This window comes from Loktanella sp. DJP18 (assembly GCF_049310965.1).
Classification (GTDB): Bacteria; Pseudomonadota; Alphaproteobacteria; order Rhodobacterales; family Rhodobacteraceae; genus Loktanella.
The window spans coordinates 1-57120 of record NZ_JBMERN010000015.1 but is presented as its reverse complement, the minus strand read 5'-3'; the positions used below and the strand labels follow the sequence as shown (position 1 = coordinate 57120).

Genomic DNA, 57120 nt, shown 5'->3' with positions numbered 1-57120 from the left:
GGCCCAGACGCCCTGCCCGTTCAGCGCCACATGCAGGCGGCCATCCGTCACCTCCGCATAGCAGCCGCGCGGTTCCATCGCGTTGCAGATGATGCGGTTGTCGGTGACCTGCACCTGCACCACATGGGTGGCAGCGGCGATGGCGGCATCCACCGCCGCCTCGTCGCCCAGTGCATAGTCGAAGGCGAGGTTGTCGGGGGCCGTCTCGTGCAGCAGCGCGCCGCCCGGGGCTACATCCATCTTGGCGGGCAGGTCGTCGATCTCGACCATCACCATCTCCGCCGCATCGCGGGCCTGCGCCAGGGTCTCGGCCACGACGCAGGCAATCGGTTCGCCGACATGGCGCACGCGACCTTGGGCCAGAATGGGCCTGCGGGTATAGGCACCCTTGCTGCCGTCGCGGTTGCCGATCCGCGCGCCGACCAGGTCCAGCACCATGCCCGCCGCCACCAGATCGTCCGCCGTGATGACCGCATGAACGCCGGGCATCGCCGCCGCATCCACCGTATCGATCCCCGTCAGTGTGCCGTGCCCGACCTGCGCGCGCACAAAGACCGCATGCAGCGCATTCGCGGGCGCGATATCGTCCACGTAGCGCCCGTGCCCGGTCAGAAATCGCTGATCCTCGACCCGTGTGATCGGCTGACTTTTCCCGAACTTTTCCATGATCCCGCGCCCCATCTGTTACGGGTCTGAACCTAAACGGGATCAGGCCAGTGTCCAGCCCGGGCATTGCCCCTTTTCCGCAGTCCCCCCTTTGGGTAAACCCCCTGCAACACGATGCAAAGGACGCGCCCCATGGCCCTGGACAAGACTTTCGACCCCGCCGCCCGCGAAGCCGCGATCTATGCCGCATGGGAACAGGCCGGTGCGTTCAAGGCCGGTGCGGGTAAACGCCCGAGGCCGGGGGCCGGTGCGCGGCGGGCCGAGACGTTCACCATCATGCTGCCGCCGCCCAACGTGACCGGCGCGCTGCACGTCGGCCACGCCTTCAACCACACGCTAATGGACATCCTGACGCGGTGGAAGCGGATGCAGGGCTACGACACGCTCTGGCAGCCGGGCCTCGATCACGCGGGCATTGCCACGCAGCTTGTCGTCGAAAAGCAGTTGGCCGAACGCCAGATCAAGCGCACCGACATGACCCGCCCCGATTTCATCGCCGAAATCTGGAAGTGGAAGGCGCAGTCCGGCGGCACGATCGAGGATCAGGCGCGTCGTCTGGGCGACAGCATGGACTGGTCGCGGTCCGCCTTCACCATGTCCGGCGCCGAGAGCGCGCCAGCAAGCGAGAAGCCCGGCAACTTCCACGATGCCGTCCTCAAGGTCTTTGTCGAGATGTATGACAAGGGCCTGATCTATCGCGGCAAGCGCCTCGTGAACTGGGACCCGCATTTCGAGACCGCGATTTCCGATCTGGAGGTCGAGAACCGCGAAGTCGACGGCCACATGTGGCACTTCAAGTATCCGCTGGCCGGCGGCGAAACCTATACCTACGTTGAAAAGGACGAAGATGGCGCGGTGATCTTCGAGGAAGAGCGCGACTACATCTCCATCGCTACGACGCGCCCCGAGACGATGCTGGGCGACGGCGCCGTCGCCGTCCACCCGGACGACACCCGCTATGCGCCCATCGTCGGCAAACTGTGCGAAATCCCCGTGGGGCCAAAGGAAAGCCGCCGCCTGATCCCGATCATCACCGACGACTACCCTGACATGACGTTCGGGTCGGGTGCCGTGAAGATCACCGGCGCGCACGACTTCAACGACTACCTCGTCGCCAAACGCGGTGGCATCCCGATGTATGCCCTGATGGACACGAAGGGCCGGATGCGCGCCGATGGGCGGCCTTACGCTGAGGAAGCTGAGATGGCGCAGCGTTATGCTGACCAATGGCTGATCCATCACGGCTACAAAGCAAAGCCTGAAGATTTCTACATCGACACCGGCGAGCCCGACGAACAATCCATCGCCGCGATGAACCTCGTCCCCGACGCCTATCGCGGGCTGGATCGGTTCGAGGCGCGCAACCGCGTGATTGCCGATGTCACCGCCGAGGGCCTCGCCGTCATGGTCCCCGCCACCGACCCGCGTCTGGGCCAGCCCGCCAAACTGACGGCGCCCGAGGAAGGCGGCGAAAACCGCCTCGATCAACTCGCCCCGCTCGTCGAGCCCAAGAAGATCATGCAGCCCTTCGGCGACCGGTCCAATGTCGTCATCGAACCCATGCTGACCGACCAGTGGTTCGTCGACACCGCCCAGATCGTCGGCCCCGCACTCGACGCCGTCCGCGACGGCCGCACCAAGATCATCCCCGAAAGCGGCGAGAAGGTCTATTACCACTGGCTCGAGAACATTGAACCCTGGTGTATTTCCCGGCAGTTGTGGTGGGGGCATCAGATCCCAGTGTGGTATGGGCCGGATATCGTCAAAACGCCTAACAGTGCGACTGGCTACAATTTCGACGAGGCCAAGAAATTCTTTTGTGCTGAAGACGAAGCTGGTGCAGTGGCAAAGGCTCGCGCGTTCTACGGTTCGGACTGCGAAATCAAATTTCTTGAACGAAGTAGCGCGAAAGCGCAAAGGCTTGACCACTCGCTGACGGTTAGTTCGAAAGCAGGTAATACTGATATGAAGGTCGAGAGGGTTTGTTTGACCCGCGACCCCGATGTCCTCGACACCTGGTTCTCTTCCGGCCTCTGGCCCTTCGGCACCCTCGGCTGGCCCGAGGAAACGCCGGAACTGAACAAATACTTTCCCGGCGATGTCCTCATCACCGGGCAGGACATCCTGTTCTTCTGGGTGGCGCGCATGATGATGATGTCGCTCGCCGTGACGGACGAAATCCCGTTCCACACTGTCTACCTGCATCAGCTCGTCCGCGATGCGAAGGGCGAGAAGATGTCCAAGACGCGCGGCAACGTCATCGACCCGCTCGCGATGATCGACCTCTACGGGGCCGACGCGCTGCGTTTCAACAACGCGGCGATGGCGGCGATCGGCGGCGTGCTGAAGATCAACGAGGACCGCATCAAGGGCTACCGCAACTTCGGTACGAAGCTGTGGAACGCCACCCGGTTTGCCGAAATGAACGACGTCTTCACTGCCCCCGCCGCCGACGGCGTGCCACAGGCGACGCAGACCGTGAACCGCTGGATCATCGGGGAAACGGCAAAGGTGCGCGAAGAAGTCGACGCCGCCCTCACCGCCTACCGCTTCAACGACGCCGCGAACGCGCTCTATGCCTTCGTCTGGGGCAAGGTCTGCGACTGGTATGTCGAATTCTCCAAACCCCTGCTGCTGGACGGGGCAGAGGCCGAGAAGCACGAAACGCAGCAGGTCATGCGCTGGGTCCTCGAACAGTCGCTGACCCTGCTGCACCCCTTCATGCCCTTCATCACCGAGGAACTCTGGTCCCTGACAGGCTCCCGCACCCAATTGCTGGCCCTGACCCCCTGGCCCGAAAACCTGACCGCCGATCTGGTCGACCCGCAGGCGCAGGCCGAAATGGACTGGACGATCTCCCTGATCGACGGCGTCCGGTCCGCCCGCGCCCAGATGAACGTGCCGGCGGGTCTGAAGATCGACGTGCTGCGCATCGACGCGAATGCAGATGCCCAACGGGCCGAGGCGAACAACCTGCCGATGATCCAGCGCCTTGCGCGGATCGAAAACATCGGTAGCGCCGCGGAAATCCCCAAAGGCTCCCTCACTGTCGCCGTCAAGGGCGCGACCTTCGCCTTGCCGCTGGCGGGCCTGATCGACGTGGACGCGGAAAAAGACCGGCTGACCAAGGGCCTGGCCAAGCTGGAAAAGGAAATCAAGGGCCTCGCAGGCCGCGCGAACAACCCCAACTTCGCCGCCTCCGCCCCGCCCGATGTCGTGGCCGAGACGAAGCAGAACCTCGCCGACCGCGAAGCCGAAGCAGAGCAACTGAAAACCGCACTCGCCCGCCTGAGCGAAATCGGCTGATCCCATTCATCTGGCCAGATAAACTCCCGCCGGAGGCTCCACGTCAGCCTCCGGCACCACAGTCCCGCAGACACACCCGCTGGAGGCACCCATGGCCGACACCGACCCTCGCCTGACCCCTCTCGCGCAGTCCCTGCCTGCCACGGTCCCCTTCGTCGGGCCGGAAACGCAGGAACGCGCACGGGGCAAGCCGTTCATTGCCCGCCTCGGTGCCAACGAATCCGCCTTCGGTCCCTCGCCGAATGCCATCGCCGCCATGCAGGCCGCCGCCGGCACCGTCTGGCAATACGCCGACCCCGAGGCGCACGATCTGCGCCACGCCCTTGGCGCGCATCACGGCATCGACCCCGCGCACATCATGGTCGGTGAAGGCATCGACACCCTGCTGGGCAACCTCGTACGCCTGCTGATCGCCCCCGGCGATGCGGTCGTCACCAGCGCCGGCGCATATCCGACCTTCAACTATCACGTCACCGGTTTCGGCGGCGTGCTGCACACCGTGCCCTACGCCGGCAATTTCGAGGACCCGGAGCGGCTGTGCGCCCGCGCGGCCGAGGTCGGGGCAAAGCTGATCTACATCGCCAACCCCGACAACCCGATGGGCAGCCACCACGACGCATCGACGCTGCAACGCATGGTCAGCCATGTCCCCGGCGGTTGCCTGCTGGTGCTGGACGAGGCCTACATCGACCTCGCTCCCGACGGCACCGCGCTCTACATCGCCCCGCACGACGACCGCGTGATCCGCATGCGCACCTTCTCCAAGGCCTACGGGCTGGCAGGCGCGCGGGTCGGCTATGCCATAGGGCCGCGACCGCTGATTGCGGCCTTCGACCGGGTCCGTAACCACTTCGGCATGGCGAAGCTCAGTCAGATCGCGGCGCTTGCGGCGTTGCAGGATCAGGACTGGCTGCCGCATGTGCAGGCTCAGGTCGCCGCCTGCCGCGACCGGCTTGCGGCGATAGCGCTTGAAAACGGCCTCACACCGCTGCCGAGCGCCACGAATTTCGTCACGATGGACTGCGGGCAGGACGGTGCTTTCGCGCGCCGGGTTCTGGCGGCTCTAGGCGATGCCGGAATCTTCGTTCGCATGCCGTTCGTGGCACCCCATGACCGTTGCATCCGCATCAGCTGCGCACCCGAGGCCGACATCGCGGCCTTTGCCGCCGCCCTGCCGGACGCACTGGCCATCGCGCGGGCCGCCGGGTGACTGCGGCACGATGGCCCCTTGCCGCGCGCCGCGAAACGGTATCCTGATGTCGCGACCTTCGGAAGGACAACGAACATGACGACGACAACGGGTGCGATCGCGGGACTGGTCATCGGGGCCGTCGTCGGCGTCGGCGGCATGATGCTGTTGCCGGGTGGCAGCCAACCGATGGACCACGCGGGCATGGGTGACATGCCGATGACCGGCAACCCCGACCATGACTTCATGGCCGGGATGGTGCCGCATCATCAGGACGCCATCGACATGGCGAACACGGTGCTGGAAACGACCGACGACGCAGAGGTGCGCGGGCTTGCGGAAAACATCCTGGCGACGCAGCAGGCCGAGATCGACCAGATGAACGCCTGGCTGGCCGCAAACCCGCAGGAGTAGCGATCAGCCTGCGGCGATCACCTCGGCCGCGGCGCGAATACCGCCCGACCCGTGGGGAATGTCGCAGGCGATCAGCCCTGCCTCGATCGTCGCCAGACAACCGAGGATCATCTGCGCATTGACATGCCCCATGTGGCCGATGCGGAACCAGGCGTCCGTCGGCTCTCGTCCCAGACCAATGCCCAGCGTCAGCCCGGCCTGATGTTCGCACCAGTGCCGCAGCACATCGCTTTTCCCCGGCCCGACATAGACCGAGGTGACCGAATGGGACCGCAGGCCCGCGTCCGCGATGTTCAGCCGCAGTTCGCCGCCCTGCCCCCAGACATCGCAGGCGGCCCAGATTGCGCGGGCCAGCGTGGCGTGACGGGACAGGACATTGTCCAGCCCCTCCTCCTTGATGAGGTCGAGTGCGGCGCGCAGGCCGTAGAAGTGGTGCGTCGGGGCCGTGCCATTGGAATACTGATAGTATTGCTCTGGCGCGGCACGGGGCCGCCAGTTCCACCAGCTTGACACGGTGCCGACCTGCCGCGCGTCGGCGCGGGCGTTGAAAAACACGAAGGCGAGACCTGCAGGCGTCATCAGCCCCTTCTGGCAACCGGCGACCATCACATCGACGCCCCAGGCGTCCATCTCGAAGGTGTCGCAGCCTAGCGATGCCATGCAATCGGCCATCAGCAGCGCATCGTGTCCCGCTGCATCCATCGCTGCCCGCACACCGGCCACATCGTTGCGCACCCCGGTCGAGGTGTCGGTCTGGCAAACCAGCACCGCCTTGATCCGTGCGGCTCCGTCGGCGCGCAACGCCCGTGTCACGCGGTCGGGGTCGACGGCATCGGCCTGGCCGAAATCCAGCACCTCGACCGTCAACCCCAGCCCCCGCGCCATGTCGGCCCAGCCGTGGCCGAAGCGGCCGGTCGCCAGCACAAGGACGGTGTCACCGGGCGCGCAGACGTTGGCCAGCGACGCCTCCCACGCGGCATGACCGTTGCCGATATAGATCGCGACATGCCCCTCGGTGCGCGCGACGGCCTTCAGATCGGGGATCAGGCTGTGAGTGAGGTCGTGCAGTTCGCCCTCATAGATGTTGGGCGACGCCCGGTGCATGGCCCGCAGGACGCTGTCTGGCATGACGGATGGGCCGGGGATGGCAAGGTATTGACGACCTTGGGCAAGGGACATGGCACGGGCTTTCCAGTGAAGTTCCGCGCGACACTAGCCGTCCGCCGGGCGGGGTCAACACCGTCCGCGCCTGTCCAGCCCGGCGGGGGGGGTCGCTTGCCCCGCTCCGGCAGAGCGGCTAGAGGTCTTTGCACGTCCCGCAAGTTCGCAAAGGCCCCCGGATGCTGCGCAGAATCGTCACCGCCCTGACGGGCCGGGATCGGCCAAAGCGGGTCTACGCCCTCGATACGCCCGGTGCGCGGCGGCGGTCCTGGCTGTATTACCAGTTCGTCGATCACGGGTTCCTGCGCTATCGCTGGACCAATTTTGACCTTGTGGCACCCGGCGTCTATCGCTCCAACCATCCCCACGCGACCCGACTGGACGCCTACCGGACCCGGGGCATCCGCGCGATCCTCAATCTGCGCGGCGTGGGCGAAGCCCCGCCCTATCTGATGGAAGTGGAAGCCTGCCACGCCCTCGGCCTCGATCTGGTCAGCGTGAAATTCGCCGCGCGCAACGCGCCCGCCCGCGCAAAGCTGCTAGAGCTTTTTGCCGCCTTCGACACGGTGCAAAGGCCCTTCGTCATGCACTGCAAGTCCGGCGCCGACCGCGCGGGGCTGGCGTCGGCGCTGTATCTGCTGGATCAGGGTGCCCCGATGGCCGAGGCGCGGCGGCACCTGTCGCTGCGCTATCTGCATCTGAAGTGGACCAAGACCGGCGTGCAGGACGCGCTTCTTGATCTCTACGAGGCGCGGCTGGCGCGCGGCCCCATCACGTTGCGCGACTGGGTGCGCGACGAATACGACCCGGACGCCGTGCGCGCGCTGTTCGCCAGCCGCCGCAGCCTGCCGCTATGACGGCACCCGCTACAGACGCCTTTCGCTGGATCTGGCGGACTTACCTGCGCCGCCACTGGGCGCTGATCGGCGCGGCGCTGGCGATGATGGCGGTCGAAGGCGGGATGCTGGGCCTGCTGTCCTATTTGATCAAGCCGATGTTCGACAGGGTCTTCGTCGGTGGCGACGGATCGGCGCTGTGGATCGTGGGGATCGCGATCATGGCGATCTTCCTGACCCGCGCCGTCACCTCGGCCGGGCAGAAGGTGCTGCTGATGATTGCCAGTCAGCGGGCCGCCGCCGCGATGCGGCGCGACCTGCTGGCGCACCTCATGCGGCTGGACAGCGCCTACCATCAGATCAACCCGCCGGGTCAACTGATCGAACGGGTGCAGGGCGATGTGACCCTCGTGAACCAAAGCTGGGCCGCGATCCTCGTGGGGCTTGGCCGCGATGCGGTCACGGTACTGGTGCTCTTCGGCGTGGCGCTGTCGGTCGACTGGCAGTGGACGCTGATCGCGCTGGTCGGCACGCCGTTCCTGATCCTGCCGGCCCTGCTGGCGCAGGCCTATGTCCGCCGCCGCTCCGTGACTGCAAGAGAGCTTGCAGGCCGCATGTCGACCCGTCTGGACGAGGTCTTTCACGGCATCAACCCGATCAAGCTGAACGCGCTCGAGGCGTATCAGACCGACCGCTACGCCGCCCTGACGGACGCCCGCGTCGCGGCCGAGGTGCGCGCCGCCGCGGGACAGGCCACTGTGCCCGCGATGATCGACGTTATGACAGGGGTCGGCTTTCTGGCGGTGATGGTCTTTGGCGCGGGCGAGATCATCGCCGGAACCAAGACCGTCGGCGAGTTCATGTCGTTCTTCACCGCGATGGCGTTGGTCTTCGATCCCCTGCGGCGACTGGGCCAGACCAGCGGTCAGTGGCAGATCGCGTCGGCCAGCATCGACCGGCTGCGTGGCGTTCTGGCCGAACGGCCGACCCTGCTGTCGCCCTCCGATCCGCGCCCCGCCCCCCATGACGCGCCAGAGGTGCGGCTGGACGATGTCAGCCTGACCTACGGAGAGCTGTCCGTGCTGCGTGGCGCATCGCTGGTTGCGCAGGCCGGGCGCACCACGGCGCTTGTCGGGGCCTCCGGTGCCGGGAAAAGCACCGTGTTCAACGTCCTGACCCGACTGGTGGAACCCACGGGCGGCACTGTCAGCATCGGTGGCGTCCCGGTGGAACGGATGGACCTTGGCCAGCTGCGCGGCCTCTTTTCCGTCGTCACGCAGGACGCGGCGCTGTTCGACGAAACGCTGCGCGACAACATCCTGCTGGGTCGCACCGATGTGTCCGACGCGCAGCTTGCGGCCGTGCTGGACGCCGCCCATGTGACGGAATTCCTGCCACAACTGCCGCTGGGTCTCGCCAGTCCGGCCGGGCCGCGCGGGTCCAACCTGTCGGGCGGGCAGCGCCAGCGTGTTGCCATCGCCCGCGCCCTGCTGCGCAATACGCCGGTCCTGCTGCTGGACGAGGCGACGAGCGCGCTGGACACCAAGTCCGAAGCGCTCGTGCAGGCCGCGCTGGAGCGGCTGTCCGTTGGGCGCACGACGCTGGTGATCGCGCACCGTTTGTCGACCGTGCGCAATGCCGACAGCATCGTCGTGATGGATCAGGGGCGCGTGGTTGACCAGGGGTCACACGACGCCCTGCTTGAACGCGGCGGCATCTATGCCGATCTGTATGCGATGCAGTTCAAATCGCGCGAGGACAACACCCATGACTGATCGCACTGTCATCGCCCTGACCGGGGCGGACCGCGTGGACTTCTTGCAGGGGCTGGTCACCAACGACGTGTCCCGGGCCGATGGCGGGATCGTCTATGCTGCTCTGCTGACACCGCAGGGCAAGTATCTGGCGGATTTCTTCGTTCTGGGCGAAACGGATCGCCTGTTGATCGACGTGGCCGCCAGCCACGCGGATGGGCTGATGCAGCGGCTGGGCCTGTACCGCCTGCGCGCCGACGTGCAGATCGCGAGGAGCGACATCGTAGTGTCGCGTGGCACCGGACCTGCCCCCGCGGGTGCGCTGTCCGACCCGCGCCATCCGGCGTTGGGCTGGCGCGCCTATGGCCCGACCGATGTGTCCGACGATACCGACTGGACGGCCCTGCGCGTCGCGCATTTGATCCCGGAAACCGGCATCGACCTGACCCCCGAAAGCTACATCCTGGAGGCCGGGTTCGACCGGCTGCACGGCGTCGATTTCCGCAAGGGCTGCTTTGTCGGGCAAGAGATCGTGGCCCGCATGAAACACAAGACTACCCTACGCAAGGGTCTGGTGCGGGTCAGGCTGGAGGGTGCGGCGCAGCCGGGGGACGAGATTGCATCGGGAGACCGGGCCGCCGGCACACTGCATTCGGTCGCGGGCGACCGGGCCATTGCCTATCTGCGGTTCGACCGGACCGCGGATCTGCGCACGACCGGTGCCCGGGTGACACCTTTCGCAGGCGACATCCCCGAGGGATCGTAACGAATTATTAGGAAGTTGCCGTCACCCTGCGACACAGCCGCGACAGGGAGGAACCTATGGCAACATACATCGTCCCGGCCTGCAACACAGGCCGACCGGGACGACACATCAGGCCCGTTCGACGTATTCGAACAGTTCCGTGTTGACGACGATGTCTTCATCCGTGCCCACGAAGGGTGGGATCATGACGCGGACGCCATTGTCCAGAATAGCCGGCTTGAAGCTGTTGGCCGCCGTCTGACCTTTGACCACCGGCTCGGTCTCGACGATCTTGCAGGTGACCCGCAGCGGCAGCGTGACGTTCAGCGCCTCGTCGCCATAGTATTCGATGTGCACCACCATCCCGTCCTGAAGAAAGGGGCGGCGGTCACCAAGGATGTCTGCTGGCAGCGCGATCTGTTCGTAGGTCTGGCTGTCCATGAAGGTCAGCATGTCGTCGGATTCGAACAGGAACTGCTGGTCCTTCTGTTCTAGCTGGACCTTCTCGACCTTGTCGGCGGACCGAAAGCGTTCGTTCAGCTTGCGACCATCCCGCAGGTTCTTCAGTTCGACCTGCGCGAAGGCTCCGCCCTTTCCGGGCTTCACATGATCGACCTTGACTGCTGCCCAAAGGCCACCGTCATGCTCCAGAACGTTGCCGGGGCGGATTTCGTTACCGTTGATTTTGGGCATGATTCACTTTGTATCAAAATTGTGGCAAGAGGTTGATGCAGGTCTGTCGCGGTCTATATCTGGGCGGTGCAGCCCTGGCAAGACGACTAAATGCGCGATGTAGTTGGGTTTAGCCATGCGTGTCATGCATGGCAGCCATTCCAAAACAAGACCCCCGAATCATCCTTGATGATGCATAAGGGGCCTCACGCCGAAACCACAAGGGCGAAAAAAAACGAGAAGGACCTATGATGAGAGATTTCGTCGACGGCACAGCGTTCAACAACGAACAGGGAAACCGCGCCCGCAAGCTGTTTGCGGCGGTGGTCCTTGCCGCACTGGACGACGCCATCGCGGATGACAAGAAGTACGGCAACGGCCCGGAACAGATCGCCCGCTGGGCGCGGTCGCGTGACGGCCGTGAAGTGTTGTCCTGCGCCGGGATCGACCCGAACGAACGTGTCGTGAACGGCCTGATGGAATTTGTCGGCAAGGGCGTGCGTACCTCTGTTGCGCTGTCGCGCGAAGAGAGCGAGCGCCGCAGTGCCGCCGAACAGGACGCCCGCGCCGCCTGATCTTTTGCGACATTCGACATCTGAACGCGGCCCTGACGGGTCGCGTTTTTTTGTGCGCCGTGCCATTGAGGGCGCACATACGAGGGACCGTGCAGTGACCAGGGCGATCATGATTCAGGGGGCCGGGTCCAACGTCGGCAAGTCGATGCTGGTCGCCGGTATAGCCCGCGCCGCAACGCGGATGGGACTGCGTGTCGCCCCGTTCAAGCCGCAGAACATGTCCAACAACGCCGCCGTCACCGTCGACGGAGGAGAGATCGGCCGGGCGCAGGCGCTGCAGGCGCTGGCCTGCGGTCGTGATCCGGTCGTCGACATGAACCCGGTCCTGCTCAAGCCGGAAACCGACATCGGCGCGCAGGTGATCCTGCGCGGGCAACGCCTCGCGACGGTGCAGGCCCGCGCCTACGGAGCCATGAAGGCGCAGTTGCTGCCCGAGGTGCTGGACAGCTTTCACCGCCTGGCCGAAAGCTGCGACCTGATCATCGTCGAAGGGGCCGGCAGCCCCGCAGAGGTCAATCTGCGCGCCGGCGACATCGCCAACATGGGCTTTGCAAGCGCTGCCGGCGTGCCGGTCGTGTTGATCGGCGACATCGACCGAGGCGGCGTGATCGCCCAGATGGTCGGCACGCATGTCGTGCTCGACCCCGGCGACGCTGGCCTGATCAAGGGGTTCGCGATCAACAAGTTTCGCGGCGACGCCAGCCTGTTCACCGACGGCATGGCCTTGATCGCCGCCCGGACCGGTTGGACCCCCCTGGGCATCCTGCCCTGGTTCGCGGATGCTTGGCGATTGCCGGCCGAGGACGTGATGGATGTCGCCAGCCGCCCCGGCGGGCCGATCAGGATCGTCGTGCCACGCCTGAACCGGATCGCCAATTTCGACGACCTCGATCCGCTGTCGACGACGCCCGATGTGAGCGTCGAGATCGTGCCCGAAGGCCGCCCCCTGCCCCTTGACGCAGACCTGATCCTGCTGCCTGGCAGCAAATCCACCATCGCCGACCTTGCGCATTTTCGCGCGCAGGGTTGGGATATCGATCTTGCGGCGCACATCCGGCGGGGCGGTCACGTGCTGGGCATCTGCGGCGGTTATCAGATGCTGGGGCAGACCATCGCCGACCCTGACGGGATCGAAGGGCCGCCGGGCGCAGTGCGAGGGATGGGACATCTGGACGTCGCGACCGTGATGGGACAACACAAGCGCCTCGCGCTGAGCCATGCGACCTATCTGCCGACGGGCGACCCGGTGTCAGGCTATGAAATCCATCTGGGCCGGACGACCGGACCGGATGCCGACCGGCACTGGCTTGCGCTGGATGGTCGCGCCGAAGGTGCGCAAAGCAGGGACGGCCGTGTCATGGGGTGCTATCTGCATGGTCTGTTCGCGGCGGATGCCTTTCGGGCCGCCTACTTGGCGCGGCTTGGCAAGCCTGTCGGTGCGGGCGATTACGGTGCGACGGTGCAGGCCACGCTGGATGCGCTGGCGGATCATGTCGCGGCGCACCTCGATCTAGATGCCCTTCTGGCACTCGCCGCGCCGGTCCTGCGTCAGTCGAAGGTCTGAGTCGTCAAGGCCCGGTGAATTTCGCGCCGCACGAGCTTGCGGACGTTGCGCGTGATATTCTCGCCCAGTTTGCCCTGCAATTCCTGCTGCACGATATCGCGCACCATCTCGCGCAGCTTGGCGTCGTCAATGATGGGTGCACCGGCGAGGTAGCTTTCCAGCATGTCTTCCGGGTCGTCCCCCAGATCGGGACCGCCGATCAGGTCATCGTCGAACACGCCGTCGCCGTCCGCCTGGTCGGCGCCATCGGTCCGGTGATGACGGAATTCGGCGACGGGCACCGATTTGTCATCTTCTGCCTGTGTCTCGTTTTCCGACGCACGGTAGCGGCGTGCCGCCTCGACCAGGGTCGCGGGCCAGGCCGCGGTGTTTGCGGGCATGTAGGGTGCCGGCTCTGCGTCCGCGCCCTCCACATTGCCGCGAAATCCGGCGCGGGCCCAACTCATGTCGGTATCGGTCCCGGTGCCGTCGGGTTCCCAATCGTCGGGCTGATCGCGTACGGCGGCCTCGAGTTCCGCGATGGTCGCCAGAAGGCTGGCGCGGTCGGCGGGAGAGTCGGGGGCGGCAACGGCAGCCTTGTCATCAACCCTTTGCGATTCGCCGAGTCTGACGGGGCTTTGGGTCGCCTGGACCGGCGTGCCAGCCGGCGCGTCGACCCGCAATGCAGGTGTAAGGACCAGCCTCGGCATCGGGCGTGGCGGAACGTCCGGCGGTGCAGCCTTCTCGGGCAGGCCTTCCGCGACCAGGCGCCGGATGGACGACAGCACATCCTCGATTTCGAGATTGGTCATCGGGTCAGACATCGTGCATCCCTGTTCGGCCACCGTGATACCCATAGTAGCGGCAACCAACTTTCCAAACAACCAATGGATCGCGGTTGGCTACTGACCGATTGCCCGCAGCACGCGGTCCAGTGCCTGTCCCTGTTCGGACAAGGCGGCCGGCGCATCCTTGACAAGGTTGTAATAGGCGGCAGGGTCATACTGCTGCACGGCCAGGTTCAGATGCGTGGCTGTCAGCAGCCCTGTCGCCGCCAATACGGCGTAAGAAGCGTTCACTTCCGCCTCTTGGGCGGTAATGACATTTGCGCGGGCATTGAGCAGGGTCTGCTCGGCGTTCAGCACGTCAAGCGTCGTGCGTGCGCCAAGCGTGGCTTCTTCGCGGATGCCCTCAAAGGCGACGCGGGCGGCGCGGACCTGTTCGTCGGTCGATTGCAGAGATGCACGGGCGACCTGAAGTGCCGCATAGGCATTTGCCACCTGCTGCCGCACTTCGACAGAGGCCAGATGAAGCACGGCGCGGGCCTGATCGCGTTGCGCCATGGCTTGCCGCACAGTGGACGGAATGGCCCCGCCGCTATAGATCGGACCGCCGATCGACACGCCAACCGTCCGGCCGACGTTGCCGTCGAAATCCATGCCAAGCTGCGCATTCACGCTGGCCTGCGGCCGGTAGGCCGCCTTGGCGCGGGCGATTGCGAGCTCGTTGGCCGATACCGCATATTGTGCCTGCAATACGGCGGGATGATTTCGGAGGGCCAAGGCAACCGCCTCGGCCTCCGAGGTAGAGACCGGGGCCGGCGACACGTCAACCAGATCGCCGGGCTCGCGCCCGATGGCCGCCGCGAATTCGGCAGCGGCCTGCCGGGCATCGCCTTGGGCCGCGGTCAGCAGGCTTTGCGCCGAAGCGACGCTGGCCTGTGCCAGGGCCACGTCGGTCCGGGTCACTTCGCCGACGTCAAAGCGATCCTGTGCCGCACGGAGTTCCTGATTGAGAACACGCAGGTTGTTCTGGCGCAGGCTGATGAATTCCGCGGTGCTGCGCACGGACATGTAGGCCTGCACAGTCCGCAGCAACACTTGCTGTTCGACGTCGCGCAGCGACTCGCGAGTACCGAGGACGAGTGCCTTCTGCGCCGCGATGGCTAGCTGATTGGCACCGCCATCGTAGATCGTCAAACTCGCCGACAGCGACAGGCTGCCGGTGATGGCGTCCGATCCGGGGGTGCGGGGCGACTGGTTGTCCGCACTGGCTGCCCAGCTGATCACGGGTAGCAACCGCGACGTGGCCTGCGCCACATCCTCGTCGGCCGCGCGCAGGACGGCGCGGTTCTGCGCCAGCAGGCCGGAGCCGTCGTAAGCATCGGCCAGGGCCTGCGCGATGGTTTCGGCCGACAGCGCCGTCGCCGAAAGCGTCAGACACAAGATCGCCGCACCCTGCCGCAAGATTCGGCGCAACGTCATAGCGCGAACGCCGTGGCTCGGCGGAATCCCGCGATCACCGGGGCACCGGCATTGAAGGCATCGCGCCAGGCCACGCGGCCATCGGACTTGCGACCGATCCGCACGGTGCCAAGCGCACCCTGCACGAACAGTGCCGCGATCCGGCCGCCGTCGCGCAATTGATCGGTCAGCGCCTGTGGCACGACCTCGACCCCGCCGTGGATCAGGATCACGTCGTAAGGTGCCGATTTGGCGACACCTTCGGCAAGATCTCCGGTCATCACGGCGGCATTGTCGACGCCTTCGTCGGACAGGTTCGCCTGCGCCTCTGCCGCGCGGTCGGCGTCATCCTCGAGGGCCACCACGAATTCGGCCAGCCGCGCGATCACGGCGGTCGCATAGCCAAGCCCGCATCCGACGTCGAGCACCACGTCAGACGACCGCACGTCCAGGGCGTCCAGCATCTTGGCCAGCGTCCGTGGTTCCAGCATGGTGCGGCCGCCGGGCAGGGTCAGATTCTCGCCGACGTAGGCGGCCTCTCGCAGGGACGCGGGAACGAAGGCCTCGCGCGGGATGCTGAGCATGGCGTCGATGATCGGAAATTTTGTCACGTCAGAGGGTCGCACCTGTGTGTCGACCATCATCGTGCGGCGGGTGTCGAAGTTTGCCACGATCTGCACTCATCCGTTCGCATTGGTTAAGGTGGTGATGCCACAGACCGCAGACCGGGGCAACGAAGGATTGCCGCCTGCGGCATCGCAGTTTGGCGGCGCGTGGCCTTCGCGCCATAGAGTTTCGGGTGTCTAGATCGCTGCGGAATAGCCACCCGACACGCCGACGAAGCCGTCCACATGCTGCGCGATGATCCGGACGAGAGGGCGCGCATCGCCTTGAAGCGTCATCGCGTTGCCGGGCGCGTCGAAAAGCGGCCCGAACCGATCGCGCAGCATTGAACCGGCGGTCGCGATCAGACGCGCCTGATCCGGGAAACGGCGTGCCAGCGCATCGGGATCAAAGGTGAAGCGGCACATCAGGTCCGCGATGATCTGTGCCACGACCTGATCCTGAGGCCGCAGGACATAGCCCTTCTGCCCGGACATCCCGTCGCGCGTCACCCGGACCTGCCACGCGGACGTCGCCACGGCGTTCTGCACGAACCCTTGCCCGAAGGCTGAAATGGCCGAGGCTCCAAAGCCCAGAAGCGTCGCGCTCTGATCGTCGGTATAGCCCTGAAAATTGCGCCGCAGCAGCCCGGCCGCATCCGCCTTGGCCAGCGTGTCCGTGGGCCGGGCGAAATGGTCGATGCCGATGGCGCGGTAGCCCCGGCCGGTCAGCACATCCTGTGCCTGCATGGCAAGGCCAAAGCGGGCCATCGCGTCCGGCAGGTCCGCGTCCTTGATCAGGACCTGCCGCTTGGACATCCAGGGCACATGGGCATAGCCGTAAATCGCAAGCCGGTCCGGCGACAGCGCCAGAACGTGATCCAGCGTCCGCCCGAAGCTGTCAGAAGTCTGATGCGGCAGCCCGTACAGCAGGTCGATGTTCAGGCTGGGCAGACCCGCGTCGCGCAGGATATCGATGACGGTCTGCGTCTGCGCCAGTGATTGGGGCCGACCGATCGCCGCCTGCACGACGGGCGCGAAATCCTGCACGCCGATGCTGGCGCGGTTCATGCCGCGCGCGATCAGCAGGCGCAGCAGGTCCGGTGCGGCCTCGGTCGGGTCGATCTCCACCGAGAATTCGAAATCATGGGTGCGGTCAAAGGCACCCTCTACCGCATCCAGAAGCCGCGTCATGACGGCGGGCGGCAGGATTGTCGGCGTCCCGCCGCCCAGATGCAGCCGGCCCATCGTCAGTCCCTGCGGCAGATTGCGACACGCGGCGGCGATCTCATCGCGCAGGTAGTCGACATAGGCCTCGACCGGTCGGATCGTCGTGGTGCCCTGCGTCCGGCAGGCGCAAAACCAGCACAACCTGCGGCAGAATGGGATATGGATATAGACGGAAACCGGCTGATCCGCCGGAACGTCGGCCATCCATTGTTGCTGAAACTGCGCCCCGACGTCGCGATCGAAATGATTTGCAGGAGGATAGCTTGTATAACGCGGCACTTTCGCGTCAAAGAGGCCGTGACGGCGCAGGAGATCTATTCCAGTCATGCCGGCAATTAAGACGCGCCAATGTCGTCTTTCCTTGATATAGATCAAAATCATGAACATTCCAGATCTTGCGAATATCAAATGCAGCGCATGCCCGATCCGGCACCGCGCCATCTGTGCGCGCTGCGACACCGAAGAACTGGCCCGGCTCGAGGTGATGAAGACCTACCGCACCTTCCCGGCCGGGTCCGAGATCCTGTGGCGCGGTGAACCGCTGGACTATGTCGCATCCGTCGTCAGCGGCGTGGCCTCCCTGTCCAAGACCATGGAAGACGGGCGCACCCAGATGGTCGGCCTGCTGCTGCCGTCCGATTTCATCGGGCGCCCCGGCCGCGACCGCATCGAATTCGACGTGACCGCGACGACGGACGTCACCCTGTGCTGCTTCGCCCGCCGACCGTTCGAGGCCTTGGTCATCGACATGCCGCATGTCGCGCAGCGGCTGATGGAGCTGGCACTGGACGAGCTTGACGCCGCCCGCGACTGGATGCTGTTGCTGGGGCGCAAGACGGCGCGCGAAAAGATCGCGACATTCCTCGACATGCTGGCGCGACGGTCGCAACTGAACACCTTCGAGGGCGGAACCGTGGCCAGCGGCAGCGCGCTGCACCTGCCGATGACCCGCGACCAGATCGCCAACTACCTTGGCCTGACGCTGGAAACCGTCAGCCGTCAGTTCAGCGCACTGAAAAAGGACGGCATCATCGATGTCAGCGATCGGCGCAGCGTCACCGTCCTGGACCTAGCGGCGCTTCAAGATGCGACCGGCGACGATGCCGACGGCGGCGTCGTGTCGTGACATCACGTTGACTTGATCCAGATCAAAGCACCCGTTTCCCCCGCCGCCTAGACCCTTGTCAGAGACCGGCTGCGCCATGCGCTGCGCACCGGCACGACGAGGGACAAAGCGATGAATTACATCAAGCTGACGCTGCTGGGGTGCGTGACCCTGATTGCGGCACTGGGGGCGAACTGGGCCCACGATCTGGCCTATCAGGTTCATGCCTTTCTGGTGATGCTGGTTGCAGGCTTCATGCTGCTGCGGGTGCTGCGCCAGACGGACGAGGCGGCGACCGCCGTTCCGGCCATGGACGAATACAACGACGGCGTGATTCGCGCCGGCGTGATCGCCACCGCCTTCTGGGGCATCGCGGGGTTCCTTGTGGGAACCTTCATCGCGTTCCAGCTTGCCTTTCCGGCGCTGAACTTCGAATGGGCGCAGCCTTTCGCCAACTTCGGACGCCTGCGGCCGCTGCACACCAGCGCGGTCATCTTCGCCTTCGGCGGCAACGCCTTGATCTGCACATCCTTCTATGTCGTGCAGCGCACCAGCGCGGTGCGGCTGTGGGGTGGCAACACGGCGTGGTTCGTCTTCTGGGGATATCAGTTGTTCATCGTGCTGGCCGCCACCGGATATCTGCTGGGTGCTACGCAGTCCAAGGAATACGCCGAGCCCGAGTGGTACGTGGACATCTGGCTGACCATCGTCTGGCTGGCCTACCTCGCGGTCTTTCTCGGCACCATCGTGCGCCGTAAGGAAAAACACATCTACGTTGCGAACTGGTTCTACCTCGCGTTCATCATCACCGTCGCGATGCTGCACGTCGTCAACAACCTGTCCATTCCGGTCAGTTTCTGGGGCAGCAAGTCGGTGCAGGTCTTTTCCGGCGTGCAGGATGCGATGACGCAGTGGTGGTATGGCCACAACGCCGTGGGCTTCTTTCTGACCGCAGGCTTCCTTGGCATGATGTATTACTTCGTGCCGAAACAGGCAGAGAGGCCAATCTACAGCTACAAGCTGTCGATCATTCACTTCTGGGCGCTGATCTTTCTTTATATATGGGCCGGACCGCACCACCTGCACTATACCGCCCTGCCCGATTGGGCCGCGACGCTTGGCATGGTGTTCTCGATCGTGCTTTGGATGCCGAGCTGGGGTGGCATGATCAACGGCCTGATGACCCTGCAAGGGGCTTGGGACAAGCTGCGCACCGATCCGATCATGCGGATGTTCGTCCTGTCCCTCGGCTTTTACGGCATGTCCACCTTCGAGGGGCCGATGATGTCGATCCGCGCGGTGAACTCGCTGTCGCACTATACCGACTGGACCATCGGTCACGTCCATTCCGGCGCTTTGGGCTGGAACGGCATGATCACCTTCGCCTGCCTTTACTACCTGACACCGCGCCTCTGGGGCCAACGCGAGATGTATTCGATGCGGGCGATCAACTGGCACTTCTGGCTCGCGACCCTTGGCATCGTCCTTTACGCGTCGTCGATGTGGGTCACGGGCATCATGGAAGGCCTGATGTGGCGCGAGGTCGATGACCAGGGGTTCCTCGTCAATGCCTTTGCCGACACCGTTGCCGCAAAATTCCCGATGTATGTCGTGCGCGGTCTGGGTGGTGTGATGTTCCTGTCCGGTGCGCTGATCATGGTCTGGAACATGTGGATGACCATCCGGGCCGGCAAACCCGCCACCACGGCAACCCCTTTCCGCCTCGCCGCCCCGGCCGAATAAGGATCTGAACAATGGCACTGATCGACAAACATGCGATCCTTGAGAAAAGCCCCACGCTGCTGCTCGCCTTCTCGCTTGCGGTGGTCAGCATCGGGGGGATCGTGGAAATCGCGCCGCTCTTCTGGCTGGAAAACACGATCGAGAAGGTGGAAGGGGTGCGCCCCTACTCCCCGCTCGAACTGACGGGCCGCGATATCTACGTCCGCGAAGGCTGCTATGTCTGCCACAGCCAGATGATCCGCCCGATGCGCGACGAGGTGGAGCGGTACGGCCACTACTCGCTGGCGGCGGAATCGATGTACGACCACCCATTCCAGTGGGGGTCGAAACGCACCGGGCCGGACCTGGCCCGCGTCGGCAACCGCTATTCCAACGCCTGGCATGTGGATCACCTGAGCGATCCGCAATCCGTAGTGCCCGAAAGCGTGATGCCGAAATACGCCTTTCTGGCCCGCACGCCGATCACCGGCGAATATGTGGACGACCTGATGAAGACGCACCGCTTTGTCGGCGTCCCCTACGACGACGACGACATCGCACAGGCACAGCAGGACTTCCGCACGCAGGCCGACCCGGAGGCCGACTCTGCCGACCTGCTGGACCGCTACCCCGGTGCCGCCGTCGCCAACTTTGACAGCCAGCCCGGCGTATCCGAGATGGATGCTCTGGTCGCCTATCTGCAAGTGCTTGGCACGATGGTCGATTTCTCAACCTTCACCCCTGACGCCAGCCGCTGAGGAGGCCTTGATGCAAACCTACACCTTTCTGCGCGAACTGGCCGACAGCTGGGTCCTGCTGGCGATGTTCGGATTTTTCGCCAGTGCCGGCGTCTGGGCCTACCTGCCCAGCCAGCGCCATGCCCGCGACGACGCGAGCCTGATTCCGTTCCGCAACGATAACCCCGCCAAGACCTGCTCGGGCACCTGTGCGACCTGCGCCTGCAAGGATCTGGACGATACGCTGGAGGCGCTGCGCCATGACTAAGAAGATCGACGACGAAACCGGCGTGGAAACCACCGGCCACGACTGGGACGGCATCACCGAACTGAACAATCCCCTGCCCCGCTGGTGGCTTTGGACGCTGTATGCCACCATCGTCTGGGCCATCGTCTATACGGTGCTTTATCCCGCCTGGCCGATGCTGTCCGGGGCCACGACCGGCACGCTGGGCTGGTCCACCCGCGCCGCCGTCGCGCAAGAGATCACGGCCCACGAGGCGAAGAACGCGCAGCTTGTCGCCGACCTGCAAGCCGCCGACCTGCCAACGCTTGCGGCCGACGATCCGTTGCATCGCTACGCCGTCGCGCGCGGTGCCGCGGTGTTCCGCGCCAATTGCAGCCAGTGCCACGGATCGGGGGCCGCGGGGGCGGTCGGTTATCCCAATCTGCTGGACAACGACTGGCTGTGGGGCGGCGATGTCGCGGCCATCGCCGCGACCATCGACCACGGCATCCGCAACGACACCGACCCGGATGCCCGCTGGTCCCAGATGCCGGCCTTCGGCGAGGTTTTGACCAAGCCCGAGATCGCATCGGTCGTAGCCTATGTGCGCAGCCTCTCGATGCCGGAAGAGGATGCGGTGCTGGTGTCGGAGGGATCGACGGTCTTCATGGACAACTGCGCCGCCTGCCATGGCGACGACGGTGCCGGCAACCGCGACATGGGTGCCCCCAACCTGACGGACGCGATCTGGCTCTACGGCAGCGACGCGGACAGCCTGACTGCGACCGTGACCAACGTCCGCTTTGGCGTGATGCCCGCCTGGGGGCAGCGCCTCGCGGATGTCGATGTCGATGCGGTGGCCGTCTATGTCCACAGCCTTGGCGGCGGCGAACAGGCCCTGAACTGACGCCACGCCGCAGCGCGCACCATCAGGCACCCCCGGTTCACGCCGGGGGTGCCTTTGATTCAGATCAAGGCACGGGGTGGTCCGTCGGCCTAGACAGCGATGACACTGAAGGGGGCCAACCATGTCGACAACCTCTCTTTACGCCGCGCGCGAACCGATCTTTCCCCGCCGAGTCAGCGGCAAGTTCCGCCAGCTGAAATGGTGGATCATGGCCCTGACGCTTGGCATCTACTACATCACGCCCTGGCTGCGCTGGGACCGTGGCCCCAATTTGCCGGATCAGGCGGTGCTCGTCGACCTTGCGGGCAGGCGGTTCTATTTCCTCTGGATCGAGATCTGGCCCCACGAGTTCTACTTTGTCGCGGGCCTGCTGATCATGGCTGGCTTGGGGCTGTTCCTGTTCACCTCGGCACTGGGCCGGGTCTGGTGCGGCTACACCTGCCCGCAGACCGTCTGGACCGATCTTTTCATCCTCGTCGAACGCTGGATCGAAGGCGACCGCAACGCCCGCGTGCGCCTGCACCACGCGAAATGGAGCATCCACAAGGCCTGGCTGCGTGGTGTCAAATGGACGACCTGGGCACTGATCGCGCTGGCGACAGGCGGAGCCTGGGTGTTCTACTTCACCGACGCGCCGACGCTGCTGGGCCACCTGATCCACGGCACGGCGCATCCCGCCGCCTATGTCACCATCGCGATCCTGACCGCGACCACCTTCGTCTTCGGCGGGTTCATGCGCGAACAGGTCTGCATCTACATGTGCCCCTGGCCGCGCATCCAGGCGGCGATGATGGACCCCGACACCCTGACCGTCGCCTACCGCGACTGGCGCGGCGAACCGCGGGCCAAGGGCAAGCGTGCGACCCCCGACCTCGCACAGGCGCTGCACTCAGGGACGGAACCTGTCGCCACCAAGGGTGACTGCATCGACTGCATGGCCTGCGTCAACGTCTGCCCGATGGGGATCGACATCCGCGACGGGCAGCAGATGGAATGCATCACCTGCGCGCTGTGCATCGACGCCTGCGACGACGTGATGACCCGGATCGGCAAGCCGCGCGGCCTGATCGACTACATGGCCCTGACGGACGAAACGCGAGAGCGGTCCGGCCTGCCACCCCGCCCCATCTGGCAGCATATCCTCCGACCGCGCACGATCCTCTACACCGTCCTGTGGGCCGCGATCGGGGCCGGCCTGGTCTATGCGCTGTTCGTCCGGTCCGACATCGAACTAACGGTCAGTCCCGTCCGCAACCCCACCTTCGTCGTGCAGTCCGACGGTGCCGTCCGCAACATCTACGACCTGCGCCTGCGCAACAAATCCGGCATGGACCGCGAATTCCACCTGAGCCTCAGCGCCGACACGATCCTGCGCATCGACGTCGAGGGAAATCCCGACCGTCAGCTGGTCGTCGACGTGCCGGCCGACAGCACGCTGAACCAGCGCGTCTATGTCACTGCCCGCGCAGAAGACGCGGCCGCCAGCGTCCACACCACGCCCCTGCGATTCTGGGTCGAGGATCTGACGACCAATGATCGTGCCAGCGTGGCCACAACCTTCAACGGGAGAGTGCAATGATCCGCGAAATCAAGGGCTGGCACGTGCTGACCGGCTTCATCATGGCCTTCGGCGTCATCATTGCCGTGAACCTGACGCTGGCAGTGCAGGCCGTGCGCACCTTTCCGGGGTTGGAGGTCGCCAATTCCTACGTCGCCAGCCAGACATTCGATGCCGAGCGTGATGCGCAGGTTGCCTTGGGCTGGGACGTGAACGCGACTCTGACGGGCCATGACCTCGCGCTGCGGGTGCTGGAACACGGCCAGCCCATCGCGCCCGTGGTCGAATCCGCGACCTTCGGACGGGCCACATCGGTGCAACGCGACCAGACACCTGACTTTGCCTTCGACGGCGATGCGATGCGCGCATCGGTCGATGGAGGGCCGGGCAACTGGAACCTGCGCCTGAAGCTGCGCAGTGCCGACGGCACCCTGTTCCAGCAACGCGTGATCGTGAAGGTGATGCCATGATGTCCGGCTGCCCCGCCTGTGCCGCCGCCCCGCTTGCCGCGCAGACGGCCAGTGGCCCTGCGCTGCAATTTTCCGTCCCCGGCGTGCATTGCGCCGCCTGCATCGGCCAGATCGAACGCGGTCTGGCGCACCTGAACGGTGTCACCGGCGTGCGTGTGAACCTGTCGATGAAGCGCCTCAGCGTGCAGGGTCCCGTCGACGCGGCCGGTGTCCTGAAGGCCGTCGGCGACATGGGATATGAGGTCTTTCCGCTGGATACGACAAAGCTGGAGGCCACGCGCGATGCGCAGGGCCGCGCGTTGCTGCTGCGCATGGCCGTCGCGGGCTTTGCGATGATGAACGTCATGCTGCTGTCGGTCGCCATCTGGTCCGGTGCTGCAGGTGCGACGCGCGACATGTTCCACATGATCTCGGCCGCGATTGCCCTGCCGACCGTCGCCTATGCGGCGCAGCCGTTCTTCTTCTCCGCGATGGCGGCCCTGCGCGGCGGGCGGCTGAACATGGACGTGCCGATCTCGCTCGCGATCCTGCTCGCCTCGGGGATGTCCCTGTTCGAGGCGCTGACGGGCGGCACCCACGCCTATTTCGACGCGGCTCTGTCGCTGACGTTCTTCCTGCTGATCGGTCGCTACCTCGACCATACTACCCGCACCGCGGCCCGGTCCGCCGCGCGCGAGTTGACCGCGCTTGAGGTGCAGACCGCGACCCGCCTGACCGGCGACCGGAGCGACACCGTCGCGGTGACGGACCTGCGCATCGGCGACGTCGTGCTGGTGCCGACCGGCGCACGGGTGCCGGTGGACGGGACCTTGCTGTCCGACACCGCCCTTCTGGACCGGTCGATCCTGACGGGCGAAAGCGCCGCCGTCAGCCTGTCGACCGGTGACACCCTGCAAGCGGGCGAGGTCAATCTGACTGCCCCCTTCCGTCTGGCCGCGATTTGCGCCGGTGCCGATACGTCCCTGCGCCGCATGGCCGAAATGGTCGAAACCGCCGAGAACGCGCGCAACAGCTATACCGCGCTGGCCGACCGGGCCGCGCAGATCTATGCTCCGGCGGTGCACGGGCTGGCGCTGGCCGCCCTGGCCGGCTGGTGGCTTGCGACGGGCGATTTCCGCATAGCGCTGAATGTCGCCATCGCCACGTTGATCATCACCTGCCCCTGCGCCCTTGGCCTTGCGGTGCCAGCGGTCAGCACCGCCGCCGTCAGCCGCCTGTTCGGGCTGGGCTACCTCGTGCGCCACGGCACCGCCCTGGAACGGCTGGCCGAGGTCACGCGCGTCATGTGCGACAAGACTGGCACGCTGACCCTGCCGGCCGTACGCGTGCCAGACGATCTGTCGGACAGCGACCGCCGGATCGCAAAGGCGCTGGCCCAGGCGTCGCATCACCCGCTGTCCCGCGCACTTGTAAAGGCGCTGAGCAATACCCCCGCCGCGCCCCTGACGCAAATCACGGAGATCGCGGGCAAGGGCGTCGCAGGCCTTTACGGCGACGTCGCCGTGCGGCTGGGCCGCGGGTCGTGGGTCGGTGCCACGCAGACGGGTCTGTGTCTGGCGATCGGCGATGCGCCAGCCGTGGCGCTGGAAGTCCCCGAATCCCTGCGCCCCGGCGTTGAAACCGCCCTTGCCGCCATCGACCTGCCCTGCGAGATCGTGACCGGCGACGCCGCAGGTCCGGCGCAGACGCTCGCGACGCGGCTGGCGCTGCCCGTCATCTCTGACGCGCGTCCAGAGGTCAAGCTGCGCCGTCTGGCGATCCTGACCGGAGCGGGCGCGCGCGTGCTGATGATCGGTGACGGACTGAACGACACCGCCGTGCTGGCGGCCGCCCATGCGTCCATCGCACCGGCCACGGCGCTTGAGGCTTCGCGCAACGCGGCCGACGTCGTGGCGTTGAAGGAAAGCTTTGCCGACCTGCCCCTTGTCCTGCGAATCGCGCGCGCGACACGCCGGCTGTCACAGCAGAACTTCGCCGTTGCCGCGGTCTACAATGCCATAGCGATCCCCATCGCGCTGGCCGGTTACGCGACACCGCTCATGGCGGCGCTCGCGATGTCGACGTCGTCCTTGCTGGTCCTGTTGAACGCGCAGCGCATGTGGTGGGTGAAATGAACGTCCTCGTGGTGCTGATCCCGATCTCCCTGATCCTTGGCGCTCTGGGTCTAATCGCCTTCATCTGGAGCGTGCGCAGCCAGCAATACGACGATGACAGCGGCAACGCCGCGCGCATCCTGCTGGACGACTAAGCCCCTGAAACGCAAAAGCCCCGGCACATGGCCGGGGCTTTCCGCATGTCCGAGGCGGCGCATCACCGCTTGCGGCGCTTGTCCTCGTCGTCGTCGTCATCCTCGTCGTCGTTCGTCGCATCGACGTCTTCGGGCAGGTTGAAGAAGCTTTCGGCATCGCGAATGTCGCGCTTGTCCTCGACCTCCTCCTCCTCGGCGACCGCAGTGTCCCCAAGTGTGAAGGTTTCCAGACCCGCCATCGACGACGGCATCTTCGGCTCCGGCGCCATGCCAAGGCTGTTCTGCGTCGACACCAGCTTGCGGCGCTCGTCATCGCTCATGGCCGTGCCCTCTCGGGCGCGCTTGGCATTGGCCTTCTGCACGGCAGCGTCGAGTTCGGACTGCTTGCACAGGCCCAGCGCCACCGGGTCGATGGGGTCGAGGTTGTTGATGTTCCAGTGCGTCCGCTCGCGGATGGCCTGGATGGTGGGCTTGGTCGTGCCGACAAGCTTGCTGATCTGGCTGTCTTCCAGCTCGGGATGGAACTTCACCAGCCAATAGATCGAGGCCGGGCGGTCCTGACGCTTGGACAGCGGAGTGTAGCGCGGACCACGGCGCTTCTCCTCGCCCTGGGCTGCGGCGTTGAATTTCAGCTTCAGCTTGTGGCTTGGATCGGCGGTCGCGCGCTCCAGCTCTTCCGACGTCAGCTGGTTGTTGGCGATGGGGTCGAACCCCTTCACACCGGTCGCCACGTCACCATCCGCGATGCCCTGCACCTCCAGTGGGTGCAGGCCGCAGAAGTCGGCGATCTGCTGGAACGTCAGCGTGGTGTTGTCGCACAACCAGACGGCGGTGGCCTTGGCCATGATCGGTTTGTCGGACATCGTCTTCACTCCTAACCTTGCATTTCGACAAGCCTTCCCTGCGCCCTTGAAGGGGCTGACCGCGTGGGCCGGGTTCACATTGTCGGGGAACTTGGATGCTATATAGTCGTGGGAGACCAAATTGGGAAGATTAAAAACATGCGCAACGCCCTGATGGCCCTGCTGCTGGCCTTGGCCGGTCCCACTGCGGCGCAGGACCGGGCGGGCGATTTCGACTATTACGTCCTGTCGCTGTCGTGGTCGCCGAACTGGTGCGACCTGACGGGCCGAGCGCGGAATTCGCCGCAATGCGCGCCGGGCGCGGACTACGGCTGGGTGCTGCATGGCCTGTGGCCGCAGCACGACCGCGGTTATCCACAGGACTGCCGCACGACCCATGCCCCGCCGACGCGCCGCGACACAGAGGGCATGGCAGACATCATGGGCACCAGCGGTCTTGCGTGGTATCAGTGGAACAAGCACGGATCGTGCAGCGGGCTGTCACCGCAGGCATTCTATCGCACGGCGCGCGCGGCCTATGACGGCATCCGCGTGCCCCAGGCGTTTCGCAAACTGACCCGCGACGTCACCCTGCCCGCATCGTTGATCGAGGATGCCTTCGTCGACGCCAACCCCGAACTGCCCCGCGACGGCGTGACGATCACCTGCACCGACGGCGCGATCCAGGAGGCCCGGATCTGCCTGACGAAGGACCTGCAACCGCGCACCTGCGGGGCCGACGTCGTGCGCGACTGCACCCTGACCAGCGCCGCCTTTGGCGCCATCGACTGACGCCACGACGCATCCCACAGATTTCTGCGCCGATTGCGCCGCGGCCCGGTCGCTTTCGCGCGGGCTTGCGCCGTTTCCAACTTGTATCTTTGCCCCCCGATGCTGGAAAAGTGGCGCTGACCGGCCTCGCCGGACAACCGCGCCGGAAAGTGAGACCGATGACGAACTACGCCCTGACCGTGACCTGCCCTTCGACCAAGGGGATCGTGGCCGCGATTGCCAACTACATGGCCGACAACGACTGCAACATCACGGATTCGTCCCAGTTCGACGACACCGAGACCAATCAGTTCTTCATGCGCATGAGCTTCGAGAATGACGGCAGCCGCGATCTGGAAGGCCTGAAGCGCGGGTTCGGGGCCGCCGCGGAAAAGTTCGACATGACCTACGAATTCCATGACCAGAGCGTCAAGATGAAGGTCGTCATCATGGTCAGCCGCTTCGGTCACTGCCTGAACGATCTGCTGTATCGCTGGCGGATCGGCGCGCTGCCGATCGAGATCGTGGCCGTGATCTCGAACCACCTCGACTATCAGAAGGTCGTGGTCAATCACGACATTCCGTTCCACTGCATCAAGGTCACCAAGGACAACAAGCCGCAGGCCGAAGCGCAGATCATGGCGGTGGTCGAAGAGACCGGCGCCGACCTGATCGTGCTGGCCCGCTACATGCAGATCCTGTCGGACCAGATGTGCCGACAGATGTCGGGCCGCATCATCAACATCCATCACTCGTTCCTGCCCAGCTTCAAGGGAGCCAACCCCTACAAGCAGGCGTACGAGCGGGGGGTCAAGCTGATCGGCGCCACGTCCCATTATGTCACCGCCGATCTGGACGAGGGCCCGATCATCGAACAGGACACCGTGCGGGTCACGCATGCGCAGTCGCCCAACGACTATGTCAGCCTTGGCCGCGACGTGGAGGCGGCGGTGCTGTCCCGTGCGGTCCATGCCCATATCCACCGCCGTGTCATGCTGAACGGCAACAAGACGATCGTCTTCCCGGCCTCCCCCGGGTCCTACGCGTCGGAACGGATGGGCTAGATCCGCGCGGTCAAAGGCGGCCGTCGGGATACTCTGCCGGACCCTTGATCTCGAGCTTGTTGCCGAAGGGATCGTGGATATAGAACGAATGGCCCATGCCGCGCGCCCCGCCGTGGGTGGCCTCTCGCGCGATGGCGACACCGTGGCGGGCCAGATGGTCGCGCATGTCGGCTGGGTCGAAAGGCGAGGTCGCGATGCAGAGGTGATCGACGTTGCGACCGCCCGGCACCGGCGGCACCGCGGCAGTTGCACCGGCATGGGTGGTATCCCACAGCACGATCAGCGCGGCCCCGGCCCAGACCTGCTCCATCCCCATCGCGGGATAGGAATAGCCCGGCGCACACCCCAGCACGTCGCGGTAGAAGGTCAGCGCGCGCGGCATGTCGTCGACCAGAAAGACCACGTGGTCGATGCCCACAAGGGCAAAGGGAATGGTGCGGTGGGGCATGGTCGTCCTTACATCACGAAGGGGCCGGGGTCGAAACCGCGCAGGGCCTGATCGGTCGGCAGCGGTTTGCTACCGGCCCGTTGCAGACGCGTGACCGCGACCGCCCCGTCACCGCAGGCGATCGTCAGCGCGGACGAAGGGTCAGGCAGCACCTGCCCCGGCTCGCCGTCACCCGATGCGACCCGGCTGCCCAGCAACTTCACCCGCTCGCCGCCGATTTCGCACCAGGTACCGGGAAAGAGCGACAGGCCGCGGATCTGCCGGTCGATCATCGAGGCGGGCCGGGTCCAGTCGATCCGCGCCTCGGCCTTGTCGATCTTGGCCGCATAGGTGACGCCGTCATCGGGCTGCGGCTTGGCGGCCAGATCGCCCAGCCGATCCAGCGCCTGCAAAATCAGCGCGGCACCCATGTTGGACAGGCGGTCATGCAGGCTGCCCGTCGTCTCCTCCGACCCGATGGGCGTGGTGTCGCGCAACAGGACGGGGCCGGTATCCAGCCCCGCCTCCATCCGCATGATGCAGACGCCGGTGTCCGTATCCCCCGCCATGATCGCGCGGTGAATGGGCGCTGCCCCGCGCCACCGTGGCAACAGGCTCGCGTGGATATTCAGGCAGCCGTGGCGCGGCGTATCCAGAATGGCCTGCGGCAGGATCAGACCGTAAGCCACGACGACGGCGATGTCGGCGTCCAGTGCTGCAAAGTCCGCCTGAGCGGCAGTCCCTTTCAGCGATATCGGATGGCGGACCGGCAGTCCAAGGTCCAGCGCACGGACATGAACGGCGCCGGGCCTGTCCTTCTTGCCACGCCCGGCGGGACGCGGCGGCCGAGTATAGACAGCGGCAATGGCATGGCCCGCGTCGTGCAGCGCCTGCAGGACAGGCACCGAGAATTCGGGCGTTCCCATGAAGACGATGCGCATGACGTGGTCCCTTCCCTTCGGATCGGTCCACCTGATAGCGCGGCGCGGCCTGCGATGCTAGCAGCGACGCCCCAGAACCAGCACCCAGTTCGGCCCTTTCGACCCGGTGGTAATGCCGACCCCCATCTCTGCAACGCGCGGATGCAGCATGTTGGCGCGGTGGCCAGAAGAGTTCATCCAGCCCCCGATGATCTGGCCGGACGTCGGATAGCCCCAGGCCAGATTTTCCGCGATTGTGCAGTTACGATAGCCCGCGGCCTGTACCCGGGCACTGACATTGCTGCCGTTGCTGCCCCGGTGGCCGAAGAAGTTGTTGACCGACATGTCGCAGGCCTGCGTCATGGCCGCCCGGCCCAGGGTCGCGTTGTAGGCCAGCGGTGCAAGCCCATGTGCCCGGCGCTGCGCATTCACGCCCGCCGCGATTTCCGATGCCATCTGATTGACATTGCCCGGCATGGCGCAGGCGTTTGCGGCCGCGGCAGCCTGTGCCGTCAGGGTCAGCAGCAGGGCGGTAAGAAAAATTCGGAACATGTTGGACCTTCCATCAGTTATGGCATGGTCCTAAGAAGGTCTTAAGATTTAGACAACCGTAAGGCGAATTCAGGGCGAAGACCCGCCTAACCCGCGCAACTTCTCGCCAATTGCCGTCAAGGCGAACAGAATCACCGCCGTGACGACGATGGATGGACCGGCCGGTGTATCCATGCGCAACGACAGCAGCAGGCCGCCGACCGCCGAAAGCCCGCCGATGATCGCCGCGCGCAGGGCCATCCCCTCGGGCGATGTGGCCAATCGCCGCGCGGCAGCAGCCGGGATCACCAGCAGCGCGGTGATCAGCAGCGCGCCGACGACCTTGATCGCCACGGCGACGACACCTGCCAGAAGCAGTGTCAGGATCAGGTTCTCGCGCGCGGGATCGATGCCGGAGGCGGTCGCAAGGTCGGGGTTCAGGGTGGCGGTCAGCAACGCCGACCAGTGAAACCAGAGCACGCCCAGCACAACCGCACCGCCGCCCCAGATGACCGCGATGTCGATCCGCGACACGGTCAGGACATCGCCGAACAGATAGGCCTCGAGGTTGATGCGCGCGCCGGGGATCAGGGTCACCGCGACAAGGCCCGTCGCCAGCGCACCGTGGGCGATGACGCCAAGGATGGTGTCGGTGCCCTGTGCCCGGTCCGAAAGGCGGTGGATCAGAACCGCCACGACCAGCGCCACCGCCGCGACACCGGCAAAGACCGAGACGTTCAATGCCAGCGCCAAGGCCACGCCAAGGATCGCGGCGTGGGCCGTTGCATCGCCGAAATACGCCATCCGCCGCCAGACCACGAAACAGCCCAGCACCGATGCGGCCAATGCGGTGCCGACGGCGGCCAGAACCGCGCGGATCAGAAAGTCGTCAAGCATGGTCATGCGCCTTTTGGTCGTGTGCATGGTCGTGACCGTGGTCGTGGTCGTGCCGATACAACGCGAGGGCTCCGCCAGTTCCCGTGCCGAACAGCTCTTGGTAGGCGGGCGCGGCCGAGACGACCTCGGGCGTGCCTTCGCAGCAGATATGCCCGTTCAGGCAGATCACCCGGTCGGAAGCGGACATGACGACGTGCAATTCGTGGCTGACCATCAGCACGGCACAGTTCAGGTTCCGCCGCACCCCTTCGATCAACTGGTAGAACCGGGCGGCACCGGGTTGATCCAAACCCTGCGTGGCTTCGTCCAGGATCAGCAGTTGCGGACGCGACAGCAGGGCGCGGGCGAGCAGGACGCGTTGAAACTGCCCGCCGGACAGGTCGGCCATCTGGCGCTGCGCGACGTCCGGCACGCCGGCCTTTTCAAGGGCCGTCGCAGCGACCGCGTCACCGACGCGCTGCGGCAGATCAAGGAAACGCCGCGCCGTCAGCGGCAGCGTGGCGTCGATGGCCAGCTTTTGCGGAACATAGCCCAGCCGCAGGCCGGGACTGCGCGTGACGGTCCCGCCATCCGGCGTCAGCGCGCCGATCAGGACACGCAGCAGGGTGGATTTCCCGGACCCGTTTGGTCCGACGATGGTCACGATCTCGCCCGCCGCGATATCGAAGTCGACGTGCTGCAGGATCGCGGTGCCGTTGCGGCTGACACCGACGCCACGCGCGGACAGAAGGCTCATGCGTTGGCCTGACACGCGGGGCACAGGCCCTGCGCCTCCATCACCGTCTGTTCGATGGCGAAACCCGTCTGCGCGGCGGCCTGCCCCATTGGCGCGTTGGCGCGCGTTTCGGCCACGGTGCGGCAACCACGACAAATCAGAAAGGCCGGCGCATGGTCCGCACCGGGATGGGCGCAGGCGATGAAGGCGTTCAGCCCCTCGATCCGGTGGGCAAAGCCGTTGTCCACAAGGAACGCCAGCGCACGGTAAGCGACCGGCGGCTTCGACCCCAACCCTTCGGCATCCAGCCGGGCCAGCACATCGTAGGCCCCCAGTGCCGCATGGCTTTCCAGCAGGATTTCCAGCACGCGTCGCCGCACCGGGGTCAGGTTCAGATCAGCCTTGGCGCAGACCGCTTCGGCGCTGAGCAGCGCGTCGGTCACGCAGGTCGCATGGTTGTGATGCTCGAATCCGGAGGCAGTCATGGCAGCCCTTGTTATGTTATAACATACCTTTTATAGCTTGCCCGAACCGAACCTGCAAGAGACAGCCCATGATTCGCATTTTCGCCCTTTGCCTTGCCCTGACGGCCGGTGCCGCCCATGCGGATGCCCCCCGCGTTGTCACGGATATCGCCCCGATCCACAGCCTTGTCGCGCAGGTGATGGAGGGCGTCGGCACCCCCGATCTGCTCGTGCCGCCGGGCACCGATGCACACCACCTCGCGCTGCGGCCGTCGGACGCGCAGAAACTGGCACGGGCCGAGGTCGTCGTCTGGATCGGTCCGGCCCTGACGCCCTGGCTGTCCGACCCCTTGGCGACGCTGGCCCCGGACGCCGCCACGCTGACCTTGCTGGAGACCCCCGGTTGGGCGCGACGCGATCTGGTGGACGGGCACGATCATGGCGGCGGCGACCATGCCGGACACGCCATCGATCCCCATGCCTGGCTCGACCCCGAAGTGGCGATGGTCTGGGTCAGGGCCATCCGCGACGCCCTCGTCACGACCGATCCCGACAATGCCGTCCGATACGCCGCGAACGCCGAAACCACGCTGACCGGATTGCTGTCACTCCATACGCGGCTGTCGTCGGACCTCGCTGGCGTGCCGCGTGGCACGTGGATCGCGCCGCATGCCGCCTTTGGCTATTTCAGCGACCGCTACAGCCTGCCCAGTGCCGCTGCCATCAGCGACGGCGATGACGAGGCCCCCGGCCCCGCCCACCTCGCAAAACTGCGCGCTGTGGTGGTGTCCGGCAAGGTCACCTGCGTCCTGTCCGAAACGGGGGGGCCGACGGACTACGCCGACCTGTTGACGGACGGCACGGACGCCCGGTTGGCCGCCATCGACGATACCGGCATGGCATTGGAACCCGGTCCGGCGCTGTATACCGACCTATTGGGCGGGATTGCCGCGACGCTGATGTCCTGCATCCAGCCCTAGGCGGTGCCGAACAGCCCCGTCAGCGCCCGCTGTACCGTGCCGGTGACGGACGGCCGCTTCAGCGCCTGAAACGGAAGTGGTCGGCAGACCTCGATCGCGGCAATGCCGACGCGGGCGGTCAAGGCACCGTTCACGACACCCTCGCCAAAGCGGCGAGAGACCTTGGACAACAACCCGCCACCGGCGACCGAATGGATCAGGTCGTCGCCCACGGCCACGGCACCCGTCGCCACCAGATGCCCCAGCACCGTCCGCACCAGCCGCAGGCTGCCCAGCGTGCCGGACCGGCCGCCGTAGATTTCCGCGATCCGCCGGATCATCCGCAGGTTCGAGGTCAGCGCCGCAAAGACATCCGCCAGCGCCAGCGGCACCACGGCGGTCACGACGGCCACCTGCCGGGCCGCCGCCTGCACCTCTGCCACGGCGCGGGCGTCCAGCGGTTCCAGAAGGCTGCGCTCGGCAAGGTCCAGCAGCCCGTCCGCATCCATGATCTCGGGCGCGCGCTCGGCCAGTTGCGTCCGGCCCCAAGCAGTATCCTCGCGCTTTGCATAAAGGCTTTCGAGGTGTGTCACTACACGGCGGGCCATCGCAAGGTCGCCCCCGGCGTGGGCCTGTGCCGCCTCTCTCTGGACCTGATCGATCCGGCGCAAGCGGCTGAAGGCCGAAAGTTCGCGCAGGGCAATCGCCAGCAGGACGCAGCAGAACAGGATCAGCAAGGCGGTAAAGATCATGCCAAGGAACGGGTGCCGCGCCGTCAGGTCCGTGACGAAATTCCACGCGGCCAGCGACACGACGAAGCCCATGATGCTGGCAAGCAACGACCAGAACCATTTCGCCAACGGCGATGCACGCCGTGTCGCCAGGGCCGCGACCTTTTGCATCGCGGCCCCTTGCGGTGCGTCGTCGATGACCATCGGTGCGGTCGCCGGTGTCACGTCGGATGCGGCATCAAGGTCGATCAGGACGGGACGTTTCACAGGCGGTCTCCGATCAGGAATTCGGCGGCCTTGTCGAGCCGGATGTGCGGCGGCCCCTCGCCCGGACGCAGGGTCATCGGGGCGGGCGCAAAGCGCATGACCTTGTAGTCGCCGCTGCCCCAGTCCACCGCCCCCGCGCGCGCCGGAGCCAGCAGATGCTGCGGATCATCCGGCAAGGCACCGGGATAGAAGGCTGCCTGCTTGCCGCTGTCCAGCAGCCGGCCGCGCACGACGTCCAGCGGCCCGTCGCGACGCTCGACCGTCTCCTCGACCGTGGTGCGCAGGGCGGCAATCGACATGGCGGCGGTCTGGGCCCCGGCAAAATCGGCACGGTCCTTCGCCTCGCGCAGCAGCGCTTGCGTGATCGCGGTCAGTTGCGGGTGCTGCGTGTGGTGCAGATGGTCGGCCTTGGTCGCGGCAAAGAGGATCTTTTCGACCCGCCGTCCTTGAAAAATGCGACTGAGGAATCCGTTGCGCCCCGGATTGAACGCCCCGAGGATTTCGGCCATCGCGGTGCGCAGATCGTCCACCGCGCGCGGTCCGTTGTTGATTGCGCCCAGCACATCGACCAACACGACCTGTCGGTCAATTCTTGCAAAATGATCCCGAAAAAACGGCTTCACGACGTTTTTCTTGTAGGATTCGAACCTGCGCGCGGATTCGCGTCCCAGTGACCCACGAGGGAAATCAGTCCCCGGCAGGGGCGCAAAGGTCAGCACCGGCGATCCCGCAAGATCGCCCGGCAACAGAAAACGACCCGGCGTGCAGTCGGAATAGCCCTGCGACCGCGCCGCGTTTAGATGCGCCGTATAGGCCTGCGCCAACGCCTTGGCCGTGGGTTCGTCCAGCGGCCGCGTCGCATCCGTCCGCGCCACCAGCGCAAGGTAATCGTCACCCAGCGGTCGCCCCGCCGCCCGCGTCAGGGCCGCCTTCGACCAATCCGCATAGGTCTGGTCCAGCAGCGACAGGTCCAGCAGCCATTCGCCCGGGTAATCCACGATGTCCAGATGCACGGTCCGCACGCCCTGCAAGCCCGCCATGAAGCCGGTGGGCTGCACCTTCAGCGACAACCGCAGTTCCGAGATCTGGCGGGTGCCATCGGGCCATGTCGGATCGGGCGCGGTCAACTGGCCAAGGTAGTCTTCATAAGCAAAGCGCGGCAGGGTGTCGTCGGGTTGCGGTTGCAGATAGGCGGTGCGGATCGCGCCGCTGGCCGCCGCACGCAGTTGCGGCATCCGGCCCCGGTCCATCAGGTTCGCCACCAGTGACGTGATGAAGACGGTCTTGCCCGCCCGGGACAGCCCCGTGACGCCCAGTCGGATCACCGGATCGCTGAACGGCGCGGTGATGGGCCGGGTCACGGCCCCGGTCACGTTGCCTACGCCGCGCAGGATGCCTTCGGTGAAGTCGAACAGGCCCAAACAGCGCCCTCCTTGATGGTTCCCCGACAGATAGGCGCTGCGGCGAGCCTTGGGTAGGGATTGATTTTGACCCCTACGCGGCCTAAGCGACGGCCCATGTCGCGCTATGCCTTGAAAATCGAATACGACGGTGCGCCCTTTGCCGGCTGGCAAAGGCAGGTCCGCCAGCCTTCCGTGCAGGCCGCGATCGAGTCGGCGCTGACACGGCTGGACCCCAAAGATCACAACATCGCCGCTGCCGGGCGCACGGATTCAGGCGTCCACGCGACCGGACAGGTGGCCCATTGCGACCTGTCGCGCCACTGGGATCCGTTTCGCCTGTCAGAAGCGATCAACTACCACCTGAAACCCCTGCCCATCGCGGTCATCGCCTGCGCGCGCGTCGCTGACGACTGGCACGCCCGCTTTTCCGCGGTCGAGCGGCGCTATCTCTTCAAGCTGATGTCGCGCCGCGCCCCGCTGACGGTGGACCGCGGCGGCGTCTGGCAGGTCAAGAACCCGCTCGATCCGGCCGCGATGCAGGCAGGAGCCGACCACCTGTTGGGCCATCACGATTTCACGACCTTCCGCGCGACGGTCTGTCAGGCCCCCAGCCCCATGCGAACCCTGGACGAACTGCGCATCGAAGAGGTGCCGACCCACGCGGGTCACCTTCTGCATATCCACGTCCGCGCCCGCAGCTTCCTGCACAATCAGGTGCGCAGTTTCGTCGGGACGCTGGAACGCGTCGGCAGCGGCGCATGGCAGCCGGACGACGTGAAATCAGCGCTGAACGCCCGCGACCGCGCCGCCTGCGGCCCCGTCAGCCCGCCGCACGGCCTGTATCTGTCGCATGTGGGCTACACGGACGATCCGTTCGCCTGAGGCTGGCGCCGGGAATTCGGCGTGAACCTGCGCCATGTCAGCCCGCCTGCCTGCCCGAATGTTTGCGTTTGTTTCCCGATGCGCTACAACCTTTTCAGCGACGACAGGGGATGCCGAGTGACTTTCAGACAGATCAGTTGGACCGCGGTCCTGTTCCTGACCACTGCCAGCGCCGCCGCCGCCCAAGAGGTCACGATCGATGCCCCCGGCGCGTCCGACCGGCTGATGAGCCTGCTGGAAGACGCGTCGCTGTCGCTCAGCCTGGATGACGAAGAAGATCCGCAGGCGCAGGACTACGTTGCCGCAGCACGGGCCGACTACCGCCGCTTACTGGCAGCACTTTATGCCGCGGGGTATTACAGCGGCACGATCTCGATCAGGGTGAACGGGGCAGAGGCCGCGAACATCGCGCCGCTGGCTGCACCCGACCGGGTCGAGACCATCGCGATCAACGTCGATCCCGGCCCGCTGTTCGCCTTTGGCCGGGCCGAGGTCACCCCCCTTGCCCCCGACACCGACCTGCCCGACGGTTTCGCTCCGGGCGAGGACGCAGAAGCCGAGGTGATCCGCCAGGCCGCCACCGCGGCCCGCACCGCCTGGCGCGACGCGGGCTACGCCAAGGTCGAGGTCGCGGGCCAGCAGATCGTCGCGCGCCATGCGGACAACCTGCTGGACGCCACCGTCACCCTCGCCCCCGGCCCGCAATTGACGTTCGGTCCGTTGAAGGTAACCGGCAACGTCGACGTGCGCACAAGTGCGATCCTGCGGATTGCCGGATTGCCGACGGGAGAGGTGTTCAGCCCCGAGGAACTGACTCAGGTGACCCGGCGCCTGCGCGAAACCGGTGCCTTCGACAGCGTGACCTTGACCGAGGCCGAGGCGATCGGTCCCGGCGATACCCTGCCGATCGAAGCCGCCATCGTCGAAAGCAAGCCGCGCCGTATCGGTGCAGGGGTCGAATACTCGACGGTCGAGGGCATTCGCCTGTCGACCTACTGGATGCACCGCAACTTCTTTGGCGGGGCGGAAAATCTGCGCGTCGATGCACAGGTCGCCGGCATCGGCGGCGGCACCGGTGGCATGGACTACACCCTGTCCACGGCGTTGAAGATTCCCGCGATCTACGGGGCAGATACCGACCTGACCGCCACGGCGCAGATCAGCCGGATGGACGAACCCGATTACCTGATCGACAGCGCCAGCACCGAGGTGCTCGTCAGCCGTCTCATTAACAACGACCTGGAGGTCGAGGGCGGCTTCGGCCTGCTGACGGCGCGCGAAGAAGGCCCGCTTGGCAACCGGAACTATACCCTGCTGACCGCCCCCTTGTCCGCGGCCTACGACAAGCGCGACGTGGAAACGAACGCGAAGCGCGGCTATTACATCAAGGCGACGGCCACGCCGTTCCTGTCCATCGCAGGCGGGTCCAGTGGCGCGCGCGCCTATCTCGACGGGCGCGGCTACTACAGCTTTGGCGCGGACGACCGGTTCACCCTGGCTGCGCGGGGCCAGGTCGGCACGCTGGTCGGCGCGGATGAAACCGACGCCCCCGCCGATTTCCTGTTCTATTCCGGCGGCAGCGGCACCGTGCGCGGTGAAGGCTACAAATCGCTTGGCATCGACCGGGTCGTGGACGGCGAAACCGTGACCACCGGCGGCACGTCATATGCGGGCGTGCAGGTCGAGGCGCGGGTCGGCATCACGGACTCCATCGGCCTCGTCGGGTTCTACGATTACGGCTACGTCGGCAGCACGCCGACGCCCCTGACCGACGGCGCGGACCAGTCGGGCGTGGGCATCGGCGTGCGCTACAACACCGGCATCGGACCGATCCGGCTGGACGTCGGCACGCCCGCCAGCGGTGAAGACCAGTTCGAGTCAGTCGAAGTTTACATCGGTATCGGACAAGCGTTTTGAAACATCTTCTTCTGTTGATGGCCCTGCTGGCCCTGCCCTTCGCCGCCGTGGCGCAGGACGACGAAGGCGAAGGTTATCTGACCCGCCTGATCCAGGACAACCTGTCGGGCGACGACCGCATCGTCGATGTCCAGGGATTCGAGGGTGCGTTATCGTCGCGGGCCAGCGTGGATCGCATCACGGTCGCGGACAGTGAAGGCGTCTGGCTGCAACTCGAAAACGTGGTGCTGGACTGGAACCGTAGCGCGCTGCTGCGCGGCCGGATCGACGTGCAGGAACTGACCGCAGAACTGGTCAGGATCGACCGTGCGCCGCTTCCCGGTGCCGATGTCCCCACGCCCGAGGCGCAGCCGTTTTCCCTGCCGGTGCTTCCGGTCGGCATCACCCTCGACACGCTGGACATCGCGCGGATCGAACTGGGCGAGAGCTTTCTGGGCGAGCCTGTCGCCCTGTCCTTGCAGGGCACCGCAGAACTTGCGGATGGTGAAGGGTCCGCCAATGTCACCGCCACGCGTCTGGACGGCAAGACCGGCGTCTTCGTCATCGACGGCAGCTATGACAACGAGACGAACCAGCTGGACCTGAACCTCGACCTCGAGGAAGGCGAGGACGGCATCATCGCACGTCTGCTTGACCTGCCGGGCCGCCCGTCGCTGCAACTGACGCTGGCAGGTGCGGCGCCGATCAGCGAATATGCCGCCGACCTGACGCTGGCGACCGGCGGACAAGAGCGGATCACCGGCGATTTCGCGCTTGATTCCACCACCGGACAGACCGGGTTCGCGCTGAACATCGGCGGCGACCTGACACCCCTGCTGGACCCGGACTACCAGAGCTTTTTCGGCCCCGATGTGTCGCTGGTCGCCGCCGGATCGGTCGGGCAGGACGGGGGCTTCACCCTGTCCACCCTCGATCTGACCGCGCAAAGCCTGACGCTGAACGGTCAGGTCGTCGTCGGGCCGAACGGCTGGCCCGAAACCATCGCGCTGACCGGTCGCGTCGCGGACGCCAGTGGCGAACCGGTCCTGCTGCCCATCGCCGGACCGAAGACTTTCGTCGATGGCGTCGATCTTGTGGTCAATTATGACCAGACCGTCAGCAACGACTGGACCGCGACCTTCGACATTGATGAATTCGACCGTCCCGGGCTTGGCATCGACAGCATCACGCTGGAGGGCGGCGGCACCATCGTGAACGGCAACGGTGATGCACTGGGTCAGGTGACCGCCGACATGACCTATGCGGCAACCGGGTTGCAACTGGACGACGCCGGTGCGGCGCAGGCCTTTGGCGACACGCTGAACGGTCGCATCGCGCTGAACCGTGTAGAGGACCAGCCGACGGAACTGACTGCCCTGACCCTGAACGGTCCGGGGATCGAGGTGGCGGCCGCCGCGACCATTCAGGGACCGCAGGACGGCTTTCGCACCCGCACCGACATCGTCCTGAACGCCGAAGCGCTGGAACGTTTTTCAACGCTCGCAGGCCGCGACCTTGGCGGCGCGGCGCAGGCCGAGATCGCCGGGACGCTGACGCCGCTGGACGGCATGTTCGACATCGCGCTGGACGCCACGACGCAGGATCTGGCCGTCGATGTGCCCCAGCTTGACCCCGTGCTGGCCGGCACCGGTCAGGTCTCCGTCCGCGCCGTGCGCGACACGACCGGCACCCGGATCAACGACCTCTCGATCACCACGCCAGAGGCGACCGTGACCGCCGACGCCGACATCACCAGCGGCATCAGCACCGGCACGTTCGACGTTGCGGTCCAGAATGTCGGGCTGATCGTCGAGGGCCTGTCGGGCCCGGCGCGAATCACCGGCGAGGCGGACCGCAATGACGCGGGCAACGTGACCTTTGCCGTGAACGGTACCGGACCAGAGACGACATTCGACGCGACAGGCACGGTCGCCCCTTCCGACGAAGGCCAGACCGTCAACGCCGTGCTGAATGCGCAGGCGGACAACCTGTCGCAATTCAGCCAGATCGCGAACCGCGACCTTGGCGGCGCGGTCGATCTGACCGTGAACGCTGTGATGCTGTCGGACATGACCCGTTACACGGCCGACATCACCGGCACCACGCAGGACTTGCAGACCGGCACGCCGCAGGTCGACCCCCTGCTGGCCGGTGCCGGCACGATCAGCGGCACCTTGGGCTACCTCGGCGAGGATCGCTACATCATCGACGGCCTGAACGTGCAGACGCCTGCCCTGTCCCTGACCGCCGACGCAGAGGGCGGTCTGACCGGTCCGCTGAACGCAGACGCGAACCTGCGGATTGCAGATGTGGGGCTTGTCGCCCCCGGCCTGACCGGACCGCTGACGGTCGCCCTGAACGCCGACCGTGACGATGCGGGCGTCACCGACGCCACGCTGACCGCGACCGGCCCCGGCACCGACGTCAGCGCCGACGTGCAGATCGCGGCCCCGGTGGACGACTACCGCATCACCGGCATCATCGACGCCGCCGTGGCAGAGCTTGCGCCCTATGCGGACCTTGCCGGGCGCGACATTGGTGGCGGCGTGGACGTGACGGTCGACGGCACGCTGTTGCCGGACCTGAGCCTGTTCGAAGTGGCGCTGGATGGCATGACCCGCGATCTGGCCATCGGCATCCCGCAGGTCGACGCGCTTCTGGCCGGCCCCGGCACGATCAGCGGCGGCGTCGCCCGGACCGGACCGGATACCTTTGCGCTGAACGCGCTTGACCTGCAGACCCCGCAACTGACCGTGCAGGGCAGCGCCAACGGCGGTCTGACCGGCCCGCTGGCGGCGGACATCCAGGCCCGTCTGATCGACGCCGGCGCATTGGCGCAGGGGTTGGACGGGCCTCTGTCCATCGACCTGACCGCCGACCGTGACGCCACCGGCACCGCGCAGGTGAACCTGACGGCGGACGGATCGGGGGCCGACGTGACGCTTGATGCGCAGGTCGCCCCGCAAGAGGACGACTACCGCATCACCGGGGCGCTGGACGCCGCCATCGCCAACCTGTCGAATTTCGCGACCCTTGCGGGCCAGCCGATCTCGGGCAGCCTCGACCTGTCCGCCGAGGGCACGTTGCTGCCGGACCTCAGCCAGCTTGACGCGCAGTTGAGCGCCGCGACTGGCAACCTCGGCATCGGTAATCCGCAGATCGATCGACTTCTGGCCGGTCAGGGACGGATCGCCGTGGACGCCGCCAAATCCGGCAGCGACGTCACCCTGCGCAGCTTCGACGTGCAATTCCCGCAGATCAGCGCATCGGGCAACCTGACGTCGGCAGGCGGCGGGGCGGCAAACGGCACGATCGACGCGCGGCTTGCCGACGTGGGCCTGTTTACCGATGCGCTGTCGGGGCCGGTGACGGCACAGGGCCAGATCGGACGGACGGCGGCTGGCGGTTACACGCTTGACATCGACGCCGCCGGCCCCGGTGGCATCGCAGCAAACGTCAGCGGCGCAGTCGCGGCCGATGGCACCCTCGACGTCGACGTGAACGGCAGCGCGCCGCTGGCCCTTGCCAATCCCTATCTTGAACCGCGTAGCGTCGAAGGCACCGCGTCGTTCAACCTGTCCGCCAACGGCCCCCCTGCCCTGTCGTCCCTCACGGGCAGCGTCAGCACCACGGGCGCACGTCTGGCAGCCCCGACGCTGGGCCAGTCGCTCAATGACATCGCCGCGACGATCACGCTGACCGGCGGGCAGGCGCTGGTCGATCTGACGGGTGACGTGCAGACCGGTGGCAGCCTGTCGATCAGCGGCCCCGTCGACCTGTCGGCCCCCTTCGACGCCGACCTGACGCTCACCGCGAACGCCGTGGAACTGCGCGACCCGAACCTGTACGAGACCGTCGTGAACGGCCAGATCACCGTCGACGGTCCCCTGACCGGCGGCGCGCTGATTGCCGGACGGCTGGAACTGGGAGAGACGAACATCCGCGTGCCCTCCTCCGGCACCGGCGCATTGGGAGAGTTGCCCGATGTGACCCACCTGAACGCCAGCCCCGCCGTCCGGCAGACGCTGGACAGGGCAGACGTGGCAGTCAATGCCTCTGCCCCAGCACAGCAGGCCACCGACGCCGGACCGGTGTTTCCGCTGGATATTCAGGTCGACGCGCCGAACCGGATCTTCATCCGGGGTCGTGGCCTCGATGCAGAGCTGGGCGGCAGCCTGACGCTGGGCGGCTCCACGGCGAACATCGTCCCCGTCGGCCAGTTCGAGCTGCAGCGCGGGCGCATCAGCATCCTGCAACAGCGATTTGAGCTGACCGAAGGGTCGGCCACGTTGCAGGGGGACTTCATCCCCTACATCCGGCTGGTCGCCACGACAGAGGCTGCCACCGGCACGCAGATCAACATCATCGTCGAAGGCCCCGCCAACGATCCCGAGGTCACGTTCCAGTCGGTGCCGGACCTGCCGCAAGACGAGGTGCTGGCGCAACTCATCTTCGGGCGCGACATCTCTGAAATCAGTCCCTTGCAGGCTGTCCAGCTGGCTGCGGCCGTCGGCGAACTCGCCGGGCGCGGTGGCGGTGGCCTGATCGACACCTTCCGGTCCGGCCTTGGCCTGGATGATTTCGACGTGACGACGGACGAGGACGGCAATGCCGCCCTGCGGGCCGGCAAGTATCTGTCCGATAATGTCTATACGGACATCACTATCGGCAGCGACGGCACGACCGAGATCAACCTCAACCTCGACATCACGGACGAGATCACGGCCAAGGGCACAGCCGGAGCCGATGGCGACACCAGCATCGGTGTCTTCTTCGAACGCGATTACTGACCGGGCCTCTCGCCGCACAGGCGATGTGCGGCGGGGTGGCTGGACAGCCCGGCCCGCTGTCCCCATCTGTGGTGCAAGACCTCAGCCGCAAGGACCTGCCATGACCGACCTCGCCCTCGAATCCCGCGACGGCCTGCCCGACGCCCTGCGCGTATTGCTCGAGGCGTATCCCCGCCAGGGCTGGACGCAGGACCCCGGCTTCGACGGGCTGATCCGGTTCTGGCTGGACCGTCACCTGATGTTCCGCCGCCTGCTTGCCGAAATGCGGACCGGAACCGAAGGGCTGCTGGACCGCAAGGTCGATCCCCGTGCCTTTGCGGGTCAGGTGTCGCGATATGGCGGCATGTTCGTGAACGGCCTGCACGAACACCACACGATCGAGGACACCTATTACTTCCCCAAGCTTCAGACCAAGGATGATCGCGTCGCGCGCGGTTTCGACATCCTCGACGCCGACCATCACGCATTGGACGGCCATCTTGCCGCCTTCGTGGACAGCGCCAACGGGGTGCTGTCGCGACTTGATGATCGCAACGTGCTGCAGGACAACGCCGCGACCTTCAAGGCGTCGCTCGGCGACATGGAACGCCTGTTGAACCGCCACCTGACCGACGAGGAAGACCTGATCGTCCCGGTGATCCTGAAATTCGGCAGCAGCGATCTGGGCGGCTAGGACGCTTTGCAGGCTGCCAGGCCGGATGCCGTGACCGATACCTATTCGCGGATGCACGTCGCGACAATGTATGCCGCAGGTCTTGAACGGCCCCGCCGCTGTCGGCGGGACCGTCTCGCGTCAGACTCTGTTCATCCGGTTCGCGATCAGGTCGTCCACGACCTCGGGTTCCGCCAGGGTCGAGATGTCGCCCAACGATCCGTAGTCGTTCTCGGCGATCTTGCGCAGGATGCGGCGCATGATCTTGCCGGACCGGGTCTTGGGCAGGCCCGGCGCGAACTGGATCAGATCGGGCTTGGCGATCGGTCCGATCTCGTTGCGCACGAAGTCGGACAATTCCTTGCGCAGCGCGTCCGTCGGCTCTTCACCGGCCATAAGCGAGACGTAGGCATAGATGCCCTGCCCCTTGATGTCATGCGGGTAGCCGACGACCGCGGCCTCGTTCACCGCCTTGTGGGCAACCAGCGCGCTTTCGACTTCTGCCGTGCCCATCCGGTGTCCTGACACGTTGATGACATCATCGACACGCCCGGTGATCCAGTAGTAGCCGTCCGCGTCGCGGCGGCAGCCGTCGCCGGAAAAGAACATGTTCTTGTACTGGCTGAAATACGTCATCTCGAACCGCTCGTGATCGCCCCAGATGGTGCGCATCTGGCTGGGCCAGCTGTCCGCGATGGCCAGCACACCGTCGGCTTCGGTCGTGGTGATCTCGCGCCCCGTTTCGGCTTCCAGCACCACCGGCTTGATCCCGAAGAACGGTAATGTCGCCGACCCCGGTTTCGTCGGCGTGGCTCCGGGCAGCGGCGTCAGCAGGTGGCCGCCGGTCTCCGTCTGCCACCAGGTGTCGACGATGGGCACTTTACCCTTGCCGACAACGTCGTGATACCAATTCCACGCCTCGGGGTTGATCGGTTCGCCCACGGTGCCCAGCACCTTCAGCGACGACAGATCGTATTTCTCGACGAACTCATTTCCCTTGCCCATCAGCGCGCGGATCGCCGTCGGCGCGGTATAGAACTGATTGACCTTGTGTTCCTCGCAAACCTGCCAGAACCGGCCCGCGTCGGGATAGGTCGGCACGCCTTCGAACATCAGCGTCGTGGCACCGTTGGCCAACGGGCCATAGACTATATAGCTGTGACCCGTCACCCATCCCACATCCGCCGTACACCAGAACACGTCGCCGGGTTTGTAATCGAAGACGTATTCATGCGTCATCGAGGCATAGACGAGGTAGCCGCCGGTCGTATGCACGACACCCTTCGGCTGCCCGGTGGACCCCGAGGTATAGAGGATGAACAACGGGTCTTCCGCGTTCATCTCCTCTGGCGGGCAATCGGCGCTGACTGTGGCTTCCATCTCGTGCAGCCAGTGGTCGCGGCCGTCCTTCATGGTGATCGCGCCGCCGGTGCGACGGACCACCAGCATCGCGGTCTCGGTCGTGATCTTGTCGAAAGCCTTGTCGGCATTCACCTTCAGCGGCGTGTTCCGGCCACCGCGCGGTGCCTCGTCAGCGGTGATGACGACCTTCGCCTCTGATCCGTTCACGCGGGCGGCCAAGGCATCGGGGCTGAAGCCCGCGAAGACGACAGAATGGATCGCGCCGATTCGCGCACAGGCCAGCATCGCATAGGCGGCCTGCGGAATCATCGGAAGGTAGATCACGACGCGGTCGCCCTTGCCAACACCCAGCGCCTTCAGAACATTGCTGAACCGCGAGACATGCTCATGCAGCTGGCGATAGGTGATACGTTCGGCCCCGTCGGTCGGGCTGTCCGGCTCCCAGATGATCGCGGTCTGGTCGCCGCGCGTCGCCAGGTGCCGGTCGATACAGTTGGCCGCGACGTTCAGCGTGCCGTCCTCGAACCAGCGGATGTCGATGTTTCCGGGGGCAAAGCTGGTGTTCTTGACCTTGGTGTAGGGGGTCATCCATTCCAGACGCTTGCCATGCGCGCCCCAGAACGCATCGGGGTCACTGACCGAATCCGCATACATCCGGTCATAGGTGTCCTTGTCCGCATGGGCGTTCGCGGCAAGTTCCGCGCTGGGCGCATAGGTCTTTTCGGTCATGTCGGGGTTCCTCCACTGCATCACGTCCCGCGCCGGGCGCACCCGCCGCATCGGCGGCCCTGGGGCCTGCCGTCTCCTCGCAGCCATATGACATTGATTTGAACCCGAATGCCAAGGTGGCGAAAGGTCGAAGGCCCCGCTTCCTGTAAATTTTCTGGAAATTCTTTGGCTGTACCAGTCAATTCGTTGGCTTGTCGGTGCGACTTGCGCTTTGCCGGCAGGGCGATAGACCGATGACATGGACGCCATCATCATCCTGGGCGCTGCGGTCTGGCGCGACGGCCCTTCGCCAACCCTGCGGCGTCGCACGCTGCACGGCGCGGCTCTGTGGCACGCAGGTGTTGCCCCGGTCATCGTGGTCTGTGGCGGCCTGGGCGGGCATCCGCCGACCGAAGCCGCGGCGATGACGGACCTGCTACGAACGGCTGGCGTCCCGGCCGCGGCGATCCGGCAGGAAGACCGCTCGACCACCACGCTGGACAACATCAGGTTCGCCCTGCCGATCCTGCACGCCATTCCCGCCCGCGACGTCATCATCGTGACGGATGCGACCCACGGGCCGCGTGCAGCGCTCGTCGCCCGCCACTTCGGTCTGCGGCCGCGACTTGACGCGCCGTCCCTGCGCGGTGGTCGCAAACGCACGATCCTGCGACAGGCGCTACGAGAGTTGGGGGCTTACCCGCTTTATGCCGCGCGTCTGATGCGCATCCCGCGGGATACGCCGCCCGGTTAACGCAATCTTAACAATCATGAACGCATGATATTCGTCGACCGGACGGAGGGTTCGATGCGTATTCTGGCGTTCATCGCCTGTCTATCGGCCCCTGGCACAGGCGCGTCGGCAGGCGCATGGGCGCGTGACGAAGGGACGCTGTTCATCGCGGCCGGCGGCAATTTCCTGTTGTCCGACGGCGCGGAACTGCCCGTCTATTATGACCCGACGGTCTATGCCGAATACGGGCTGACCGACCGGGTGACGCTAGGCCTCGATCTGTCGACGGCGGACAAGGGGCGGATCGCATCCGCCTTCGCCTTCGCCGCGGTGCCCGTCGGTTCGATCACGGGGGCCAATCGGGCGACCGTGTCGCTGGGCTACGGGTATCGGCTGAACCCGGACACAACGCGCGAGGCGCTGATGCGATTGGGCGTGTCGCTGGGACGCGGGCTGGAACGCGGCTGGCTGGCCGCCGACGTCAGTGCCACGATCGGCACGATCGACCGGACATGGCGGCCGAAGGCGGACTTCACGTGGGGCCGGAACTGGTCCGATCACTGGACCTCGACGCTGCAAGTCCAGACCGGACAAGGATTCTACGACGACTACTATGCGAAATACAGTCCGACGGTCATCTATACCCTCACGGATCGGTTCAAGATCAATCTCGGCGCAGTTCAGGCGCTGACCGGCGACGGTGGCAGCGCGCTGAAACTTGAAACCTGGCTGACGTTCTGACGTCAGGCCAAAGGCGGGCGCGGCACCGATCCGGTGCCGCGCCAAGCAGGTCAGGTCGGGTTGTCCATCCGCACGATGTAGCGGATCGTCCCGCGCAGCGCCTGGTCAAAGACGAAGCGGACGCTGCGCTTGTCGCTGCCATAGTCGTTATCCGCATAAGGCAAGGTGTTCACGACCTGCCCGGAAGCCGTCTGCAACGGCCCGGCGGCGGTCACCGATTCGACGTAGCGGGCCTGCCCGCGGAACGGAAGTTCCGGTGCGGTGCTTGCGACCCATTGCGACGATGCGGTCGCCTGAACATGGCTCAGGTAGGCCGGGTTGAACACCTCCTCGTTGACCCCGTGAAAGACGTTGCCCACGAACGACACCTGCCGGGTCCGTCCCATATCCAGATTGCCGAACGTCGTGTCGACGGATTCGATCCGGTCGATGTTGCCGTTGAAGGTGCGGAACACGTTGCCGACGACGGCCAGCCCGTGAAGGAAATGTCCCGGCCCATAGGGCTTGACCACGATGAAGTTGAAAGCCGCACTGACGTTGATGCAGACGAAATGGTTGCCCGTCACCGTCAGCCCACCGAACGACAGGCCCGTCGTAAAGGCGGGATCGGCTTGGGATTCGTTCGTCCACTCGATAAAGTTGTTGTCGATGTAGTTTCCGGTGATCGCCGCCCGGCAGTTGGGCTGGGTAAAGATCAGACCGCCGCGCCGCACGCCGGAGTTCTCGCTGTCGCCGTTGAACCAGTGGTTGCCCGTGACCGTGCTGCCGCCCCCGGCAATGACACCGAAATGCTTGAACAGCGACGACCGGTTGTCCCGGACCTTCACGTCGTTGGCGTTGCAGTTGAAACTGATCGTGGTGCGATCCTGCGCCCGCGCCGTCTGCTCGTTCGAGATGAACTGGCACCGGTCGATCATCATGCCCTGGCAGCCGTTGCCGGGGCTGGACAGGCCTCGATCCCTGGGCTTGGTGAAAAAGCAGTCGCGCACATGAAAGGTCAGCCCCTGCGGGGCCAGCAGGATGCCGCTGGCAATCCCGTCGCACTGGAATTCCACGTCGTCGACGATGAACTGCGACAGGCTGTCGTAGCCCGAGAAATCCAGCAGATACTTGAACCTGCGGAACGTGAAGGTCTGCGTCCCCGCCGCATCGTAGAGCCCGCTGCTGATTTGCACCGTGCGCGCACCCACGTTCCTGGAGGTGACATAGACCTCGCGGCCGACGCCGGCACCCAGCACCAGGGACCCGATAGCGACGTTCGCCACGTTGACGACGTTGGTCAGCGTCGTCGCATTGGCGGGCTGTAGGTCGCCTGGGACGTCACGTTGGCGGTCGCCCAGGCCGGTCCGTCGATCGGCTGGAACTGCCCGTTGCGGATGACCCGCCGCGTCGCAAAGGTCGTCCGCGTCGGATCGCAGGCCTGCATGTCCACGGGCGCGGTCAGTGTGACGCGCCGCCCGCTCAGGTCCAGCGATTCATGATCCGAGAAGTTAAGCAGCGCCTGATACGCCTTGCGAAAGGCCAACTCCTCGTCCTCGAAGGCGTCCACATAGGTCTGGTAGTTGAAGTCCTTCTGCAGGATGAACCGCTTGGCCGCGGGCTGCGTGATACGACCGACGAACCGCACCCGGCTTTGAATCGTCACATCCTGCGCCAGCCGGTAGACGCCCTGCGATACCACCAGTTCGCGCCCCTGCGCAGCCGCGTCCGCGGCCTCGAAAGCGGCCGAGTCGTCGGCGACGTTGTCGCCCTTGGCCCCAAAGTCGCGCACGTCGACGCTACCCATGATGTCGCGCACGAAGGCCGCCGTGCAGTCCTCGATCGTGATGTCATCCACCCGCACGAGGCCACCGCTGGGCCCCGTCAGGTCGATGCCGAAGTGACCGAAGTTCGCCGTCAACCACACCAGATCGACGCCGGTCCGGTCGCCTGTGCCGACGATGGCACTGATCTCGACCACCTGTCCGTAGGTCGTCAACGTCCGACCGGCACCGACCGATACCGGAACACTGGCAGCCGTGCCGCCATTGCGGCCGGCCCAGCCTGCGATGCGGACCGTGGGCAACGGCCCCGCGACAGCCTTCACGCGCGCGGTGATCCGCAGGTAGCAACCCGGCAGGATCGGCGTTTCGCCCATGTAACGCAGCTTCTGGACCGTGCCGGTCTTCTGGATTTCCAGGCAACCGCCGAAATCCTGATCCGCCGCGACGAAGACACCCGTGCCGCTGGTGGCATAGGTGTCGCTGCCCGGTGTGCCGTCACCGCTGGACCAGACACCAAGCCCGGCCACAAACGGCAGCGGTTGAAACACGATTCCGTCGGTAATTGCCTTGTTCATCGCACATCCCTTTGTCGAGGGATGAGGCATGCACCGCGTCATCGCCCGCCCGCATCATCCCGTTTGAACGCTTCCCGGCTTAGAATGCCGGTCACACGGGATGGGGATAGGCGTCAGGCATGAACCGGACCTGAGGGCACCGTGACGCAGGGGACCCGCGTCACGCAACGCCTTTCAGGCCCCGCTTGTCAGACCCCGACATCGGACTGGGGCAGGATCGACACGCCGTCGATCCGCCAGCCGTCGGGGGTCTTGATCATCGCATATTCCAGCATGTGCAGCCTGCCCTGCGGGTCCTGGATCATCACCTGCTGAAACACGTATCCGTCCTGCGCCCGCTGGCTGACATAGCGGGCGTCGGAATTGTCCCAGACCATGGGATAAAGCTGCTGCACCATCAACCCGAACTGATCCGGATTGCCGAACAGCCGTTGGATGTTCTGGCTGGCATGGACCCACGCACCCTCGATGTTCCGGCTCTTGAACGCCAGCAACTGCGCGTCGATGACATCACCGATCTCGGCCGCAACCGCTGGGGCGGTCTCTGAAGGCGGCGTCACCGGGGTCGTGACGTCCTGCGCAATAACAGGTCCGCCAACCGCCACGATCAACAGTCCGATGTTCAGGATGCGCATGATCGACCCTCCACAGGCGTGAACCATAAGGGTATTCACGCCGCAAAGGGCCGAAAGTTTCACGCCTCCCCCTGCAGCAAATCGCCGCGCAAGGCCGCTTCGATCAGCGCAATGGTTTCGTCCACCCCATAAAGCGCGATGAATCCGCCGAACCGTGGCCCTTGGCTGGCACCCAGCAGCACTTCGTAAAGTGCCATAAACCAGTCGCGCAGCGGCTCGAAATCGTGGGCTTTGCCGACGGCAAAGACCTCGGACTGCAAGGCTTCCGCATCCAGCCCGCCGTCCCAGACCCGCAGCCGCGCCGCAAGGTCCTCCAGCGCCGCCCGTTCCTTGTCCGTGGCCGCGCGGAACACCTTCTGCGGCTTCACGAAGTCGTTGTAATAGCGCACCGCGAAACCCGCCGCCTGATCCATCTGCGGATTGGCCTCGGGCGAGGCATCAGGCGCATAGCGCTGGATGAAGCCCCACAGCTTGTCCTTGCTCTCGGCGCTCGACACCGACGCAAGGTTCAGCAGCATTGCAAATGGCACCACCATGTCGGACGCCGGCACATTGTGTCCGTGAATGTGGAACACCGGGTTGTTCAGCCGCGCCGCAACGTCCTGCGCCTCATAGGCTTTCAACTGCTGATGATACTCGTCTACCGCCTTGGGGATGACGTCGAAATGCATCCGCTTGGCCGTCTTCGGCTTCAGATACATGAAATAACTCAAGCTTTCCGTCGCGGCATAGGTGAGCCATTCGTCGATGGTCAGCCCGTTGCCAGAGGTCTTGGAAATCTTGTGACCGTCCGCATCGAGGAACAGTTCATAGGTGAAATGTTCCGGTGGACGCCCGCCCAGCACCCGGCAGATACCGTCATAGATCGCCGTATTGGTTGCATGATCCTTGCCATACATCTCGAAATCGACGCCCAGTGCCGCCCAGCGCGCACCGAAGTCCGGCTTCCACTGCAACTTGCAACTGCCGCCTGTCACGCTGATCGAGTGCTCCGTCCCGTCCTCGTCGTCGAAGGTGATGTAGCCATCCCGCGTGACGTTCTTCATCGGCACATACAGCACGCGCCCCGTCGTCGGGCTGATCGGCAGGAAACACGAATAGGTCGCCCGCCGCTCGTCGCGCAGGGACTTCAGCATGATCTCCATGATCTCGTCGTATCTTTCGCAGGCCTTCAACAGGATCGCGTCCATCCTGCCGCTGCGGTAATACTCCGTCGCGCTGGCGAATTCGTATTCGAACCCAAAGGTATCCAGGAAGTTGTTCAGCCGTGCATTCATGTGCGCGCCAAAGCTGCCATGCGTGCCGAAGGGGTCCGGCACCGACGTCAGCGGTCGCTGCATGTAGGGTTCCAGCGCCGCCGGATCGGGCACGTTGCCCGGGATCTTGCGCATCCCGTCCATGTCGTCGGAAAAGCACAGCAGCTTCGTCGGAATGTCGCTGATGATCTCGAACGCGCGGCGGATCATCGTCGTGCGCCCGACTTCACCGAAGGTCCCGATATGCGGCAGACCGGAGGGGCCATAGCCCGTCTCGAACAGGACATAGCCCTTCTCCGGGTCTTTCGTCTCGTAACGTTTGAGCACGCGGCGCGCCTCTTCGAACGGCCAGGCCTTCGATGTCATCGCAGCGTCACGCAATGTGCTCATGTATTCACTCGCTTCATGATATGAGGACCTCCGTGGTCCCATATCCGGCATCCCTATTGCGACAGCGTCGGGGCGTCAATAAATGGGTCATGACACCGACAGAAGGACGATGCCAATGGTGACGGATTCGATGACGGCCCAGGACGCGCTTGCCGCGCTGATGATTGCGGTCTCGGCCTCGGACGGCAACATGCGCACGTCAGAGTTGATCAAGATCAACTCCGCCATCAACAACTTGCCGGTCTTCGCCGACTATGACGCCGACCGCCTGCCCCGCATGACCAACATGGTCATGGACCTTCTCGACCAGGAAGACGGGCTGGAGGCGCTGTTCGGCCTGATCCGCGACACCCTGCCCGAACGCCTGTTTGAAACCGCCTACGCCCTGTCCTGCGATGTCGCGGCCGCGGACGGTCGGATCGGCGGCACGGAGGGCCGTATGCTGGAGGAAATCCGCGACGAGCTCGAGCTGGACCGCCTGCACGCCGCTGCCATCGAACGCGGGGCCCGCGCGCGTCACATGACGCTATAGGCCGTTCGACGGAACCTTCGGATCATCACGCGGTTGTCATTTCATCTGCATCCACTCCGAAAGGAACTCCGCGATGGAATATGGACTCTTCGGACTGATCGTCCTGATCGCCGACCTCTACGCGATCTATCAGGTGCTGACCTCAAGTGCCTCCACCGCGGCCAAGGTGGTCTGGACCCTCGCCATCCTGTTCCTGCCGATCCTTGGCTTCATTGCCTGGCTGCTGGCTGGTCCGCGCGGATCGTCGATCCGGGTCTGATCGCCGGGTCACGCTTGGGACATGGGCGCACCGTCAGGGTGCGCCCCATCGTCAACCGCTGATCCGTCCCAGCACGGCCCAGCGCTGCAAAAGGTCCTGTTGCAGCCCCTTGGCCTTGCCATTGAATCCCGCCGCGCCCGGTGGTTGCTCGTCCTGCGACGACAGCGATTCCTCTCGAGCGGCAGGATCATAGGCAAAGATCGCAAAGCTCAGGCTGCGGCCCGTATCCGTCACGATGTAGCCGGCCAGCGCGCTGACGAAATTCAGGGTTCCGGTCTTCGCCCGCACCTCGGCTGGAAAGTTCGGAATGGCGCGACGTTCGCCGTCAACCATGACCACGGATTTCATCAAGGGCTGCAACTGGCCCTTGACCGCCTCCGCATTCAGAAGGTCCACCATGGCCGCCGCCGAGATGCTGTTCTCGTCGCTCAATCCCGAATGATCCGACAGTCGCGACACCACGCCGGCCCTGTCCCCGATCCAGTCGGCCATGTTCAGTGCCGATGTGCGCAGCCCCCGTGGCGCACCGATGCGGGCAGCCGTCGCGGCCATGCCCACGGCTTCGGCCGTCAGATTGGTGGAATAGAGCATCATGCCCCGCAGCATGTCGTGCAGCGGTGCGCTTTCGAACCGCGCCAATTCCCGCGCCTCGGGTTGATCCTGCACCTCGACAGCCCCCGGCAACGTGATGCCCGCATCCTGCGCCAGCGTGCGAAACACCTCTCCTGCATAAAGCGTGGGGAAACGCACCGGCAGCCAGCGCGACCCGGCCTTGCCCAGTGCCCCTTTGGCAACCGTCCATTCGTCGACGTTCGCACCTTCGGCATAGGTGTAAACTGGCGTGCCACGGTCCACGACCCGCATGCGCGCGACCTTGACCACCGGACGCCGCGTCTCGCTGCGCGCATCCAGCGACACCGTATAATCCGCGCCATTGCGCGCCCATTCAAAGAACACCCGGTTGAAGTTCAGGTTCAGCCCGCCCAGCGACGGATTGTAGTCAAGCTGATCGAGCTGCCCCGGCTCGATCTCCTTCACGCCCGGAACGGCGTTGCCCCAGACCAGGAACCGACCCTTGACCCGTTTCAGGCCCGTCGCGGCAACAGACTGCACGAGGTCGGCCAGATCGTCGGTCAACAAGGTGGGATCGCCGCCACCGGCCAGGATCAGGTCGCCGTCCAACTCTCCATCGACCACCGGACCGGTCGCCAGAACTCGCGTCGCGAACCGATGATCCGGCCCAAGGACCTCCAGACCATAAAGCGCGGTCAGCGCCTTGGTCACACTGGCCGGCGGACGGCCGGTCGCACCGTCGACGGTCTCCAGCACCTCGCCCGTCGCGGTATCTGCGATGACGAACCCGACCTGACCCGTTAATCCGGCTGCGGCAATCAGGTCCACGGCGCTCTTGCGCACGACGGGCCTGACGCCAGTGGGCAAAGGCTCCTGCCCCGGCGCTATCTCGGGCCGTGCGACGGGACGGAGAGTCGTTTGTGGCGCCGCGAACGCGGCAGTCGCGAACAGTGCGGTGCCGCCCGTCAGAAAGGCACGACGGGACTGACGAAAATGCAAGGGCCTGGTCATTCAGGCACCGTAATCATGCTTCTTCCGGCGGATCAATCGCGGCACCATCACGCTTGCGCCATGTACCACCCGCACGCAGTGCCGACGACGACAGACCGTTCAACGGCAGGTTGACAAAGCTCCAGGCCGGAGGAGCCGCCCGTCCCAGCCGCGCCGCCGCATGCGACGGAATGCGCGCCATCCGGTAGGTCCGCGCCGCGGGACTGAACCGGGCGGCCAGCCGGTCGCCGGGTCGCGCCAGCACCCCGACAGCCACATGATCCATGATCCATCGCCAGTCCTGCCACTGATGAAACTGCACCAGATTGTCGGCACCCATCAGCCAGACAAAGCGGACTCCGGGATAACGAGCCATCAGCGCGCGCAGCGTCCTTGCGGTGTAGCGGGTGCCCAGATGCGCCTCGATCCCGGTGACCGTGACCCGGGGATGCTGCATCACCTTGCGCGCCATTTTCAATCGCGTTTCCAGCGGCGCCGGCCCCTGCGGTTTCAATGGGTTGCCAGGGCTGACCAGCCACCAGACCCGATCCAGACCGAATCGTTTCAGGGCGGCCTGCGTGATATGGACATGCCCGGCGTGGGCGGGGTCGAACGACCCTCCCAGCAGGCCCACGACCTGCCCCCGCGCGGCCTGTGGCCATCCCTGCATCCGCCACTCCCCTGTGCGGGTCCGGTCCCGACCCGACGGCATGACCCGGCTTAAAGCCGAAACCGACGGTCAGGTGCAATTCCGAAATCATCTTAATCAGGCGATAAGACACGCCCGGCTAGTCTGTCGTCCTGACCAGTCAGAGAACGCAGATGCCGATTGCCGTCCTCATCGCCTTGACCTGCGCCATTCCGGCAATCGGCCTTCTTTGGTTGCTGCGCCGGCACATGATGCGCAGCTTGGGGCCAGCCATGCCGGACTTCAACGCCATCGCCTGCGCCAGCACAAACGACGGCATCGTCGTGCAAACGCTCGACGGCGTGATCATCTGGGCGAATCCGGCCTATCTCGGCCTTTTCAGGCTGCCTGCCGACAGGGTCATCGGTCGCAATCCGCTCAGCTTCTGCCTGCCACCGGACGAGACCCCGACTCCCGCGCAGATCGCCGCATTTCGCTACGACCGCGACGATCCGCAATGGCGCAAACTCTTCGTCCAGCGCAATCGCCGCAGCGACCGGACACTGTTCTGGAACCAGCTCAGCGTCAGCTTTCATCAGACGGGCGAAGGCACATGGCTTGTCGTGCTGGTCTGCCGCGATGTCACCGAACAGGTCGAACAGGACCGCAACCTGCGCGAAACGACGCGATCCCTGGCGCATATCGCCGACCACGACAGCCTGACCGGCACGGCAAACCGCAACAAGTTCAACAGTTTCGTCATGGAGGTCCTGTCGGCAGCACCGCCGGGGCAACCGGGGCTTGGCCTGCTTCAGATCGATCTGGACATGTTCAAGACGATCAACGATCGCCATGGCCATGCGGCAGGCGACGCCGCACTCCAGCACGTCGCCACCACCATTCAGCGCAATCTGCGGCAGACGGACCTGCTGGCGCGGCTGGGCGGCGACGAATTCGTGGCGGTCTGCCCCGGTGTGACCCAGGACGCCGAACTGCTTCGGATCGGCCGCGCCCTGTGCGATGCGGTTCGCGCGCCCCTGGTCCACGACGGTAAGGAAATCGCTATCTCGATCAGTGTCGGTGCCGCCCTGGCAGACGCCCACGACAAGAACAGCGACCGCCTGCTGCAGAAATCCGACTTTGCGCTTTACGACGTCAAACGGACGGGGCGCGGCCATGCCGCGATCTACGATTCCAACCTCCATACATTGGTGCAGCGCCGCGATCGGCTGTCGCTGCAACTACGCGACGCGATCGAAGGCGATCGCCTCAGCTTCTACTTTCAGCCAACCATCGACCTTGCTACAGGCGTCGTCCGCGGGTTCGAGGCGTTGGCCCGCTGGCAGCATCCCGCAAAAGGGCTGATTCATCCGTCTGATTTTCTGCCACTGGCGCGCGAACTCAATCTGCTGGCGGCCGTCGACATCGCTGCCGCGCGCGCGGCGGCAAGTCTGCACAAGCGCCTTGATTACAACGGTTTCGGCCATGTCCGCGTCGGCATGAACGGATCGCATCATCTATTGGACGACACCGATCATATCGCAGCGCTGCCTGCAGAATTCGGGCGCGTCGGCGTCCAGACCCGGCATGTCGTGATCGAACTGGCCGAGAGGGAGGTGTTCGGCGATGCGGGCCGGATCGACGCCAACGTCACGGCCATCGCGCGGCTGGTCGATTCTGGGTTCAGCGTCCTGATCGACGGCTTTGGCGCGGGCTATGCCGGGCTATTGCATATCGAACGGCTGGCCGTCGCGGGCTTCAAGGTCGAAAAGGCGTTGATCCGCCATCTGGACAGCGCCCCTGCCTGCGAGCGGATCACCAGCATGCTGCTGCAATTCGCGCGGGAAAAGCAGAT

Annotated in this window: 52 protein-coding genes (1 of these 52 only partly in view); 29 read left to right on the top strand and 23 right to left on the bottom strand. The window is 65.4% G+C overall.

All coding sequences use genetic code 11. The features are described from left to right. Positions 1 to 666: the 5' portion of a xanthine dehydrogenase family protein molybdopterin-binding subunit gene (locus ACOI1H_RS06755; protein WP_422436108.1), read on the bottom strand. Its footprint begins 1620 nt before the window's first position; only the first 666 of its 2286 coding nucleotides appear in the window; the start codon lies at positions 664 to 666; its stop codon lies beyond the left edge, outside the window. Positions 667 to 798: 132 nt separating this feature from the next. On the opposite strand from ACOI1H_RS06755, the gene ACOI1H_RS06750 reads away from it, so the two are divergent. From ACOI1H_RS06750 to ACOI1H_RS06740, 3 genes are all read left to right on the top strand, one after another. After that, positions 799 to 3972, top strand: coding sequence for a valine--tRNA ligase (locus ACOI1H_RS06750; protein ID WP_422436106.1), 3174 nt, complete (start codon positions 799 to 801; stop codon positions 3970 to 3972). Positions 3973 to 4063: 91 nt separating this feature from the next. Next, positions 4064 to 5182 (top strand): pyridoxal phosphate-dependent aminotransferase, encoded by a 1119-nt coding sequence (locus tag ACOI1H_RS06745; protein WP_422436105.1) that lies wholly within the window; start codon positions 4064 to 4066, stop codon positions 5180 to 5182. A gap of 75 nt (positions 5183 to 5257) precedes the next feature. Beyond that, complete coding sequence (locus ACOI1H_RS06740) at positions 5258 to 5575, top strand: DUF305 domain-containing protein (protein ID WP_422436103.1); 318 nt, start codon at positions 5258 to 5260, stop codon at positions 5573 to 5575. Positions 5576 to 5578: 3 nt separating this feature from the next. Here the strand turns inward: ACOI1H_RS06740 and ACOI1H_RS06735 are convergent, their stop codons facing one another. Beyond that, positions 5579 to 6754 carry a pyridoxal-phosphate-dependent aminotransferase family protein gene (locus tag ACOI1H_RS06735; protein WP_422436101.1) on the bottom strand — a complete coding sequence of 392 codons (1176 nt, stop codon included), beginning with the start codon at positions 6752 to 6754 and terminating at the stop codon, positions 5579 to 5581. Positions 6755 to 6915: 161 nt separating this feature from the next. Here ACOI1H_RS06735 and ACOI1H_RS06730 point away from each other — a divergent pair, with 161 nt between their 5' ends. From ACOI1H_RS06730 to ACOI1H_RS06720, 3 genes are read left to right on the top strand one after another with little or no spacing between them, the layout of a single operon-like run. Continuing rightward, on the top strand, positions 6916 to 7593 hold the full coding sequence (locus ACOI1H_RS06730; RefSeq protein WP_422436100.1) for a tyrosine-protein phosphatase: 678 nt from the start codon (positions 6916 to 6918) through the stop codon (positions 7591 to 7593). Beyond that, positions 7590 to 9347, top strand: a complete 1758-nt coding sequence (locus tag ACOI1H_RS06725) for an ABC transporter ATP-binding protein (RefSeq protein WP_422436099.1) — start codon at positions 7590 to 7592, stop codon at positions 9345 to 9347. Before ACOI1H_RS06730 ends, ACOI1H_RS06725 begins: the two co-directional genes overlap by 4 nt. Next, on the top strand, positions 9340 to 10092 hold the full coding sequence (locus ACOI1H_RS06720) for a YgfZ/GcvT domain-containing protein (RefSeq protein ID WP_422436097.1): 753 nt from the start codon (positions 9340 to 9342) through the stop codon (positions 10090 to 10092). The genes ACOI1H_RS06725 and ACOI1H_RS06720 overlap by 8 nt, the downstream gene beginning before the upstream one ends. 108 nt (positions 10093 to 10200) lie before the next feature. Here the strand turns inward: ACOI1H_RS06720 and efp are convergent, their stop codons facing one another. Beyond that, the gene (efp, locus tag ACOI1H_RS06715) at positions 10201 to 10764 is read right to left on the bottom strand and encodes an elongation factor P (protein WP_422436096.1); all 564 of its coding nucleotides are present in this window, start codon (positions 10762 to 10764) and stop codon (positions 10201 to 10203) included. Between the two features lie 230 nt (positions 10765 to 10994). On the opposite strand from efp, the gene ACOI1H_RS06710 reads away from it, so the two are divergent. Further along, on the top strand, positions 10995 to 11318 hold the full coding sequence (locus ACOI1H_RS06710; protein ID WP_422436094.1) for a DUF6280 family protein: 324 nt from the start codon (positions 10995 to 10997) through the stop codon (positions 11316 to 11318). Between the two features lie 94 nt (positions 11319 to 11412). Continuing rightward, positions 11413 to 12882 (top strand): cobyric acid synthase, encoded by a 1470-nt coding sequence (locus ACOI1H_RS06705; protein WP_422436092.1) that lies wholly within the window; start codon positions 11413 to 11415, stop codon positions 12880 to 12882. On the opposite strand, the gene ACOI1H_RS06700 is transcribed toward ACOI1H_RS06705, so the two are convergent. The 4 genes from ACOI1H_RS06700 to hemN form a co-directional block, all read right to left on the bottom strand. After that, entirely contained in the window at positions 12867 to 13685 is an 819-nt protein-coding gene (locus tag ACOI1H_RS06700; RefSeq protein ID WP_422436091.1) for a hypothetical protein, read from the bottom strand. The genes ACOI1H_RS06705 and ACOI1H_RS06700 overlap by 16 nt on opposite strands. Before the next feature lie 78 nt (positions 13686 to 13763). Beyond that, positions 13764 to 15125, bottom strand: coding sequence for a TolC family outer membrane protein (locus ACOI1H_RS06695; RefSeq protein WP_422436089.1), 1362 nt, complete (start codon positions 15123 to 15125; stop codon positions 13764 to 13766). After that, complete coding sequence (locus ACOI1H_RS06690; protein ID WP_422436087.1) at positions 15122 to 15775, bottom strand: protein-L-isoaspartate O-methyltransferase family protein; 654 nt, start codon at positions 15773 to 15775, stop codon at positions 15122 to 15124. Before ACOI1H_RS06690 ends, ACOI1H_RS06695 begins: the two co-directional genes overlap by 4 nt. 132 nt (positions 15776 to 15907) lie before the next feature. Continuing rightward, positions 15908 to 17263, bottom strand: coding sequence for an oxygen-independent coproporphyrinogen III oxidase (gene hemN / locus ACOI1H_RS06685; protein ID WP_422436085.1), 1356 nt, complete (start codon positions 17261 to 17263; stop codon positions 15908 to 15910). 52 nt (positions 17264 to 17315) lie between these two features. Between hemN and fnrL the strand changes: the two genes are divergently transcribed. From fnrL to ccoS, 9 genes are all read left to right on the top strand, one after another. Next, complete coding sequence (gene fnrL / locus ACOI1H_RS06680; RefSeq protein WP_422436084.1) at positions 17316 to 18062, top strand: transcriptional regulator FnrL; 747 nt, start codon at positions 17316 to 17318, stop codon at positions 18060 to 18062. Between the two features lie 111 nt (positions 18063 to 18173). Beyond that, positions 18174 to 19784 (top strand): cytochrome-c oxidase, cbb3-type subunit I, encoded by a 1611-nt coding sequence (gene ccoN, locus ACOI1H_RS06675; RefSeq protein WP_422436082.1) that lies wholly within the window; start codon positions 18174 to 18176, stop codon positions 19782 to 19784. An 11-nt stretch (positions 19785 to 19795) separates the two neighbouring features. Next, positions 19796 to 20521 carry a cytochrome-c oxidase, cbb3-type subunit II gene (gene ccoO, locus ACOI1H_RS06670; RefSeq protein ID WP_422436080.1) on the top strand — a complete coding sequence of 242 codons (726 nt, stop codon included), beginning with the start codon at positions 19796 to 19798 and terminating at the stop codon, positions 20519 to 20521. Positions 20522 to 20531: 10 nt separating this feature from the next. After that, positions 20532 to 20768: a cbb3-type cytochrome c oxidase subunit 3 gene (locus ACOI1H_RS06665; RefSeq protein ID WP_422436078.1), complete on the top strand. Its 237-nt coding sequence runs from the start codon at positions 20532 to 20534 to the stop codon at positions 20766 to 20768. After that, positions 20761 to 21633 (top strand): cytochrome-c oxidase, cbb3-type subunit III, encoded by an 873-nt coding sequence (gene ccoP, locus ACOI1H_RS06660; RefSeq protein WP_422436077.1) that lies wholly within the window; start codon positions 20761 to 20763, stop codon positions 21631 to 21633. The genes ACOI1H_RS06665 and ccoP overlap by 8 nt, the downstream gene beginning before the upstream one ends. A gap of 121 nt (positions 21634 to 21754) precedes the next feature. Beyond that, positions 21755 to 23212, top strand: coding sequence for a cytochrome c oxidase accessory protein CcoG (gene ccoG / locus ACOI1H_RS06655; RefSeq protein ID WP_422436076.1), 1458 nt, complete (start codon positions 21755 to 21757; stop codon positions 23210 to 23212). Further along, positions 23209 to 23661: a FixH family protein gene (locus ACOI1H_RS06650; protein ID WP_422436075.1), complete on the top strand. Its 453-nt coding sequence runs from the start codon at positions 23209 to 23211 to the stop codon at positions 23659 to 23661. Before ccoG ends, ACOI1H_RS06650 begins: the two co-directional genes overlap by 4 nt. Then, entirely contained in the window at positions 23658 to 25775 is a 2118-nt protein-coding gene (locus ACOI1H_RS06645) for a heavy metal translocating P-type ATPase (RefSeq protein ID WP_422436073.1), read from the top strand. The genes ACOI1H_RS06650 and ACOI1H_RS06645 overlap by 4 nt, the downstream gene beginning before the upstream one ends. Further along, positions 25772 to 25909: a cbb3-type cytochrome oxidase assembly protein CcoS gene (gene ccoS, locus ACOI1H_RS06640; protein ID WP_422436071.1), complete on the top strand. Its 138-nt coding sequence runs from the start codon at positions 25772 to 25774 to the stop codon at positions 25907 to 25909. Before ACOI1H_RS06645 ends, ccoS begins: the two co-directional genes overlap by 4 nt. Positions 25910 to 25971: 62 nt before the next feature. On the opposite strand, the gene ACOI1H_RS06635 is transcribed toward ccoS, so the two are convergent. After that, complete coding sequence (locus ACOI1H_RS06635; RefSeq protein WP_422436069.1) at positions 25972 to 26772, bottom strand: DUF1013 domain-containing protein; 801 nt, start codon at positions 26770 to 26772, stop codon at positions 25972 to 25974. A gap of 138 nt (positions 26773 to 26910) precedes the next feature. Here ACOI1H_RS06635 and ACOI1H_RS06630 point away from each other — a divergent pair, with 138 nt between their 5' ends. Both ACOI1H_RS06630 and purU read left to right on the top strand, forming a co-directional pair. Beyond that, positions 26911 to 27543, top strand: coding sequence for a ribonuclease T2 family protein (locus tag ACOI1H_RS06630; protein ID WP_422436067.1), 633 nt, complete (start codon positions 26911 to 26913; stop codon positions 27541 to 27543). Between the two features lie 158 nt (positions 27544 to 27701). After that, positions 27702 to 28586, top strand: a complete 885-nt coding sequence (purU, locus tag ACOI1H_RS06625) for a formyltetrahydrofolate deformylase (RefSeq protein ID WP_422436066.1) — start codon at positions 27702 to 27704, stop codon at positions 28584 to 28586. A 10-nt stretch (positions 28587 to 28596) separates the two neighbouring features. Here purU and ACOI1H_RS06620 read toward each other — a convergent pair whose 3' ends face one another. From ACOI1H_RS06620 to ACOI1H_RS06595, 6 genes are all read right to left on the bottom strand, one after another. Then, complete coding sequence (locus tag ACOI1H_RS06620; protein ID WP_422436064.1) at positions 28597 to 29034, bottom strand: VOC family protein; 438 nt, start codon at positions 29032 to 29034, stop codon at positions 28597 to 28599. Positions 29035 to 29042: 8 nt separating this feature from the next. Continuing rightward, positions 29043 to 29954, bottom strand: a complete 912-nt coding sequence (fmt, locus tag ACOI1H_RS06615) for a methionyl-tRNA formyltransferase (protein WP_422436062.1) — start codon at positions 29952 to 29954, stop codon at positions 29043 to 29045. Between the two features lie 57 nt (positions 29955 to 30011). Further along, on the bottom strand, positions 30012 to 30485 hold the full coding sequence (locus tag ACOI1H_RS06610) for a CAP domain-containing protein (RefSeq protein WP_422436060.1): 474 nt from the start codon (positions 30483 to 30485) through the stop codon (positions 30012 to 30014). Between the two features lie 69 nt (positions 30486 to 30554). After that, positions 30555 to 31361: a metal ABC transporter permease gene (locus ACOI1H_RS06605; protein ID WP_422436059.1), complete on the bottom strand. Its 807-nt coding sequence runs from the start codon at positions 31359 to 31361 to the stop codon at positions 30555 to 30557. Further along, the gene (locus ACOI1H_RS06600) at positions 31354 to 32097 is read right to left on the bottom strand and encodes an ATP-binding cassette domain-containing protein (RefSeq protein ID WP_422436057.1); all 744 of its coding nucleotides are present in this window, start codon (positions 32095 to 32097) and stop codon (positions 31354 to 31356) included. Before ACOI1H_RS06600 ends, ACOI1H_RS06605 begins: the two co-directional genes overlap by 8 nt. Next, positions 32094 to 32561, bottom strand: coding sequence for a transcriptional repressor (locus ACOI1H_RS06595; RefSeq protein WP_422436055.1), 468 nt, complete (start codon positions 32559 to 32561; stop codon positions 32094 to 32096). Before ACOI1H_RS06595 ends, ACOI1H_RS06600 begins: the two co-directional genes overlap by 4 nt. Positions 32562 to 32629: 68 nt before the next feature. Between ACOI1H_RS06595 and ACOI1H_RS06590 the strand changes: the two genes are divergently transcribed. Beyond that, positions 32630 to 33520, top strand: a complete 891-nt coding sequence (locus ACOI1H_RS06590; protein ID WP_422436054.1) for a zinc ABC transporter substrate-binding protein — start codon at positions 32630 to 32632, stop codon at positions 33518 to 33520. Here ACOI1H_RS06590 and ACOI1H_RS06585 read toward each other — a convergent pair. Both ACOI1H_RS06585 and ACOI1H_RS06580 read right to left on the bottom strand, forming a co-directional pair. After that, positions 33517 to 34497: a YcjF family protein gene (locus tag ACOI1H_RS06585; RefSeq protein WP_422436052.1), complete on the bottom strand. Its 981-nt coding sequence runs from the start codon at positions 34495 to 34497 to the stop codon at positions 33517 to 33519. The two genes, ACOI1H_RS06590 and ACOI1H_RS06585, sit on opposite strands and share 4 nt — an antisense overlap. After that, positions 34494 to 35918: a YcjX family protein gene (locus ACOI1H_RS06580; protein WP_422436051.1), complete on the bottom strand. Its 1425-nt coding sequence runs from the start codon at positions 35916 to 35918 to the stop codon at positions 34494 to 34496. Before ACOI1H_RS06580 ends, ACOI1H_RS06585 begins: the two co-directional genes overlap by 4 nt. A 96-nt stretch (positions 35919 to 36014) precedes the next feature. Between ACOI1H_RS06580 and truA the strand changes: the two genes are divergently transcribed. The 4 genes from truA (at position 36015) to ACOI1H_RS06560 (ending at position 44141) form a co-directional block, all read left to right on the top strand. After that, a complete protein-coding gene (gene truA, locus ACOI1H_RS06575; protein ID WP_422436049.1) occupies positions 36015 to 36782 on the top strand; it encodes a tRNA pseudouridine(38-40) synthase TruA in 768 nt (255 codons plus the stop codon). 117 nt (positions 36783 to 36899) lie between these two features. Continuing rightward, complete coding sequence (locus ACOI1H_RS06570) at positions 36900 to 38699, top strand: autotransporter assembly complex protein TamA (RefSeq protein ID WP_422436047.1); 1800 nt, start codon at positions 36900 to 36902, stop codon at positions 38697 to 38699. Further along, positions 38696 to 43468, top strand: a complete 4773-nt coding sequence (locus ACOI1H_RS06565) for a translocation/assembly module TamB domain-containing protein (protein WP_422436045.1) — start codon at positions 38696 to 38698, stop codon at positions 43466 to 43468. Before ACOI1H_RS06570 ends, ACOI1H_RS06565 begins: the two co-directional genes overlap by 4 nt. A 100-nt stretch (positions 43469 to 43568) precedes the next feature. After that, positions 43569 to 44141: a hemerythrin domain-containing protein gene (locus ACOI1H_RS06560; RefSeq protein ID WP_422436044.1), complete on the top strand. Its 573-nt coding sequence runs from the start codon at positions 43569 to 43571 to the stop codon at positions 44139 to 44141. A 120-nt stretch (positions 44142 to 44261) separates the two neighbouring features. Here the strand turns inward: ACOI1H_RS06560 and acs are convergent, their stop codons facing one another. Further along, complete coding sequence (acs, locus tag ACOI1H_RS06555; RefSeq protein WP_422436042.1) at positions 44262 to 46211, bottom strand: acetate--CoA ligase; 1950 nt, start codon at positions 46209 to 46211, stop codon at positions 44262 to 44264. A 238-nt stretch (positions 46212 to 46449) separates the two neighbouring features. Between acs and ACOI1H_RS06550 the strand changes: the two genes are divergently transcribed. Further along, positions 46450 to 46944 (top strand): YdcF family protein, encoded by a 495-nt coding sequence (locus ACOI1H_RS06550; RefSeq protein ID WP_422436041.1) that lies wholly within the window; start codon positions 46450 to 46452, stop codon positions 46942 to 46944. Positions 46945 to 46998: 54 nt separating this feature from the next. Continuing rightward, entirely contained in the window at positions 46999 to 47664 is a 666-nt protein-coding gene (locus ACOI1H_RS06545) for a hypothetical protein (RefSeq protein ID WP_422436040.1), read from the top strand. Positions 47665 to 47714: 50 nt separating this feature from the next. On the opposite strand, the gene ACOI1H_RS06540 is transcribed toward ACOI1H_RS06545, so the two are convergent. From ACOI1H_RS06540 to ACOI1H_RS06525, 4 genes are all read right to left on the bottom strand, one after another. After that, positions 47715 to 48929 carry a hypothetical protein gene (locus ACOI1H_RS06540; protein WP_422436039.1) on the bottom strand — a complete coding sequence of 405 codons (1215 nt, stop codon included), beginning with the start codon at positions 48927 to 48929 and terminating at the stop codon, positions 47715 to 47717. 14 nt (positions 48930 to 48943) lie between these two features. Next, positions 48944 to 50002 carry a glycosyl hydrolase family 28-related protein gene (locus ACOI1H_RS06535; RefSeq protein ID WP_422436038.1) on the bottom strand — a complete coding sequence of 353 codons (1059 nt, stop codon included), beginning with the start codon at positions 50000 to 50002 and terminating at the stop codon, positions 48944 to 48946. Between the two features lie 188 nt (positions 50003 to 50190). Beyond that, positions 50191 to 50700 (bottom strand): DUF4864 domain-containing protein, encoded by a 510-nt coding sequence (locus ACOI1H_RS06530; protein ID WP_422436037.1) that lies wholly within the window; start codon positions 50698 to 50700, stop codon positions 50191 to 50193. Further along, positions 50697 to 52283, bottom strand: coding sequence for a lysine--tRNA ligase (locus ACOI1H_RS06525; RefSeq protein WP_422436036.1), 1587 nt, complete (start codon positions 52281 to 52283; stop codon positions 50697 to 50699). Before ACOI1H_RS06525 ends, ACOI1H_RS06530 begins: the two co-directional genes overlap by 4 nt. A 115-nt stretch (positions 52284 to 52398) precedes the next feature. On the opposite strand from ACOI1H_RS06525, the gene ACOI1H_RS06520 reads away from it, so the two are divergent. After that, positions 52399 to 52815, top strand: a complete 417-nt coding sequence (locus ACOI1H_RS06520; protein WP_422436034.1) for a tellurite resistance TerB family protein — start codon at positions 52399 to 52401, stop codon at positions 52813 to 52815. Between the two features lie 73 nt (positions 52816 to 52888). After that, positions 52889 to 53074, top strand: a complete 186-nt coding sequence (locus ACOI1H_RS06515) for a PLD nuclease N-terminal domain-containing protein (RefSeq protein WP_422436033.1) — start codon at positions 52889 to 52891, stop codon at positions 53072 to 53074. Between the two features lie 51 nt (positions 53075 to 53125). Here ACOI1H_RS06515 and dacB read toward each other — a convergent pair whose 3' ends face one another. Together dacB and ACOI1H_RS06505 are read right to left on the bottom strand one after the other, a co-directional pair. After that, a complete protein-coding gene (gene dacB, locus ACOI1H_RS06510; RefSeq protein ID WP_422436032.1) occupies positions 53126 to 54514 on the bottom strand; it encodes a D-alanyl-D-alanine carboxypeptidase/D-alanyl-D-alanine endopeptidase in 1389 nt (462 codons plus the stop codon). 157 nt (positions 54515 to 54671) lie between these two features. Beyond that, positions 54672 to 55307: a nicotinate-nucleotide adenylyltransferase gene (locus tag ACOI1H_RS06505; RefSeq protein WP_422436030.1), complete on the bottom strand. Its 636-nt coding sequence runs from the start codon at positions 55305 to 55307 to the stop codon at positions 54672 to 54674. A 152-nt stretch (positions 55308 to 55459) separates the two neighbouring features. Here ACOI1H_RS06505 and ACOI1H_RS06500 point away from each other — a divergent pair. After that, a partial coding sequence (locus tag ACOI1H_RS06500) for a putative bifunctional diguanylate cyclase/phosphodiesterase (RefSeq protein WP_422436028.1) occupies positions 55460 to 57120 on the top strand: 1661 nt, incomplete at its 3' end.

What these genes read in the sequence shown, in the direction of transcription:
- ACOI1H_RS06505 (WP_422436030.1), bottom strand. Translation starts at nt 55,307, where the DNA reads ATGCAGGGATGGCCACAGGCCGCGCGGGGGCAGGTCGTGGGCCTGCTG.
- ACOI1H_RS06740 (WP_422436103.1), top strand. Translation starts at nt 5,258, where the DNA reads ATGACGACGACAACGGGTGCGATCGCGGGACTGGTCATCGGGGCCGTC.
- ACOI1H_RS06600 (WP_422436057.1), bottom strand. Translation starts at nt 32,097, where the DNA reads ATGAGCCTTCTGTCCGCGCGTGGCGTCGGTGTCAGCCGCAACGGCACC.
- ACOI1H_RS06620 (WP_422436064.1), bottom strand. Translation starts at nt 29,034, where the DNA reads ATGCCCCACCGCACCATTCCCTTTGCCCTTGTGGGCATCGACCACGTG.
- ACOI1H_RS06560 (WP_422436044.1), top strand. Translation starts at nt 43,569, where the DNA reads ATGACCGACCTCGCCCTCGAATCCCGCGACGGCCTGCCCGACGCCCTG.
- ACOI1H_RS06665 (WP_422436078.1), top strand. Translation starts at nt 20,532, where the DNA reads ATGCAAACCTACACCTTTCTGCGCGAACTGGCCGACAGCTGGGTCCTG.
- efp (WP_422436096.1), bottom strand. Translation starts at nt 10,764, where the DNA reads ATGCCCAAAATCAACGGTAACGAAATCCGCCCCGGCAACGTTCTGGAG.
- ACOI1H_RS06630 (WP_422436067.1), top strand. Translation starts at nt 26,911, where the DNA reads ATGCGCAACGCCCTGATGGCCCTGCTGCTGGCCTTGGCCGGTCCCACT.
- ccoS (WP_422436071.1), top strand. Translation starts at nt 25,772, where the DNA reads ATGAACGTCCTCGTGGTGCTGATCCCGATCTCCCTGATCCTTGGCGCT.
- fnrL (WP_422436084.1), top strand. Translation starts at nt 17,316, where the DNA reads ATGAACATTCCAGATCTTGCGAATATCAAATGCAGCGCATGCCCGATC.
- ACOI1H_RS06605 (WP_422436059.1), bottom strand. Translation starts at nt 31,361, where the DNA reads ATGCTTGACGACTTTCTGATCCGCGCGGTTCTGGCCGCCGTCGGCACC.
- ACOI1H_RS06595 (WP_422436055.1), bottom strand. Translation starts at nt 32,561, where the DNA reads ATGACTGCCTCCGGATTCGAGCATCACAACCATGCGACCTGCGTGACC.
- ccoG (WP_422436076.1), top strand. Translation starts at nt 21,755, where the DNA reads ATGTCGACAACCTCTCTTTACGCCGCGCGCGAACCGATCTTTCCCCGC.
- ACOI1H_RS06635 (WP_422436069.1), bottom strand. Translation starts at nt 26,772, where the DNA reads ATGTCCGACAAACCGATCATGGCCAAGGCCACCGCCGTCTGGTTGTGC.
- ACOI1H_RS06735 (WP_422436101.1), bottom strand. Translation starts at nt 6,754, where the DNA reads ATGTCCCTTGCCCAAGGTCGTCAATACCTTGCCATCCCCGGCCCATCC.
- ccoO (WP_422436080.1), top strand. Translation starts at nt 19,796, where the DNA reads ATGGCACTGATCGACAAACATGCGATCCTTGAGAAAAGCCCCACGCTG.
- ACOI1H_RS06745 (WP_422436105.1), top strand. Translation starts at nt 4,064, where the DNA reads ATGGCCGACACCGACCCTCGCCTGACCCCTCTCGCGCAGTCCCTGCCT.
- ACOI1H_RS06590 (WP_422436054.1), top strand. Translation starts at nt 32,630, where the DNA reads ATGATTCGCATTTTCGCCCTTTGCCTTGCCCTGACGGCCGGTGCCGCC.
- hemN (WP_422436085.1), bottom strand. Translation starts at nt 17,263, where the DNA reads ATGACTGGAATAGATCTCCTGCGCCGTCACGGCCTCTTTGACGCGAAA.
- ACOI1H_RS06695 (WP_422436089.1), bottom strand. Translation starts at nt 15,125, where the DNA reads ATGACGTTGCGCCGAATCTTGCGGCAGGGTGCGGCGATCTTGTGTCTG.
- truA (WP_422436049.1), top strand. Translation starts at nt 36,015, where the DNA reads ATGTCGCGCTATGCCTTGAAAATCGAATACGACGGTGCGCCCTTTGCC.
- ACOI1H_RS06520 (WP_422436034.1), top strand. Translation starts at nt 52,399, where the DNA reads ATGGTGACGGATTCGATGACGGCCCAGGACGCGCTTGCCGCGCTGATG.
- ACOI1H_RS06700 (WP_422436091.1), bottom strand. Translation starts at nt 13,685, where the DNA reads ATGTCTGACCCGATGACCAATCTCGAAATCGAGGATGTGCTGTCGTCC.
- ccoN (WP_422436082.1), top strand. Translation starts at nt 18,174, where the DNA reads ATGAATTACATCAAGCTGACGCTGCTGGGGTGCGTGACCCTGATTGCG.
- ACOI1H_RS06525 (WP_422436036.1), bottom strand. Translation starts at nt 52,283, where the DNA reads ATGAGCACATTGCGTGACGCTGCGATGACATCGAAGGCCTGGCCGTTC.
- fmt (WP_422436062.1), bottom strand. Translation starts at nt 29,954, where the DNA reads ATGCGCATCGTCTTCATGGGAACGCCCGAATTCTCGGTGCCTGTCCTG.
- ACOI1H_RS06720 (WP_422436097.1), top strand. Translation starts at nt 9,340, where the DNA reads ATGACTGATCGCACTGTCATCGCCCTGACCGGGGCGGACCGCGTGGAC.
- ACOI1H_RS06710 (WP_422436094.1), top strand. Translation starts at nt 10,995, where the DNA reads ATGAGAGATTTCGTCGACGGCACAGCGTTCAACAACGAACAGGGAAAC.
- purU (WP_422436066.1), top strand. Translation starts at nt 27,702, where the DNA reads ATGACGAACTACGCCCTGACCGTGACCTGCCCTTCGACCAAGGGGATC.
- ACOI1H_RS06535 (WP_422436038.1), bottom strand. Translation starts at nt 50,002, where the DNA reads ATGAACAAGGCAATTACCGACGGAATCGTGTTTCAACCGCTGCCGTTT.
- acs (WP_422436042.1), bottom strand. Translation starts at nt 46,211, where the DNA reads ATGACCGAAAAGACCTATGCGCCCAGCGCGGAACTTGCCGCGAACGCC.
- ACOI1H_RS06515 (WP_422436033.1), top strand. Translation starts at nt 52,889, where the DNA reads ATGGAATATGGACTCTTCGGACTGATCGTCCTGATCGCCGACCTCTAC.
- ACOI1H_RS06545 (WP_422436040.1), top strand. Translation starts at nt 46,999, where the DNA reads ATGCGTATTCTGGCGTTCATCGCCTGTCTATCGGCCCCTGGCACAGGC.
- ACOI1H_RS06750 (WP_422436106.1), top strand. Translation starts at nt 799, where the DNA reads ATGGCCCTGGACAAGACTTTCGACCCCGCCGCCCGCGAAGCCGCGATC.
- ACOI1H_RS06550 (WP_422436041.1), top strand. Translation starts at nt 46,450, where the DNA reads ATGGACGCCATCATCATCCTGGGCGCTGCGGTCTGGCGCGACGGCCCT.
- ACOI1H_RS06650 (WP_422436075.1), top strand. Translation starts at nt 23,209, where the DNA reads ATGATCCGCGAAATCAAGGGCTGGCACGTGCTGACCGGCTTCATCATG.
- ccoP (WP_422436077.1), top strand. Translation starts at nt 20,761, where the DNA reads ATGACTAAGAAGATCGACGACGAAACCGGCGTGGAAACCACCGGCCAC.
- ACOI1H_RS06730 (WP_422436100.1), top strand. Translation starts at nt 6,916, where the DNA reads ATGCTGCGCAGAATCGTCACCGCCCTGACGGGCCGGGATCGGCCAAAG.
- ACOI1H_RS06645 (WP_422436073.1), top strand. Translation starts at nt 23,658, where the DNA reads ATGATGTCCGGCTGCCCCGCCTGTGCCGCCGCCCCGCTTGCCGCGCAG.
- ACOI1H_RS06725 (WP_422436099.1), top strand. Translation starts at nt 7,590, where the DNA reads ATGACGGCACCCGCTACAGACGCCTTTCGCTGGATCTGGCGGACTTAC.
- ACOI1H_RS06610 (WP_422436060.1), bottom strand. Translation starts at nt 30,485, where the DNA reads ATGTTCCGAATTTTTCTTACCGCCCTGCTGCTGACCCTGACGGCACAG.